Below are 44,084 nucleotides of genomic sequence, written 5' to 3' on the forward strand. Positions count from 1 at the left end.
GCTTACGAAACGGAGCGGGACCATCGTGGAGCCGTTCATGTTGATGGCGGGAACTTCGTTTTGAACGGCTTGTCCGTTCACTTCAAGCCCCACGACGGGAAAGCCCATATATTCCGCCTGCCGTTCGGCGGCGTAGACCGTTCCGCCGATACTGGATATAACCAGCAGAGCCGCTGCCCATTTCAGTACGCGTTTGTGTTTCGGTTTGTATGATTGGAGCTTGTTCATTTGTTTCGTCCTCCTCCAAAATAGTCAAAACTGTTCGGATTCACCGCATCAGTCAAATGGGGCCGCTATACAGCTCCCATGCTTTTCCAAGGGATCTAATCCCGTGCTGGATGCTTTCGATGCTCAGCCCGCCGAAGCCTAGCAGCAGACGCGGCTGGATGGTCGGAAGGGGAGACTTTGCTCCGGAAAGGGTATAAGCGGATGTCGGGTAAACACGCACACCCGCCGCCAGGGCCTTGGCGATGAGGCTTCGCTCTGTATGTACAGCATCCTCCCCCTGAGGGAAAGCGAATTCCAGCACGATGTGAAGGCCGGAGCGGTCTCCGATGACCTGCACCTGTGGCCCCAGCTCTGCTTTTACAGCCTGGATTAGGGCGGCATGCTTGAGGCGGTAATGCTGCCTCATCTTGCGGATATGGCGTTCAAAATGGCCTTCGGCTATAAACTGCTCGACCATGCTTTGATGCAGCGGGGAGGCAAACTGGTCGAACGTGTGGAGACAGCCGTCCATTTTGCGGGCCAGCGGCAAGGGCAGAATGAGGTAGCTGAGGCGCACCGCGGGGGCGATAGCCTTGGAAAAGGTGCCGAGATAGGCCACTCTTCCCGAACGGTCCAGTCCCTGCAGGGCCGGTATTGGGCGGCCTTCGTAACGAAATTCGCCGTCATAGTCATTCTCGATAATCATGCCGTCGACATCCTCCGCCCATTTCAGCAGCTGCAGCCTTCTTGCAATCGGCATAATCATGCCGTAAGGGAATTGATGGGAAGGCGTTACGTAAACGACGCGTGCGCCGCTTTCATAAAGGGCATCGATGCGGAGGCCGTCCTTGTCCAGCGGCACCGGCTGAAGCCGCCAGCCGTTCTGGCGCACAACCATGGCGACACCGTCGCTAACCGCGGCTTCCAGCGCGATTTGCGGGCCGTAGGGGTCCCGCAGCAGCTGGCAGAGCTGCTCCAGGGAGTTATGCGTTCCTGCGCCGACGATGACTTGACCCGGTGTGCAGTCCACGCCCCGGGCTTGATGTGCGTACTGGGCGATTTGCCTGCGAAGGCCCGGCTCGCCTTGAGGCTGGCCGTATAACAGCAAACCCCGGTTCTCCGGCCGGCAGCAGCGGGCCGCCAGCCGGCTCCACTGCGTGAAAGGGAAATAGGCCAAATCCACAGAGCCATAATGAAAATCGTATTCCGGTTTCGGCTGGACACTGCCGTCCGGGCTGTTATCGGCAGCTAATCCGGGGACAGCTGCGGCAGGCAAGCCGGTAAATCCGGCCTCCGCAGCATCCATATGATCTACAGCGTATTTCGCCGTGCGTTCCTTTTGCTTTGCTGATGCGGCTTTGTTCTGCCGGGGAGATGCCGCCGGAACGTCAACGAGCTGATCGTGCGCCAGGCTTTGTGCGTACAAGCCGCTTCGCGGGCGGCTCTTGGCATAGCCCTCGGCGATTAGCTGCTGGTAAGCCAGCTCGACCGGGGTACGGCTGAGTGCCAAATCTGCCGCCAGCTTGCGAACGGAAGGGAGACGTGTGCCGGCCGCAATGCGCCCCGCCGTAATTTCTCCGCGAAGATGGCGGTATATTTGCAGATACAAGGCTTCGCCCGATTGATCGGTCAATAAAAGGGTCATTTCCACGCCAATTCCTCTTTTCAATCCCAGCCATTCATTAAGCTGTACACAGTTCATCCCCAAATTATCCACAACATTCACAAGGTTATTCACAAATTATATAAAACGAATGGTAACTCTACCTGAAATACACAATTCATCCACAGCAAAAGGATGTATATCCACAGAAATTGCGTTATTTATCCACATTCCTCCCACAGGTACTTGGAAAACGGCAATAGAAGGGCCTTCGTAAGCTATGCCAGCGGCTCCAGCTTCGGCCCCTTCAAGCTGTACACCAGCATTTCTAAGGAAATGTCAACTGTCACTGTCAAATAAGAGAAACTGTGCATTTTGAAAATGTCAATTTTGTTCTATTGTAATGGTACCATAAGGAAATGGAGGATGACAAATGGATTCCCAATCATCAGAAGTGTACATTAATCCCCATATTGCCGCTATGAAGCCATACGTTTACGGCTGGCAGCCGCCCTCGGTTACAGGAGGAAGCAGGCAGCGGGAGAACCGGAATCAGGACATCAGCCAGCCGATGCACACTTCTCGTCCCGAGTTGAAGCTTAACGCCAATGAAAATCCGTATCCGCCGTCCCCTCGTGTAGCGGAGGTACTCACCCGTCTGGATACTGACCGGATTGCCTTGTACCCGGATGCGGTTTGTACGGCTCTTTGCAGGCAAATTGCCGCCCATCATGAGCTGAGGCCAGAGCAGGTGATGGTGGGAAACGGCTCCAGTGAGCTTATTACGTTCATTTTTCGTGCGTTTATGCAGCCCGGCGATGTGGTGGCCCTGCCTTATCCGACCTTTACGCTGTATCATACGGCCGCGGCGATACAGCAGGTCCGTTTCATCGATCTTCCGATGGATGGGGATTTTCGGTGGAATGTGCATCAACCGTTGCCTGAGGAAGCCCGGCTGCTGGTTCTGGTCAATCCGAATGCGCCGACCGGACGGCTGCTGCCGTTAGACGAATTAGCCGGAATTATTGAGCGTTTTGCCGGTGTCGTCGTTATTGACGAGGCCTATATCGATTTTGCGGATGACCCCCATGTAAGTGCGGCAACGTTAGTCGGCCGGTACCCGAACCTGATTGTGCTGCGTACATTTTCCAAATCGTATTCCTTATGCGGCGCTCGAATCGGGTATGCGCTTGCTGCTGAAGAATTCATCATTGCCATGATGAAATGCAAGGATTCTTATAATGTCAATGGGATTAGTCAGCGGATGGCTGAAGCGGCGTTCAGCGACCAAGCGCATATGCGGCGCAACGCAGACCGGATTCGCGCTACTCGTTCCCGGTTGTCCTGGCAGCTTGAGGAGCTTGGCTTTCAGGTGCTGCCCTCTCAAACCAATTTTGTGCTATGCCGTCCCCCGGGCGGCGAAGCACAGGAGCTGGAGCGCTATTTGGCTGCACGAGGAGTGTATGTCCGGTATTTCCCGCAGCCCCGATTGGAGGACAAGCTGCGCATTACGGTTGGAACCGATGCTCACATGGAGGAGGTTATCCGCCTTATCGCGGAGTGGGTGCTGTGAGTGTGAGGGTGCGAGGCGGCATCTTTCGAAGGTGATTAGCCTCAGGGGCATAAAATAACTCCCCTTCGAAATACAGGTTTATTTCGAAACCTGTATTTTGAAGGGGAGCACTTCAAGCAGAGGTATTGTCCGATGCCCATGATTCCGGACATCTTGGCCTGTTTTTACTAAAACTTTTTCGCACCGCGCGCAGCTCCCGGCGCGCGGTGCTTTGCTGCACGACGGCGGTCGGCCGAACCCCAAGCCTTCGCCTGTCAAATTTATAAAGCTTGTTACTTGTAGGAATATGACGGTTTATACCAGATCGTCAAGCTTTCGTTTCATGGTTTGTTAAAACGGTCGTGCCGGCTATAGGGCATGTCGATTAATCAGCTCCGCAAGGATAACGGCTACAGCCCCTGGACCTTGCTCCACCTCTTCGGCTGAAAGCCACAGCAGGTGAAGGCTCTCATCCATATCCAGCATTTCTGCAAAAAAGCCGGTCAGGCCGCGCGCGCGCCGATCGATCTCGATGAGAAGCTCAATCCCATCTTCCCGGGGGAACATCGCAATTTCCAGCTCATCCAGCAGCGCGCGGTAAGGGCCCTTCGGGGCAAACTCGATATTTTGGATAAACGGCACTCCGTTCCGGCTTCGCGGGTCATGCTCATTGGTTATTTCTTTGATGGCAAAGCCAAGCTGATACACCGCATCAAGTACGATTTGTGTATAAGCGTGCGGAAGCACATGCAGAACATCTTTGTCCCCGGGATCTATGGCATTGTTGATATCAAGCCCGGTCCGGAGCCAAACCTTGTCACGGTTTGTTGTCATTGGTGTGAGCGCGGGAAGCTCAATGACGAACGGCAGCTCCCGTGTTTCCCCAGGGTCGATCGACAGATTCTCTCCAAGCCGGTACTCGGCCAGGCGGTGGGTTACATGCAGCTTCCTGGTTTCTTCTTTGCCATCGGTGGTTTTCACTGTTTCTTCTTTATGGTATTCGGTATACAAGTGCACATAGATGTTATCGATGCGCTGGCTGATCTTGCCGCCCCGAATGGCAACAACTCCGCCAAGCCGTTCTCCAGCCGCCGCTTCATGCGTGTCGAGCCGCAAATCAACCTTGGCGCTGCCAATGCCGATGCTTGCCATCATCCGGTTAAAAATTGACATGTCCCATTCCTCCCCCATTGTATAGAGCCTGCGGTAAAGCAGGAATCCAGTTTTTACTATAACGTATGGGAAGCAGCAAGTAAATTCATACATTTCTTCCAAAGTGGAAACACTATCGGCAGTCGGCTAAGAAGGAGGAAGTGGGCTTGAGCATCTTGCTGATGATTTTATTAGCGGTAGCGATGCTTGTATTGATCCTGGGGGCTGTTTATTCCGTGCGCAATCGGCAGAAACGGACGACAGTGGAGGACAAGGATCCCCCTCGTACCATGGTCAAACATCCATTACTGGCGAATCCGGTGTTATGGATATATGCTGCGTTTGCGGTAATTGTTTTGATTGTGGCCGCTTTTTATAATGGCATGTTGTCGTAGGAGGAGGCTGAGCATGACAGAACAGGACAAAAAAACGTATTATGTTTCTGTGCAGGCGAATACGGTGCTGGATGATAAAGGCGCGGCAGCATTCGAGTTCGAGATTGAGGCCACAGATGAAGACATCGAGAAGCTCGAGGAGCTGTTTGAATACAAAATCGATGCCGATGACGGTTCAGCGCTTCGGTCCCATCTGCCGGCTATCCCTTACCATATTGATGAAGAGAACGACGCCTATGACGCATCGCTGCGGGAAATTTACCGGCAGATTCATCATTTAGGCACTCTGGAAACGAAGCAGCACATTGAGAGCATGGACATTTTATAACCAATACGGACGAAGGGCTGCTTGTTGACAGTTCCTCCTGCGATGCGGCGTATGCTGCGTTAGATCTGATCAAGCGGCCGGAAGAATAAGGGCAAGACGATTGTGGTGCACCTGCCGGATACCGGGGAGCGCTCAGAGCCGTATCAGTTGAAGTAAAGTCGGGCTTTAATCCAAAGAGAGCTTCCAGGCTGCTTGAACGGTGGCCCTTGGAAGCTTTTTTTGTGTAGAATCGGAGAATAGAGACCGGAGGTTCACCTCGTAATCCGGCATTAATTTACTTGTAAAGGTATGGTAATATGATGAAATAAATTCCACCCATTCGGCTGTTATATTCAGAATCCACATAGTGTTGATTTTGATGAGGAGATAAAGGAGAGGATCATGTGAATATTCAATCAAGCTTTGTACGAAATGGTGATACTTTCATTCATTATCTGGATTCGGGGAACCGGGCTGATCCTAAGTTGACTCCACTTGTGGTATGCCCCGGGCTGTCCGAAACCGCGGAGGAATACGCAGATTTCATAAACGGACTATTGCCACGCAGAAGTATTGTCCTATCCTTCCGAGGCCGGGGAGGAAGTGGAACACCTCCCACAGGATATGACTTGGATCATCATGTTTCCGATGTGGAGCAGGTTGTGTCCAGCGCCAGTCTGAGTCGTTTTCATTTATTCGGCTATTCTAGAGGAGTATCCTATGCGCTCGGCTTCGCGGTAAAGCATTTCCCGCAGCTTCGCTCGTTGGCAGTGCTTGATTATCCAGCCGAGCATAAGCAAATGACACCAGACTGGGCAGACGATTATATTCATAATTATCTCCTGCCGACCGGACGGACCGCTAATATACGGATAGAGGCAGTACGCGGAATTCAGAGGGAATCTGTTCCGGTCCGTTTTAACTCACGATTACCAATACCTATGCTCGTCATGCGCGGGCTACTAAAAGGCTCTCTGCTAACGGATACTGATCTGGAAGCCTACGCCCAGTTGCAGGAGACTTTCCAAAAGCTTGACTTCACCGACTCGGGTCACGACGTAAGAAACACGGAGCCTGCTAAGCTAACAAAAAGCGTAGCGGCATTTTTAAATGAATGTGATCGCTTGTTTCCTTCCTAACCGTCGGATTACAGAGATTGGCAGCCATTAATTCACCGGGGCTATACAGCGGTGGTCTGCTTCTTTAAGCTTTCATGATAGACGCTGCATGTATTCTTGCCATTGTGCTTGGCGTGATAGAGCGCCCGATCGGCGCAGTAGTACAAGTCGTCGGCGTCTTGGGCATGGTCGGGAGCCAAAGCAATTCCGATGGATGCCGTCGTATTGCATTCCCGGACAACATCGACCCCGTTAATTTCAATCGGCTGCCGCAGCTCTTGAATGATGTGGAGGGCAATTTCTTCGGCTGCTTCTACATCCGTGACCTGGTTCAAAATCACGACGAACTCATCTCCTCCCAAGCGGGCCGTAATGTCGGCGGGATTCGGCACCGCAGTGCGTATTCTGCGGCTCACTTCCTTGAGAAAGACGTCCCCCGCGTCGTGTCCGAACGTATCGTTGACCTGTTTGAAATTGTCCAAATCGATGTGAAGCAGCCCGGTTTTCCCGTCTGTTTTCTTATTTTTATTGATGCTGGAATGGAGCGCTTTCTCAAAGACGGCCCGGTTAGACAGGCCGGTCAGCACATCATGAGAGGCCAAATATATGGGTCTCGCAACCAGCCTTGAAATCAGGTAGCTGATAAGCAGGGCACAAGCGATAGTCGCCAGAGTCTGGAGAATAAATACTTGATTGTTTTCTCTTAGCTGCTTGTATAGCTCATCGTTATTATAGACAATTTCAATAATGCGCTGATTCGTAAACTTAATCTCTTCGGTATCGAATTCGACTCTGTATGGAACATAACGGTAAGTGACGGGGGCGCCGTTCAGGGTGCCGGTCACCTCCTGGACGGTCCATTCATGGAACGTTTTGTAGAAGACAGCGCTGTTTTCGTCGGAGACGAGAATCGACCTGCCATCCTCGCCGGTTTTGCCAATAGATTTTCCGGAAGGCGTAAATACCGTGATATTGTTGATGTAGCTGTATTTCTTCATGAGCTTGCTGCTGATTTCCAGAAAGTTAAAGCTCCGGAAAATCGGATTGTCGCCTTGATCCAGTCCCAGCTCCAGCAAATATTTATGATCGGGCGTCGGGACGTAGCTGTATTTTTTCAGCTTGCCCGAGTTTGATTCCTGATCCAGTCCGTCAACGACGAACCGGTTCCCGTTGAGCCGATCCTGCAGCAGCTGGGCAAACACGCCGCGGGATCCGTCTTTTTCACGGAAGCTGAGCCCGATATCGCCCGAGTAGCTGCTGTACAGCACCGTTTGTGTATCGTCAATAATATAAATATCCATGCCTTCAAACTTCTTCTTGAGGGCTTGGTAGTTCCAGAACTCCACATAGGGCTCTTTTTCGTATTTGGCCAATAGCTGATCGGAGAATTCTCTCATTTTCATTTCAATGCTTTTATCCAAAATTTGTAATGCCTTATCGGCATTCGATACGGCGGTAATCACGACATCCTCAACCAAAAGGGATTCACGTAAGTAGCTTGCGGTAAGGTGCTGCTCCCATCGGTGTTGATTCACTAATGTCACACTAATCGTCAGCACGATGCTGAATATGCCCATGATGGCCATCAGCTTCGTTCTAAAGCTAAATTGCACGAATTAAGCCCCCTCTAATACAAGGTCAGGTGATGCCGGATTGTGCTTTCATGAGGCCTTCCAGGCCGTGCAGCTAAATTGCGGCTATGCTGGCCAGTCCTTGTAGGGATCGCAGACCTGAACCCCGTGTTTCAAACCAAAGGACCGATTGCAGGCGGTAAAGGACCTCTCTCTTGTCCAACCAATGATGCAGGACGAATTGCCTGACATGTTTATCGGTAGTTGAAGGGGATTAATTGAGTGCCTGAAGGCGGAATAGAGAGTAAAAGCAGGAATTTTCTGAGGGCTCATTTTTTTCACGGCGGAATGCGGGCGTAAAAAAGCTTGAAAGTGCAGTATTTTCAAGGGAATATTATTGTAACCGATTACAAAAGGACCCTGGAAAATAAATTAACAATATTGTCATAATTTGAACCGATGGTGCGGTCCGGGCATCATTGCCTATTCTTCCGTAACGATTTATAATAGCGGAGTCTTTAATGAACCGGCCGTCATGTTGTGTTGTTTTGTACAGGTTCAACAGCTTGGATCGGCAGAAGAAAGAAGGTAACGGCTATGAATATCGCAGCAAGGTCCCTTGATCGGATCCTGATTTTATCCTTGGCGGCGATTTTTATCCTGATTCAAATTACGCATTGGGCTCCTTTTACTGTTCTGCTCGGAATTATGGTTTTTGTTACGATTGCCCTGCTGCTCCCGCAGCTCATTGGGACAACCCGGATACTGACGATCGGCTTTTTGGTCGGCGGCGTGCTGCTGATGGTTCTGCATCAAGCCAATGTCAAGGTATGGCTGGAAGCGGCGACGATGAACGTCACCGTGGCCACCTTGTTCGTGTTCGCGCCGCTGTTTGGAATTCCGGTTCGCTCCCCGCAGTATGTCGCGGCCTTGAAGCAATTTTATGAGACGAAGCTGACGAGCCGGACAGGTTTTTTCCTGGGCTCACAGCTGCTCACTCAATTGATGGGCGTATTTATTAATGTAGGCTGCATTCCGGTCGTGTATCATTTGGCCGCGGCGAATACCCGGTTCAAATCAAACCGCATGCTGGCGGATGCACTGAACCGCGGCTTCGGGGGAGCCATTTTCTGGTCGCCATACTTTTCTGCAATGGCGCTGGTGAGTACGGCGCTTCATTTGTCTTGGACTGCGCTGCTGCCTTATATGCTGGGCTTGTCGCTGCTCAGTGTTCTTGTCAGTCTTCTGGTGGAGCTGCCGCTGCTGCGCGCCAAATCCCGCGGTGCCGCTGCGCTCTCTCAGGACGAGGCGGCTGCCGGAGCTGAAGAAGCACAGGCGGAACCGGCTGAGCCCATACGGCTTGGACGGGCGCTGTTTCCACTCGGCTTGTATCTGGCTGCTGCAATTGCGGTGGTCATTATTTTGGAGCAAGTGCTGGAGCTGCCGATTGTACTGATTACGTGCATGGCTGCGGTGCTGTTCCCGCTGCTATGGTGCTTGGGAACCCGGGCAATGGCAACGTACCGGCAGGGGCTGAAGGACCATGTAACCAAGACGATACCGTCGTTGAAAAAAGAGATTACGCTGTTTTTGGCCGCAGGCTTCTTCAGCGGCGCGATGGCGGGAACCTCATTCGGAGACTGGATTCCCGCGCTTCTTCAAATGGTGCCGCTGCCGATTCCGCTTGTTCTGTCTGTGCTCACCGTGTTCCTCATTACACTGACTTCATTAATCGGTCTTCATCCGATTATTCTGGTCTCGATTCTGGCGACAGGAATTGAGCCTGCAGCCGTTGGAGTGAGCCCGGTATTCCTTGCTATCCTGCTGCTCGGGGGCTGGGGAATTTCCAATACTATATCACCGGCCTCCGCCGTGAATAATTTGCTGTCCGGCCTCATTAAAAAGGACGTGCTGAAGCTGGCGTCCAGCAATTACCGCTTCGTCATCGTGATGGCGGTTGTTATTCCGGTGTATGTGCTCGTGTTCAAGCCTTAACGAGGCTGCCATTTGCTCTTATCTAGGATTCCTTCAAGCATCCGCTCCATGCCTATCTGTACGATAGGCATGGGGCGGTTTTTATTTGGCCCGGCTACGCTGCTTGCCCTGCTGCCGCATCGAATAAAGACTCATGCCCAAATGCGGGTTAAAAACAAGCATGAATCATAGTTAATTGTGTCAAGAAAGCGGAAGAGACTTTATGGAAGAAGGGCGTCACATCCGGTAGCCGTCACATCCGGTAAAAAGCAAAAAGCCCGGAAAGAGGGGAGCTGCTTCTGCTCCTTCGTTTCCGGGCTTGGTTGTATTCGTTTCTTAGAAGCTGGCAGCAACCGCAGCAGCTTGCTTCAAGCCTTCGCCAAGGATGGCTTCTGCGCGATCCGGGAATTGGTTGTGGCCTTCCACAACAACGGTTTCCACGTCTGTAACGCCCCAGAAAGCGAGTGTGTTTTTCACATAGTTGAGGGACATTTCCAGGCCAGCCATCGGGCCTTCGGAGTATACACCGCCGCGGGCGTTAAGCAGGGCAACCTTTTTGCCGCCGAGCAGGCCAACCGGACCTTGAGCTGTATATTTGAATGTTTTGCCTGCTTGGTTCAGGTAGAAGATGTACGTCAGAAGCTGAGCAGGGATCGTGAAGTTCCACAGCGGGAATGCGATCATTACTTTGTCAGCCGCGAGGAATTGATCCAGATAGCCGTTCGCAAGATCAGCTGCGCGTTTCTCTTCCGGAGTCAGCTCATAGCCTTGGCCTGCTTTGTACAAGCCGGTCAGCATGGTGTTGTCGTAGTAAGGCAGATCCAGATCAAACAGGTTCAGCTCGGTAACGCTGTCTTGAGGATGGGATTCTTTGTAGGATGCTGCGAAAGCATCGTACAGCTTGACGCTGGCCGATTGCTCGGCAGGGCGTCCGTTTGCTTTGATAAATAGTACTTGTGCCATTAGTAAGAGGCCTCCCTGAGTTTAAAAAGTAGGTTTGAAAGTCACAGTTAAGAATGGAAATGTGCAATTAATAGTTACAGTATAGAGCGGAAACCGTTGCTTTGTCAATCACAGTTTATGTGCTGGTTTGGTCCTGCAGCACAGTCATTCAAGCAGCGCTTGTCCCGCTTGCGGGCAAGCCGCTTGGCATATGATCGGCCCGGGGCAGAAGAGGCCGCGGGTGTGCCTGTGCCAGGAGAGAACATACCGTACGCTGCATATTAATTTGCAGGATCTTCTTTCCTGGCCTCAGCCGCGCTGTAAACAATATCGCACAAATCGGCAATCGTCCGTTTCTCCAGCAGCTGGAGCAAATGGGCCTCGGCTTCGTCCGCCAGCTCCTGGAAGGCCAGATTGAACTCGGCGGACAAAGGACCTTCGCTCGTCGTCTCCAGCATTCCTGAGAACAGCGGCTCCGTCATCTGAACGGCACGGTATACATCTGCAAAGGTAATCGTTTCCGGTGCTTTGCTCAAATAGTACCCCCCGTCCCGCCCTTCGCGGGCTTCCACGATTCCCGCCCGGGCCAGCCGCGCAAGAATGCGCCGCATGAGAGTCGCCTCCGAGCAGACATGGTCCGCAATTTCACCGCTCGGGCAGCGGCTCTCGGGACAGGTCGAGTTTGCCAGAAACACCAGCGACTGCAGAGCAAAGCCGAACCATCTCGGTGTAGCGGCGACCTGATTTTTTTCCATGCTCATCACCACGCCTCCTCTTTGCTTGCGTTCACAAGCGGATTTGCAACACTTATCGTCAGCTTTCCAGTTATATCGTCATAAGCGGGGCTTTACAATGCGGCTCCTGCACACAGAATATCATAAAAACAGTGCCGGGCAAATACAGCCCTCGCTGCGGCCGGTACACAGGCCCTTAAATGGAGCTTCAATTCAGAGGGGCAGGGGGGCTCGCGTCTGGGAATGTCACCTAAAAATCAAGCTCTCCGTCTGCCTCCCGGATTACGCCTTGAGGTGCCGGCCGAACGAAAGCATCGGGGCCGGAAAGCAGGCGCAGAGCCGGGCTTGCGAGGAGAGCTGATGAGCCGTTATAAGCAAGTATTCCGCACAATTGCTTCCGATAAACCCTTAATCCATGCGCCGCCGGGAACACAGCATCTTTCGCTCGCCGGGAACCGCAGTGCGAAAGCGGAGGCTGGCGCGGGATACCGCTTTGCACTGCACGCGAATCTTGGGCGCGCGGTGCCGCTGCGCGGCGGTCGCTCGATCCCTTCAGGCAGCGAAGGCTACCCGCCGAAGGCCGACCGGAAGGCTGCGGACAGCACAGGCGGCTCTACGTTCCACAGCCCGGCAACCTCGGGGCAGACCTGCTCCTCCCACCAATCGGCAAGCACTTTGCGGTTGCTGGCATTTTCCACAATCCAGGGTAAATTCAGAATGACCTTTTTATAGTACAACGTTTCCGCTTCCAACACCTGCGCCGGGGGAATCCAGATTTTCAGCTTTTTGATCGTACGGTACAGCTCTTTATTGCAGGAACGCCGGATTTTGCGCGCGGAAGGGAAGGGCTGGTTATGCTTTTCCTGGGCATTCATCATGATCCATCACCTGCTCCTCTCTCCTATAAGCTATGCCGGAGGCGGAGGGAAGGCGACAGCCTGATCGGGAAATGCCGGGGCGCAGGCCAAAAAATTCAGCCGCAGCAGCTTAGGAGGATGGCGCCGGAGGCAGCTCGGTGTACAGCATCCGGGCGATCATATCCTGGCTGTAATTCCCGAAGTGCTTGCCGTAGATGGTCAAGCCGTTCGGATTTTTGGCGTCCGCCGGAGCTGACAGCTTCAGCTTCAGCGTGCTTTTATAATCCAAGTTCAATGCGTCCAGGCTCGTCTCGGAAACCTTCGTGCCATCAATGAAGGTCCCGTCATGATTAATCCGGATGAGCTTCAGCATCCCGTACTGATTCAGATGGAGCGGCCACCAATCCGGATTGGCGGCCCCTTTTTCCCCGCCGAAATCACCGGGGCTGGTCCAGTATCCGAGCTCCGCATCATTCAGGTAAAAATAAATATCCGACGGCCAGTTGTTGCAGTAGGAGGGCGCTTCCGAGCCGAGCTCCATCAAGAACTGCAGCTCTGTGAATTGCTGGTTCGGCTTCAAATAATTCGGAATGCGGTATTCCAGGAACCCGTGGGTCAGCCAAATAATTTCCGCCTGCACATGCTCCGGCGCATCGAAATAACGGGGGTCGTCGAACTCGCCGATAATCCGGTCCTTGGTGGCGAGGCCGCAGGTGGGGGACGCTTCATAAGCGCTGTAATGCCCGACCTGGATGTTCACTTCATACAGCTGATCGGCCTCGCCGGGCAATAAATCAATCAGCAGCTTATCTGCGTTCAGGAAGCACATCTTCTGTACGCCATGCTTGCCGGCGGCGGTCTCGATGCGGATGAGCCCGCTGTCCTCCAGCTTTTTGATATGCATCGTGACGGCGCCGTTCGTTAAGCCGAGCAGGACCGCCAGCTCGTTTAAATTCCGCGGGCTGTGCTCCGCAAGCAGATGCAGCATTTCCAGACGAATGTCGGAGCTGAGCGCTTTGAAGATGTCGAGCCCCGCCTTCGGGCTTTTGAGATGCAGCATCGGGTGGCCTCCTGACCGGGTTTTAATTTATATAAGTATAAAATAAACCGGCCGCCGCCGTCCATTACCGGGACATGTGGTTGTCATCCGGAGCGGGACTATGGTATAGTAGCGGCAAAACAACCGGATGAATGCAGCAGCAGGAGAGGAGAACCAAAGAATGACTACCCCGGACAATCAGGCGCCGCACATTGTGCTGGAGAAAACGCTCAGCCATGCGCAGTATGCCCTGACCATCGAAGAACAGCAGCCCGAGCAGGGCGGAGCGCCCGTGTACGTTTCCAGGGTTACCCGCGACGGTGTGCTTATTTATGCCAGCTACCCGTGGAAGGAACAGCAAAAGGCAGAGCAGGAAGCGCTGGAATATTACGCTCACCTGCGCAAAAACTAACTAAACGCGCCGATCCAAAAAGACCGTTCTCCGTTTGTTTATCGCAAGCGGAAACGGTCTTTTTCAGCTGTTCAACGAGGGAAAACGCGGATAAGGACGCTGATCATGAAGCTACAGGAAGAAATCGACCTTGCGTCCGGTGCTGGCGCTTTCCAGCGCGCCGAACACCATCCGCATGCTCTTGATATTATCGGAGCTGTCCGTTTCGGCCGGGCGGTTTTCCCGCAGGGCGGAGAACATCTCATCCAGACATCCTGCGTGGCCGTCCTGCCCCTGCCAAAAGGAATCCGCTTCGATTCGGCGGATGTCCTGCTTCGGCAGCGGGCCGACCGCATCGGGATCGACGATTTCGGCATACGGGGCACTTGTCCCGTCCCAAATCGCCGTGCCAATGCTACCGGTCACCCGCCAGCTGGCCTCCCAGGAGGTCGGACTGCCGAGGGCGCACCATGAGCCCCGGTACGTAAAGACGGAGCTGTCCGACATCTCGAAGATGCAGACGGCGGACGCGTTCCCTTTGTACCAGGAGCCCGTCGGGTTGAATTCGTGACAGTATACTGAAATCGGATCGGCTCCGGTAATAAAGCGTGCCTGGTCAAACGTATGTATGGCCATGTCTACAATAAGCGGGCTGTTCATCAGCTCGCGGAAGCCTCCGAAATGGGGGCCCAGAAAAAAATCGGCGCAAACCATGCCGGCCCCCCCGATGGTCCGCGAACGGATGAAGCTGCGCAATGCGCGGATTCCCTGGTTGTAGCGGCGGTTCTGCATAACGAAGTACCGCTTGTCCAGCAAGCGGGCAATCGCAACAAGCTCCTCGGCTACCTCCAGCGAATCGGCAATCGGCTTCTCGGTAAAAACGTCGCAGCCCATCTGCATAGCGGTGGACGCGATTTGCTTGTGGCTCTCCGGAACGGTAATGTCAAATACCAGATTGGCGCGGCTTTTTCGAATCGCTTCGCCGACATCCGGGTACCATCTGCATCGTAATCCGAACTCCTTGGCCAGTGCGGCAGCGTTTTCCTCCTGCAGATCAGTAAGTCCAACAATCTCGCAATCTGTGCGGGAGAGCGCGTATTTTACCCACGTCTTGGCCATATTGCCGCAGCCGGCGACCACGATGCGAAATGGTTTTTCCATTGCGATCCCTCCTTGCAGCCTGAGTTACAGCGAAATAACGCCGTACCCCAGCAGCACAATCAGCAGCGTGATCACGGAAAAAGCGATCCAGAGACCGGCCTTCTGGCCGCTGCTCCAGCTTTGTCTGCGGCGGCTGCCCAAGATTTTCTCCATGATGTAAATCAGGATGAGCGCAAGTACCCCTTTGATGGAGTAGGAGAGCGGAAAGCCGTAGCTGTACAGCAGAGTCCCGCCGCTTACAATCATCACGATGTACATCAGACGCAAAATCATGTGCAGCGCCCGGGTACGGATGAAAATACAGCTCAGTACAAACAGCAGAAACAAAAGCGGCCAAGAATCCGTGTGGGCGTGAATAATCGCGTTCATGTTTAAGTAGCCTCCTTATAGAACTGAAATCTATTATTATTCTAAGGAAAATTGCTCCCGTTGACAAATTTTCCGCGATACTTTGTAAATTTGTAACTTTGCGCTGGATTTGTACGTACAAAAATAAAAAACAAACCTGTTATTTTGGTTATATGTCAAAAATAATCGTTGTATTTTAAAGTGGTTGTACGTACAATTAAGGGTGAAAACGATAACAAGGAGGAGTAGTCATGTTGGACATGAAGACGCGTACATTTTGGTTTGTCACAGGCAGCCAGCATTTGTACGGACCAGAAACAATTGAAGAGGTAGCGGGCCATTCCCGTACGATCGCTGAGGGATTGGATCGTGATTCTCTCCTACCGGGCAAGGTGATTTTTAAACAGGTCGTGACCACCTCCGATGAGATTCGCCGTTTATTTCTGGAAGCCAACAGCGACGAAACCTGCGCAGGCATTATTACATGGATGCACACGTTCTCGCCGTCCAAAATGTGGATTGCCGGCCTGTCGGAGCTGCGCAAGCCGTATTTGCATCTGCATACGCAGTATAACCGCGATATCCCTTGGGATACGATAGATATGGATTTTATGAATACGAACCAGTCTGCGCACGGTGATCGGGAGCACGGCTTCATCGGCGCCCGGATGGGCGTTGCCCGCAAGGTAGTTGCCGGCTACTGGGAGGATGCGGAGGTTCGCAGCCGTATTGGCGGCTGGATGCGCACAGCGGTCGCGTATCTGGAGAGCCGCAGATTGAAAATCGCCCGTTTCGGAGACAACATGCGCCAGGTTGCGGTAACGGAAGGCGATAAGGTCGAAGCGCAAATTCAGTTCGGCTGGACTGTCAACGGCTACGGCATCGGTGATTTGGTAACCCGCATGAAGGATATCTCCGATGCGGACATCAATCGTCTGATGCAGGAATACGACGAGCTGTATGATGTTACACCGGCCGGACGCACAGCAGGACCTGTCCGCAACGCAATCCGGGAGCAGGCCCATATCGAGCTGGGGCTGAGAGCTTTTCTGACGGAGGGCGGCTATGGCGCGTTCACCACTTCATTTGAGGATTTGCACGGACTGAACCAGCTGCCGGGTCTGGCTGTTCAGCGTCTGATGGGCGACGGCTACGGCTTCGGCGGGGAAGGCGACTGGAAAACATCGGCCTTCACCCGGGTAATGAAAATTCTGGCAAACAATGTCGGAACCTCGTTCATGGAGGACTATACGTACCATTTTGAGCCTGGCAATGAGCTGGTGCTCGGATCTCACATGCTGGAGGTATGCCCGACCATTGCGGCGGACAAGCCAAAAATCGAAGTGCACCCGCTGGGTATCGGCGGCAAAGCCGATCCGGCCCGTCTGGTCTTCGACGGCCGCAGCGGTTCCGCGCTGAATGCGTCCATCGTCGATCTGGGCAACCGTTTCCGTCTTATTGTCAACGAGGTTGAAGCGGTGGAGCTGGAGCGCCCGATGCCGAAGCTTCCGGTAGCGCGCGTGCTGTGGAAGCCGCAGCCGTCGCTGCGCGACTCTGCGGAATCGTGGATTCTTGCAGGCGGCGCACACCATACCGTATTCTCCTATGTCGTTACATCGGAAAACCTGGCTGATTGGGCGGAAATGGCCGGCATTGAATGTGTCATTATCGGCAAAAACTCCACCCCGCAATCGATTCGTCAGGAGCTGCGCTGGAGTGATCTCGCTTACCGCCTGCGGTAGCATGCTATAATAGCATCAAAACTAGCCTGAGGTGGACCATGAAAGAAAAGCAACCCCCGAAATATATCCGAATCAAGCAGGAAATTCTTGCTTGGTTCCAGGCCGGTACGTTGAAGCCGGGTGACCAGATGCCAACGGAGCATGAGATTGCCGAACAGTTTGAAGTGAGCCGGCAAACGGTGCGCCAGGCCTTCGGTGAGCTGGAGCAGGACGGCTGGCTGCAGCGGATGCAGGGGCGGGGCACCTATGTGTCCAGTCCCGGCGGCGTCCGCGTTCAGGGGGCTGGCGTACAGACGGTCGGTATTATTACGACCTATATTTCGGACTATATTTTCCCCCATATTGTCAGAGGGGCGGAAGCAGCCTTGCGCAGCCGGGGATACCGGCTGCTCTTGTCCAGCACCGACAATGACAAGGAAAAGGAGCGGGAAAGTCTGGAGATGATGACGAGCCAGCCGCTCAGCGGTCTGATTATTGAACCGACGAAGAGCGCGGAGGGCAATCCGAACGTCGGCTTCTACTTGTCTCTGGACTATCAGCGCATCCCTTATTTGATGCTGAACGAACGTTACCCGGAGCTGTCCGGCCCGTGCCTGAAGGTCGATGATTTTGCAGGGGGCTGCTTGGCGGCCGGCCATTTGATTGAGCTGGGTCACAAGCGTATCGCCGGCTTTTTCAAAATGGACGATTTGCAGGGGGTTAATCGCTTAAAGGGGTTCCTGCACGTTCACCATGAGCAGGGGCTCGCGGTGCACCCGTCGCTGGTGGTGCATTACACCACGGAGCAGAAGCAGACCAAGCCCTTGGAGCAGGCGGCCGCTATGCTGGAGCTGGAGGAGCAGGACCGTCCGACAGCATTCGTCTGCTATAATGACGAGCTGGCCGTACAGCTGCTCGACGTGATTCGCCAGGCTGGGCTCACCGTGCCGGAGCACGTGTCCGTGGTCGGGTTTGACGATTCGATGCTCTCGACGGCGACCGAATGCAAGCTGACGACGCTGACTCACCCGAAGGATAGAATGGGGGAAGAGGCGGCGGAGGCGCTGGTGGCGCTTATTGAAGGCGGCAAGCCGGAATGGGAGAGCAAGGTCTATATGCCGGAGCTTATTGTACGGGACTCTACGCGGGCGCTATCCCCGCAGGCGGTTTCCCGGAATTGAGCGTTCGGGTTATCGGGCTGGCCGGCGCTAGCAAATGAAATGACAAGCATCCCGGATCGGGATGCAGGGGAAAGGTGCGATCACAGTGTTGGAAGCATTAAAACAGGCTGTGCTGGAAGCAAATCTGGATTTGCCGAAGCACGGACTAGTTACGTTCACCTGGGGAAATGTCAGCAGTATCGACCGGGAGCAGGGTCTGGTTGTGATTAAACCGAGCGGCGTTCCTTACGAAGAGATGAAAGCCGAGCATATGGTGGTTGTCGATTTGGACGGGCGCATTGTCGAAGGGAACTACAAGCCGTCCTCGGATACCCCGACGCATCTGGTGCTGTACAAAGCGTTCCAGAGCATCGGCGGAATCGTTCATACCCATTCCCCCTGGGCAACCAGCTGGGCGCAAGCGGGCCGGGGCATTCCCGCGCTCGGTACAACGCAAGCGGATTATTTTTACGGGAAAATTCCTTGCACCCGCCATATGACCGAAGAGGAAATCCGCGGTGCCTACGAGCTGGAGACAGGCAATGTGATTGTGGAAACCTTCGTACAGCAAGGGATTAGCCCGCAGCAGGTGCCAGGGGTCCTGGTAAACTGCCACGCGCCGTTTGCATGGGGCAAGGATGCGCATGACGCGGTGCATAATGCGGTTGTGCTGGAGGAAGTGGCCAAAATGGCCTACCATACGTTCCAGCTGAACCCGGGTGTAGAGGCGATGGATCAGGCGCTGCTGGATAAGCACTATTTGCGCAAGCACGGGTCCAATGCCTATTACGGGCAAAAGTAGAAGCACGGAGCAGGTTGAACTGCAATTGAAGCAATTAAGGAGGCAGACTGCCCATGGGGAAAAAATACGCAATCGGCGTGGACTACGGAACGGAGTCCGGTCGCGCCGTATTGGTGGATTTGGCAGATGGTACGGAGGTCGCGGAGCATGTAACGCCATATCCGCATGGCGTTATTGATGAGGTGCTGCCGGGATCGGGCGTGAAGCTGGAGCATGACTGGGCTTTGCAGCATCCGGCCGATTATATCGAGGTGCTGAAGCGTTCGGTGCCGGCTGTCATGAAGCAGTCCGGCATCAGCCCTGCAGATGTCATCGGGCTTGGCATCGATTTTACGGCCTGCACGATGCTGCCGGTGGACCAGGAGGGAACGCCGCTGTGTCTGAAGCCGGAATGGAGCGACAATCCGCACAGCTGGGTCAAGCTTTGGAAGCACCACGCCGCTCAGGATGAAGCCAATCTCATTAATGAGATTGCCGAAAGCCGGGGGGAGGCCTTTTTACCTCGTTACGGCGGTAAAATCTCCTCCGAGTGGATGATTGCCAAGGCGTGGCAAATTTTGAACGAAGCGCCTGCTGTATACGAGTCGGCGGACCTGTTCCTTGAGGCTACGGACTGGGTCATCTCGCAAATGACCGGCAATATAGTGCGCAACAGCTGCACAGCCGGCTACAAATCGATCTGGCATAAGCAGGAGGGATACCCGAGCCAGGCGTTTTTCCGGGCATTGGACCCGCGCCTCGAAGCATTGACCGAGACCAAGCTGCGCGGTGAGGTGAAGCCGCTTGGCACGAAGGCCGGCGAACTGACGGCGGCCATGGCGGAAGCAATGGGGCTTGCGGCCGGTACTGCCATTGCCGTCGGCAACGTGGACGCGCATGCGGCTGTTCCGGGGGTAGGCGTGGTCACACCGGGCAAGCTGGTGATGGCGATGGGAACCTCCATTTGCCATATGCTGCTCGGCACAGAGGAGAAGCGTGTCGAGGGGATGTGCGGTGTCGTCGAGGACGGGATTATTCCAGGCTACCTCGGTTATGAAGCCGGGCAATCGGCGGTCGGCGATATTTTTGCATGGTATGTGGAGCATGGCGTTCCGGCTTATGTGAAGGAAGCGGCGGACAAGGAAGGCCTGAATGTGCACGTGTGGCTTGAGCGGCAGGCGGCTGCCTATAAGCCGGGCGAATCCGGCCTGCTGGCGCTGGACTGGTGGAACGGTAACCGCTCGGTGCTGGTCGATACCGACCTGACCGGGTTGCTTGTCGGTTATACGCTGCTGACTAAGCCGGAAGAGATTTACCGCGCCCTGCTGGAAGCGACAGCCTTCGGCACGCGCAAAATCGTCGATGCGTTCCATTCCAGCGGCGTAGAGGTGCAGGAGCTGTACGCCTGCGGCGGCTTGCCGCAAAAAAACCGGTTGCTGATGCAGATTTACGCCGATGTAACGAACCGTGAAATCAAAATCGCTGATTCCAAACAAACGCCGGCGCTTGGAGCTGCGATGTTCGGGGCGGTTGCTGCGGGAAGCGCCAAGGGCGGCTACGATTCCATCGTCGATGCCGCGCAGAAAATGGCGCGTGTACGCGAGGAAACCTTCAAGCCGATTCCGGAGAACGTGGCTGTATACGAGAAGCTGTACCAGGAGTATACAAGCCTGCATGATTACTTCGGCCGGGGCGGCAACGATGTTATGAAGCGGCTGAAGGCGATCAAGGAAGAAGCGCGGGCCTGATTTTAGCAGAGACACGTTGAAGCATCATTTGAAGTAGAGCCATCCGGTACAGATACGGGTGGCTTTTTCACATGATTCGGCCCGGCAAAAATGCGGCGGGTCGGTTATTTGCCGGAACAGTTGTACGAGTGAGCTTCCGCCGGCAGGCGATTCGGATAAGGACTCAGAAAGCTGCGGTTTACCGCCATCTATGGTATCGTAGAAGGGAAACATACATGGACAGCTATAACAAGTATGGAGGGGAGCAGGCGGCGTGTACCAGCGTGATTATATTCTTCGAATGATTGAACAAATGACAAGAACGATTGCGACCCAAATTATGAAGCTCAGGGAGCAGCGTAAATATGACGAGGCGCTGGCCGCAACCGGCGAGCTGTACAAAAAGCTGTCTCTGCCGAACCCGGCGCTGCTGTTCAAGCTGACGGTACGGCAGCTCATCGATATGATGACCATGAATGGCGTGGCCCATTTGGAGAAGCTGGAGGCGATCGCCACCCTGTTCAAGGAAGAGGCGGAAATTCGCGCGGAGCTGGGCCAGCAGGAAGAAAGCGGGGCAAGGCTTGTGAAGGCGCTGCAAATTCACCTCTATCTGTTTGAGGAGGACCCGCAGCCGAGCCGATTCGAGGCCATGAACGGGCTGCTGGAGCAGGTGGATGTCACCTTGCTCACACCGGAAGAACAAAACGCAGTGAAGGCTTACTATGCTTATATTGAACAGTCCGGTGAACCGGATTGAAGAAGCAGGAAGCCTGCGGCTCCACAGTGATTTTGCGGAGCGGCAGGCTTCTTTGTGTCACCATTTTTGGATATAAAATCTTGCAACGTCACGCTGTGTCATGCCCCGGGGGAAGGCCACCGTGCTTTTGATGATAACCTTCGTCATGTAACGAGGGTCCTTGGAGACCGGGACGCGGAAGAGGAACTGCCCTCCTTCAAAGGGAACCGTACGCTCCTCCACAGTTTCAAAGTGTCCGCCATACACCTGCTGCTGGATGACAACGGTCAGGCCGGGGCCGACCTGCTCCAGCACTTTTCCGCTGAACATAACCTCGTCCTCCGCCGTTTCGATATAGCCCTTGGACGGCGCGTCCATGTGAATTCGGCTGATGCTGCCGAAGCTTGCCGGGTCCGGGTAAGGAATAACCGGATTCATCGTTTGGTAATCAAAGGCGTATTCAAATGCGGTGCTGTACAGGATACGCTGGCCTGCCTTCATCTGGAGCTCATAGTAGACGCTGCTGTTGTCAAACTGCAGGTTTGTTTTGAAGGCGTACCTGGACAACCCGGTCTGCCCGTTGTACTCATAGGCCCCTGCTTCTCCGACCAATGCGGCTTCTGTGCTGAATCCGCTCACGTTCTCCTGCAAGCTCTTCAGCACCAGTCCGGGCATGACGCGACTATCTCCCGCCATATAACCGGCGGCCTCCAGAACGTAGTAGTAATCTTTTAGCTCCTTGGGAAGTCCATAATCGTCCACGGTATAGTCAGTATAGCGGATGTCCAGTATTTTCATTTCCGGGTCCCAGCTGGAGCTGTAGCCGAACAATGACTGCAAATCGTTTTCGCTTACAAGCACATCCGTTTCTGAATCGGCCGCCATTGCTGATACACTCGTGACACCGTTCTCGCCTCCCATCCAGTACAAGGTGACCCGCAGGGGCTGTTCCGGAGCCGAGGCTGCATTTGACGGATAAACCTCCAGGCCGAATACGCTGTTGTCCAGACACAGTGCCGCCTCCCCGCAGCCCCGATAGCGCTGTTTGCGGTTCAACTGGTAGCCGAGCGCTTCTCCCGCGAACGCCAGGGAAATCATCGGCTGGCCGTTCTTAATGCGGCCGATTGTTTTTCCGTTATAGGTAACGTTCTCTTCTCCGATGAGAATACCGGTAATTTGCGTTTCCTGCTGCTGATGGAGCACCAACGGCACCTGGTCCATAGGCGGGGAATCCGGCGCTTCGGCGGCTTCGGAAGTAAATGAGATGGTTCTTGCCTGCGCATCCCATTTTACAATCCCTGCATCCTCCAAGTCGTTCAGCCGAATAGCGGTTTGCCCGCCGATGTTGTAGGAGGGGATTTGCTTGCTGCCGTAATAGGCTTTGAGGTTTGTGTACAATACGTCTCCGGTTTTGGTCCCGACAGGTTGCTTTGTATCGGGAAGGGCTTCCGGTGTCTCCATTTGTTTTGCCGGGCGGTTGTAGATAGCAACCTTCCGATCGGCCGCCGTCCAGACGACATCAAAGCCGTATTGCCGCAAATCCTCGGCGACAATGGCAGTATAGCCGTCGATGTTCATGGAACGAATGGGCGCCCCGTTGACATAAGCTTTAATATCGGTGGCGAGCACATCCCCGATATCGTCCCCGATGGACAGCTCCGCCTGGATCGCTGAACTCACAACAGAAGACCCCGCTGCTTGGCTGGCGTTCGTTCCCTGTGCGCTCCCGGCCAAAGCCTGAGCAGGCAGCGATGCGAAGAGCAGACAAGCAGCCAGCGCGGTGCTCATTTTATGCCGCCATGTCCCTGCAGCCGGTGGTGCAGGCTTCGTATAAGGCGGGTTTGGGCTGTTTTTGCTCATGGATTCCCTCATTCCTCACTCATTCCTCCCGTTTCCTTTAGGTTCCCCTTTGTACGGATTCGCCTCACAGATGCCTGGTTATATTCGTTAGACGCTGCAGGGAAAGGAAGGTTGCTGGCAGAAATTTATTTTTCCTAAAAAAAACCAACAACAGAGCAGAGCATTTCCGGTTATTTTCCGCTTGCGTTTTTGCATTATGTCAGTAGATCAGTGGATACTCGTTTTAATTAAAAAACGGATTATGCTCAGGATGAGCATCCAACCCGGGAGGCGTTTTCGTCAGGAACCGCCTGTGTAACAGTGCCTTCCAAGTTAACCGGCCTGCGCAGTGTGGGCGGATGGCGGGCATCGGCTTATAATCCCGTTACGCTGGCGTCGTGCAGGGCGCTGGCGGAATTCTTGGCGGAATTCCAGCGGTGCAACTTATCGGCCGGCTCATGCGTAATGGTTATAAAGCATCGGGAGAGGGTGGGAGATTGAAAGGCGAATCTATATTATTCCAGGCAACCCGGGATTTGACGCCCGAAGAAAGCAGAGCGTACCTCATGAAGATGCTGTTTCAAATCCATATTGCCGAACAAGGTTATGATGCGCGGGAGAAGGTTTATCCGGCGCTGGCGGATTTGTACTACAGCTTGCTTGAACCGCAGCCGCAGCCGATCTCCTGGAACCCGGACGAGCGCAGCACGGCCGTGCATCTGACCGCGGGCGATTCGTTTGCAGGCAGCTTGAAGCTGGCGCTGAAGCAAATGGGCCGGAACGGAGAGCAGCGGGTAATTTCCTTTCGTGACTTGTATGCAGTCGGTCCGCTATGGCGTCTTCATGAACAGCAAGGGCAGCGGTATAGGCAGGACTGGCTCCGGGATCATCTGCAAAACGGCGATGAGATGGAAATCGAGGAGGAATATCACGAGCTGCAGCTGCTGCTGGATCTGATCCCACCTCAGGCGGCGGTTATCATCTGGACGGGCAATAATGCTCATGAGCAAATCATGCTGCGGCTGGCCGTCTACCTGCTCCGGCATAAGCCGAACACGCTTTTGGTGCGCCATGCCGTGGCGGAAAGCCGAGGTCTGCACGATGCGCTGGGCACCAGGGAGGACTACGCAGGCCTGCATTCCGGCGAGTTATCGGCGGAGAAGCTGCGGCAGGTGCTGGAGCAACCCGGGGCTCAGGCTCCCGTGACGAGAGCGGTACGAAATCAACTGGAGCAGGAGTGGCTTTCTTTGGCGGATCAGGATTCTGTGCTGCGGATTTGGCAGGAAGAGGCCATATGCAGCGTAAGCGCCGACTATTTCGATGTATATTTATTGGAAACCGTGGATAAGCTTCATGAACATTGGGGCGGTCGTGAATTTATGAAGGCGGCCAGAGTAATTGGGGAAGCGCTTGGGAATTGCGATCAGCATATGAGGGACGAATATTTCGAATACCGGCTGCGGGAACTCGTGTACAGCGGCGTTTTGGAAATTCGCGGCGTTCCCAAGGCGATGCGTTCTTATTGTGTCCGGCGCAGGCAGCCAGACCCTCCAAGGCCATAGTAAGCTTGCCTGTGCTGTGGAAAAGCACGGCGGAGCCGTTCTGATCGAAGCCGATTTCAGCGCCAATGTAATGGCTGGGGCCACGAGTTAGGCGCACAGCCTTGTCGCAGCCACAGCCCTACGCGCTGTAACCAAGCGGTTTATGTAGATAAGCTGCTGTCGGACAGCCAAATGGAGAAGGATGCCGGGGTCTTGGGGTGATTCGTCTGCACCAGATCATGCCCATGAATGTCGAGCAGGCGGTATGCTTGACCGAGGATGTCCTGATCTTGTCCGAAGAAGTGAGCCGATTTATCGTATACGCCGCTCAGCCGGGTGACCACATCCATTTGATTCACCATAAACTCCGAGTTGCACAGCACGACGATGTTATTGCTGTAGGCAAACATTTTTTGCTGAAAGCTAATCGCCATATCCGCGATTTTGGGAGAGTATACGATAGGCTGTCCGTCCGAAGCCTTCATCTCACGGTGGTCAATCAGCAAATTAAGCTCCCCATGCGCAAAAGCCGAGGAAGCATTCAACAGGATGGCGCTCATTTTTTCGGCGTCTTGTCCGCTCAAAGCCCCGTTCACTTGAAAAGCCAATAGCTTGCGTTCTGCATCCACATGATATTTGAACCGTTCCGAGAACGGCACTTCGAATTCTTTCTTGGCATACCCCGGGGTTACCGGGAACCGCTCTGCCGCAAACAAATAAGCAATCGGTACATGAAAGGCCGCCGCGATCCTTTCAATATTGTCCAGACTGATATTCCGTTCTCCGCGCTCTACACTTCCGATGTACGACCGGTCGAGGCCGGAGCGGTGGGCAAGAAGCTCCTGGGACATTCCGCTGCGCGCCCGTAATTCCTTTACTCTTCTGCCGAATTCTTGACGTAATTCCTGTGACAAAGTAATAACCCTCCAATTCTTCTCTTTTATTATAGTGAAAACATGCGGAAGGGGTACATGTTTATGCAGCAGCTTCAGTTATACTGAAGATACACCTATAAATCCAGAGAAAGGAAGGATGAAGGCCATGGGCAATCATGCCGTGGTGGCGGGGGCCTCAGGTTTTGTCGGCCGGGAGCTGGTACGTATACTGGCAGCAGATCCGTATTATGAGCTTGTGTACATTCTGGTCCGCAAGAAGCTGGACATTCAGGAAAGGAAGGTGGTTCAGCTTGTAACGGATTATGAGAATTTGCCGGAAGTTTTGTACGGAAAGCTGCAAGGGGCGCATCTGTTCTGCACGCTGGGAACAACGATGAAGAAGGCGAAGTCCAAGAAGCAGTTTCAACAGGTCGACTTGCACTACCCGCTTGAACTGGGCAAGCTGGCTGCCGAGCACGGGGCCGCCAAGTTTTTGATTGTAACCGCTATGGGCGCGAGTACAAGCTCAATCTTTTTTTATAGCCGGGTGAAAGGAGAAGTGGAAGAGGGTTTGATGGGCCTTGGGTTGCCCTTTCTGCATATCTTCAGGCCATCCTTGCTGGCGGGGCACCGAGAGGAGCTGCGGTTTGGCGAGAAAACGGGGGAGCGGATCCTCGGCTTCCTTGCCCCGTTGATGAAGGGGAGGCTTCGGAAGCTAAAGCCTATTCAGGCGCAATGCGTGGCAAAAGCGATGAAGCGTGTCGCCAAGTCCGGCGGTCCGCCGGGAAGCTCGGTATTCACTTCAGAGCAAATGGCCGATTGGTGCTGTGAGTAGATATGAAGCCCTCCGGACCAGGTTCCCCGGCGTCATAACCACATGAAGGCGTTATGGCGGGGATCGTGGTTTATCCGGGGGAGGGCTTGTCCATTACAGGTGCAAATGGAGATGTGAAATAGCAGCAGTGTTATTGCGCCATCTCTGGCCGGTTATCCTCTGAAATGAGGGTCAATTCTCCGGTTTCTGGATTGATAACAAAGCCGTGGACACCAACATCCTTTGGAACGAGCGGATGGTTGCGGATAATTTCGAGGCTGTGCATTACACCTTCTTCCGGGCATTTGAACCCGCGAAGGAAGCGATCCATCCGGATACCCGAGTTTTCCAAGGTGGAAATGACCGAATCCGGAATTCCGCGTTGGATGAACTTGTTGACCATCCCTTTTGAGTCCAGGTTGGTCATGCCGCAGCCGAGGTGGCCGATGACGAGCACTTCCCGCGCCCCAAGCTCATAAATAGCGACCAGAATACTGCGCATGGCGCTGCCAAAGGGCTGGGTAAGGATCGCGCCGGCATTTTTAATAATCTTGGCATCCCCATTGCGTAAATTCAGCGCTCTTGGCAGGAGCTCTACCAGCCGGGTATCCATACAAGTCAGGATAACCAGCTTTTTATCCGGGAATTTATCGGTTAAATACACTTCATACTGCTTTTGCTCAACAAATTGTTTGTTGAATTCCATCAGCTTTTGAATTGTGGACATGTGTTTACTCCTCCAGTCAATGAATCTTCCTTCTATTATTCATACAAATGGATGAACAGTCAACGCAGCCGCCGGCGATAAAAAGACCTGATACACCATTTCACTATGAATAATGCCCTGTTGCTTCAGAAAATACAATTTTACGGCTCATTTTATTTGTTGAAAATCACGGATCGTCCTCAAATCGAACGGTATGGGCAGCTGCACTCAGGCTCATCCGATAACATGAATGAAAAAAACCGCTCCTGCCCGTTCGCTGCCTGAGCAGCCGGGAGAGCGGCCTTCCTTCACGCGGTTAACTGCGGCGGCGTTTTTTGAATTTTCCGTAGGCCTTCGCATAGCGTACTACTTTGCGGAAGACGCTTTTATCCCGCAAGGCGCGGAAAATATACGGATCGGGCTTTGTGTTCACCTCAAGCACCCATGGCTTCAGTCTGGCGTCCAAGGCTACATCCACGCCGATTTCCATCATGCCGGGGTAGCGGGAGCCCAGCTTCCGGGCCACTTGAAGCCCAAGCAGCCCCATCCGTCGAATAGGGGTTTTTTTCCGGGCGGCACGGACGTGGGAGGAGAGCAGCGCCGGCACCGAAAGCAGTCTGCCTCCGTTGTGGAAATTCGTGACGATTTTTTTGGGATGGGCCACACGGCCGATCATGGCGGTATGCTCCCACACTCCCTTCGGATTACGCTGCACCATCACGCGGATGTCGAAGGGCCGTCCGCCATGCTTCAGCAGATGAATGCCTTTTTGCACCAAATAAGCTTTGCCGCGGGTCATTGATTTCAGAGATTGGTACAGCTTGGCAAAATCGGTGAATCTCCGGACCTTGGTCCCGCTCTGATAACGGTAACGGAAGGGTCCGCCGTGCAGCTGCTCGACCCGCATCACGCCGATGCCGTGTGTGCCGCAGACGGGCTTCACATACACCATGCTGTATTTTGCGAGCATTGCTTTCAGGCTGGCCGACGTCATTTTGGCTGTTGCGGGAATGTGCTTGCGGATGAGGGGATGCTTCTCAAGAATTTTGGTTTTCTTCAGCTTGCTCGTAAGGCGTGTAATTTTGCTCACCTTTCACTTAAGCCTCCTCGTGATTGTTCGTTTGCGATTGTTTGCTTTGCGCCTGCCCGGGCATGAAGCTGCTGGAGGAGGCGTATGGTGATGGCGGCGGATATGCCGGTACCCCTGGGCCGGTGTCTGAAACCGCTTGGGACACGTTCCGTATATAGCTTTGGCGGGGCGGCATGCAGTAGGGAAGGGGGCGTTTCACCGGCGCAATGGGCTCGTTATGGAAGGGAAAAAACGGACGGCATCATCCGCTTTCGGGTAAAACAGTCTCAACACAATAGTATATGAAGGCTGCGTCGGCGGGTACACGGCAAACGTGCTTTTTTACGTGAGATTCATAGGGATTTTAGCCCTGCTGTGGTAGAATAGATCAGAATATCAATGTAAAAGAGGAGTCGATAAATCGAATGAGCGACATGCTCCATGGTATTGTGAATGCTGTGCTGGAGTGGGTGACGGGACTTGGCGGTTTCGGCATTATGATAGGCCTCATGATTGAAATTATTCCAAGCGAAATTATGCTAGCCTATGGCGGATATCTGGTGTCCCAGGGCAATCTTCCCTACTGGGAGGCGGTTTTGTTCGGCGTCATCGGGGGCACCATCGCCCAAATATTTGTTTACTGGATCGGGCGTTACGGCGGCCGGCCGTTTTTGGAGCGGTATGGGAAATACATTTTTATTCACAAAAAGCATATCGACCTGTCTGAGGAATGGTTCCGCAAGTATGGGACGGGGGTTATTTTTACCGCCCGCTTTGTGCCGGTGGTCCGTCATGCGATTTCGATTCCCGCGGGCATTACACGCATGTCGCTGCTCCGTTTTACCATCTTAACGACGCTGGCTGTTATCCCGTGGTCGATGTTCTTCGTTTGGCTCGGGATGAAGCTTGGGGACAACTGGAAAAATATCGATGAAGCCGCCGGGCCTTATATGGGCTATGTGCTGTGGGGGGCGCTGCTGCTTCTGGCGCTGTATGTCATCCTGAAAGTTTTCAAAAGCAGAAGCGGCAAAAGATAACGGCTGCGCTTGCTTTCGGCAGGCAACATCGGTAACATATGGGTGAAATCGGCTGTTTTTTTCATACCATGTGCAAATACATAACCATTTACAGGAGCGTGACGAAGATGAGCAACAATTTGGCGCACAAATTCCGCACCGGGCTCAGCCCGAAGCAGTTTATCGACAGCATGACCAAAAATCAGGACCAATTTCTGGATTGGCATAACCAGTTTGATTGGGTAAGCGAGAGCGACCGCGAGTTTTTTGAATCACTGAATAACCGCGACGATTTGCGCTGCCTGATTTTGGCTGCGGAATGGTGCGGGGATGTGGTACGCAACGTGCCGGTTGTGTTTCGGGCCTTGGAGCATTCGGGTATCCCGGTAGAAGTGCTCATTATTGAACAGCACGACGATGTTATGGAGCAGTTCCTGACGATGGGCGGCCGTGCGATTCCGATCGTCATTTTTGCGGATACAGGCGGCTTTGTGCTCGGTCAGTGGGGGCCTCGTCCGAAGCATGTTCAGGCGGTTATGACTCGCTTCAAGCAGGAGAACCCCGACCGTGAGGCGCCGGACTATGAGGACAAAATCAAGGCAGCCCGTCAAGAAATGATGGCCCAGTACGGCGAGGGAACCGGCTACCAGCAAGTGATTGTGCAGGAGCTGCGCGATGTGCTGTCTTCGTTCTAAAGCAAGCGGAGGGTAGAAGGACTTATGAAAATCGAAACGTTTGCGCTAGGCCCCTTGGAAACGAACGCTTACCTGATTACGAATGATGAAGGAAGCAGAGGGTTTGTCATTGATCCCGGCATGAAGCCGGATCGGCTGCTGAAGCGGATTGAAGGGCTGGAGCTTGAAGCCATCGTGCTGACGCACGCCCATTTTGACCATATCGGCGGTGTGGATGCGGTGCGTAAGGCCAAAGGCTGCCCGGTATATTTGCACGATGCCGAGGCCGAATGGCTGACGGACGGCAAGAAAAACGGCTCCTTGCGCTGGCCGGAGCTGGGCGGGGCTATCGTAACGGAACCGGCCGAGTACGCGCTGGATCACGGGCAGAAGCTTACTCTGATCGGGGAGACCTTTCAGGTGTATCACACTCCCGGGCATTCTCCAGGCAGTGTCAGCCTGCTAAACGGCAAGCATCTGTTCAGCGGCGATGTGCTGTTTCGTATGTCCGTTGGCCGGACCGATTTGCCCGGCGGCAGCTCAAATGAGCTGCTGAATTCCATTCACAGCATCTTGTTCGAGCTTGCAGATGATGTGAAGGTGTATCCCGGCCACGGAGCCACAACCACCATTGGCTTTGAAAAAGAGCGCAACCCTTACGTGTAAGGCGGCTCTGAAATAAATAAGCACTTGCAAGCCCCTGCAGCGGAATTATCTTGAGCGCAGGGGCTTTTTGCTGCGGCCATACCTCATGGAATGTAAATGTAAGCCCAAATTACTGCATCTGGGTATTTACCGTGTTCGGTGTAGGTCCTTTCCCATAGACTGATGGTGTATCAACTACTGTTACTGAGGAGGATATCCCGAATGTCTTACCACCATCATGCAAACATGGGGCCGTCCATGACCAGCCCGGCAGGAAACAATAATCCGATGCCTTATCCTGCCTACACGATGGCTGCCGCCAACAACATGGCGCCGGCCGCGGTTGCACCGTACAGCTGCCATCATGATCTGGCGGTCATTTTGGTACTGTTCATTTTGCTGGTCATCATTTTGCGCAGCACGGAATTCTTCTTCAAGTAAGTGCTGCTGCCTTCAGTTTGACCGACAAACTGAATTGACTGGCATCGGGAGGCCGTTCTCCGAGCGGGTGCGGCCCGTCCCCTGCTAACTGCAAACAGTGCGACGGTTATGCCGGAACTTCAAACGAATGCAGGGGAATGTCTGGGGGCGCAGAAGGCTCAGAAGGCTCAGAAGGCTCAGAAAGGGCTGCGTCAGTCAGCTCCGGCAAGCCGCTTGCTACAGGCGAGGAGAGGGAATATGGACAAATTGAGGGTTGGACTTATCGGCTGCGGGGCAATAACCATTCATCGGCATGCTCCGGAGTATGCCATGAATCCGAAGGCGGACATTGCGGCTTTTTGTGACCTGGTTCAGGAACGTGCGGACAAGCTGGCGGCGGAGTATGGCGGCAAGGGATATACAAGCTATGAAGAGATGCTGGTGAGCGAAGGGCTGGATGCGGTCAGTGTCTGTACCTCCAATGCCGATCATGCCAAGGTGAGTATCGCGGCGTTAAGACATGGAGTGCATGTACTGTGCGAGAAGCCGATGGCTGTTTCGGAAACGGAATGTCAGGCTATGATTGAAGCCGCGCAGGAGAACAACGCCTTTTTGATGATTGGACATAATCAGCGGCTGATGCCTGCGCATGTCAAGGCGAAGGAGCTGCTGCAGAGCGGGATGCTTGGCCGGGTCTTGACGTTCCGCACGGCGTTCGGTCATCCGGGGCCGGAGGGCTGGAGCGTGGAGGGCAAGGAAGGCTGGTTTTTTCGAAAAAACCGCGCGTTTGTCGGCGCTATGGGCGACTTGGGCGTACATAAAGCGGATCTGATCCGCTGGCTTCTGGCTGATGAAGTGGCCGAAGTGGGCGCCTTTGTTGACACGCTGCATAAGGAAGGTACCGATGTCGATGACAATGCAATATGTATACTGCGCATGCGAAGCGGGGCCATCGGGACACTCGCGGCCAGCTGGACGTATTATAGAGGAGAGGACAACAGCACGGTGCTGTATTGCGAGAACGGCGTGATCAAAATCGGCACCGATCCGGTCCATCAGGTCATTGTAGAGCTGAGGAACGGTCATGTGGAGCGTCATGAGACTGGCGCCATAGCGACAAATGACGGGCAGACGCACAGCGGGGTCATCGATGCATTTGTCAGCGCCGTGCTGGCGGGGATGCCGCCGGCCATATCGGGCGAGGAAGGAAGAAGGTCCCTGCGTGTGATCTTGGCGGCGCTGGAATCCGCAGAGACCGGACAATTCGTGAAGGTGCGCCAGGACTGAGCGGGTGCGAGCAAGAGAGCAAGAGCCGGACGGCGTTGATGCGCTGGACGGCTTGTTTTGCTATGGATGTAGGAATTCATTGTTCTTCTCCAGGTTGAAAATAAAAATGAAAAAGGGCTTGACGAGAAAGCGCGCCAAATGATATTTTAAACAAATGTTTAATTTAAACAAACGTTTAATGGGTCGTGAACAGGAGGATTTTTTATGAGAGAAGCTTTAAAGCTATTTTTTCAAAAACCGACCACCAAAGCAGGCATTGCCTCGGTGCTCATGTTTCAGCTCATTTTTTGCATCGTATGGATGACTGCCTACCACGATGTAAGTGAAAATACCGGCAAGCTGCGAATTACGGTCGTCAATGAGGATCAAGGCTTTGGAAAACAGATCGCGCAGCAGCTGGAGACGAATCTGCCGTTTACCATGCTGACGGAGCCTGAGCTGGATACAGCAATGGCACAATTAAACGGGCGGAGCACACAGATGGTGCTTCACATACCGTCAGGGTTCAGCGGCGAGCTTCAGGCGGGAGGAGCTGCGGCCCAAATGCAGTATTACATCAATGAGTCCAATCCCGCGTTAATCAAAAGCATTATGCAGGGTGTATCCAGCCAGGTTACGGCACTTGTAAACAAACAGGCTGTGGGAGCCAGCGCGCAAACTATTTTGGTTCAGGCTAACGTTCCGGCTGCTGAAGCGAAGATGACGGCGCATGCTTTGTCTGAACGGGTGGCTTCACAAATACAAAGGATGAACCCGGTTAGCGGCACAGCGAACCAGATGGTCCCGATGATGATGGTTCTGGCTTCATTCGTCGGCGCTATGGTCATGAATATGAATCTGGAGCAGTCCTCCATGATGATTGGCGCCCGGATAGGCCGCTGGAGCAAATTCGGCGCCCGGCTGATTATTAATGCGGTTTCCGCGATTGTGGTCGCGCTGGTTGGAACAAGCTTGACGCTGGCCCTGGGCGGCCAGGCGGAAGCCGGGTTTCTGGCGCTATGGGGGTTTCAGACGCTCTTCCTGTTTACGTTTATGGTCACCTCTCAATTTTTCCTGACGTTGTTTGGAATGGCGGGAATGCTTTGTAACATTGTGCTGCTGTCTGCGCAGCTTGTATCCTCCGGGGCGATGGTTCCTCGGGAGCTGCTGTCCGGGTTTTATCGCGGAATCAGCGAGGTTTTCCCGGCGACCTATGCGGTGGAAGGCCTGATGAATTTGCTCTTCGGCGGAAGCAGCGCCGGGAAGGATGTACTGGTGCTTGTGGCTTTTGTTGCAGCTTTGGTTTTGCTGAACATGGTCACCATTACTCTGAAGCGTCCGGCGACGCTGCCTCAGCCTGGAGGGGCCAAAACAGCCGTCTGAACGGAGCAGGTGTGGAAATGAAGAGTGATGGAGTTTAGCCGAGCTTGCGCGAATAGAAGAATCGTTTCATAATGAAGGAGACAGGCTGTATGCAAAGGAGAAGCATATGACACAAGTCGAACCGGAAATGAAGATGCGCATTCTGCTCGCCGCCAAAAAGCTGTTTGCCCGTCAAGGCTATGACGGCACCAGCGTGCGTCAAATATGTGAGGAAGCGGGGGCCAATGTGGCGCTCGTTTCCTATTATTTCGGAGGCAAGGAGAACGTATTTTCGGCTATGTTCAGCACATTCATCGCCGAGAAGATGTGGGAAGAGCTTGAGGATAAGCTGCAGGAGCCAGTCCAGGGAATCCGGACCATCATTCGGCAGGTTCAGCTGTTTAAGAAAATGGACCCGGAGCTGGAAAGCATTATTCATCAGGAAATGAATATGACTTCCCCCCGAGTCGAACATGTAAGAAAGTATCAGTTTCGGATTTGGCGCAAGGTCCGCCAGCTGCTGGAGCGTGGTCGCGAGGAAGGCATTTTTCACTTTACTTCCCTGGATCATACCGTTTTTGTGGTCATGGGCTGTATTATTTTTCAGGAGAAAATGTCTCACGCTTACTTCGAGCCGCTTAAGCTTGAGCCTGAATTGGAGCTGGGAGAATTGATTGAGCAGACATGCGATTTTGTTTTGAACGGGCTTGGTGTTCCGAAATCCATGCGAGGAGGAGAACCGGATTATGAGTCATCCGCAACAGAAATCTAATCAGGCCGAGGGCGCTTCAGCAAATGAAACGCTGGAGCTACTGCTCCGGCATCGTTCAATTCGCAAATTTACGGCGGACCCGATCTCGAAGGAGCAAATCGAGGCGATTGTGGGTGCTGCACAGATGGCTTCCACGTCTAGCAATGTGCAAGCCTACAGTATTATCGGCGTGATTGATGCGGATCTGAAGCGCGGGCTAGCCGCACTTGCCGGCAACCAGGCCTATATTGAGCAGTGCCCGTTGTTTCTGGTATGGTGCGCTGATCTGCACCGACTCGATGCAGCCTCCCGTAAGCATGGGGTTGAGCCAGCGATGGATTTCACCGAGAACCTGCTCGTATCGACCGTCGATACCTCCCTGGCAGCACAAAATGCGGCTATCGCTGCGGAATCTCTGGGGCTTGGCATCGTCTATATTGGCGGGATTCGCAATCATCCGGCAGCGGTCTGTGAGCTGCTGAAGCTGCCGCCCCTTGTGTATCCGGTATTCGGCATGTGCGTCGGCGTTCCGGCTCAGGACCCGGGGTCGCGGCCGCGGCTTGCGCCCGGCGCAGTATACCATGAGAATGTATATCGTTCCGTTGAACCGGAGGATGCGCTGCTGGAGGAGTATGATCAGCGCCTGCGCAGCTACTATCTGGAACGGACCGGCGGCAAGCGGGATACGACCTGGACGCGGGAGATGGCGGACAAATACAGCAAGCCGATACGCGCCCATATCCGGGCTTTTCTGGCGGAGCGGGGCTTAGGGTTAAGATAAGGATTAACTTCCATAATCACCCTTTACATTAAATATTAGCTATGCTAATATGATGCTATATATTAATATTGTTTCGTTTGCGAAGAACGCAGGCATTCAAAGAGAATTCTCTTTGTGCTGCGTTCTTTTTTGTTTTTCCCATTTTCGTTTGAGGAGGTGGCCGCGGGTGAACCGCAGAAGAAACCTGATCATTAGCATCATAGCGGCATGCCTTGCGTGCGGCTTGGTGTACGGGGTATATGTGCTGCAGCTGAAGCAGGTCGAATGGCAGAAAACGGTGCGCGTGGTGGTGCCGAAGGATTATATTCCGGCAGGCACAGTGCTCACTGCCGATATGCTGGAATATTACCCGCTGCTGGCGGGTTCATTTAGTGAAGGAATGGAGACAAGCCTGGAACGAATGGTCGGGAGCGAATCGCTTGTCCCGCTCGGCTCACAAGAGCCGGTGCTTGCTTGGAAGGTGGATCGATTTAATTTGCTGCCCCGACGCAATCAGTCGACCTTTCAAATTCCCAAGGAGTATATTTTGACTGTATCCAACGGCATTCGGGCCGGTGACCGCGTCAGGCTGTACGCATCCGCACTCGACGGGCCGTCTGTGCGGCTGTTCGAGGAGGAGATTACGGTGGCATCCGTCAAGTCGGCCGCCAATCAGGAGGTGGATAACCCCAAGAACTCCAACCTGATTTCCAAAGCTAACGGCGATGCGGAAAAAATGTACATTTCCCGGAGAGAAGCCAACGGGGCGATTGATCAAATTAATTTGAATTTGACCGAGGAGCAATGGCTTACCATTGATACCTTGTGCAAATCAAAGAAAGCGAAGCTGGTCATAGCATTTACTTCCGTTTCCATAACGGAGCAAACCCAAGGAAAGGCGGGGAGCTGATTATGAAGCTGGCTGCATTGATCCAGGATGATCAGCTGCAGGAGCAGCTGTCCAGACGGAATCAGAACGGAGAGGAGCTGCAATTTATTCACCGTCCTGAAGAACTGCTGCGCTTTGTGGCAGATCACGGGGCGGACGCAGTCATCGTGTCTGATCGTTTCTTTGACTATACGGCATATTGTGATTTCGCTGAGCGGCTGGCGGAGACGAACAAGCGGATGAAATGTATTGTGCTCTTGAGCAATTGGCACGATGTGCTGCTGAATGACAAATTTTACAAGTACAGTCTGGCCTCCGGCTTCCATGTTATTCATCCCGGACGGACCACTGTGGCGGTAGCCGCCGGAATTAACGGGCTGCTTAGCTCAGATGGGGACAAGAACGGCGTGCAGCATAGTCCTGGCCAGCGGCGCATCGCACTTTTTATGGGGACGACGCCGAATGTAGGCACCACGCTGATTGCCTTCGGCACAGCGGTGCAGCTGGCCCGGCAGACGACAGCCTCGGTCGGTTATTTATGCCTGAATCTAAAAAGCTCCAAGCTGCACCGTTATTTGGGAATTGACGAACCCGGCGTAACCCTGGACCACATTCGTGCCGAGCTCCGATCCCGAAGTCTAAAGCCGGACCGGCTTTTGCAATATTGCGGCCAAGCCAAGGAGGTGCCGAATTTAAAATACTTGTTCGGCAATATGCTTCGCGAGCAGGCAGAATATTTTACGACGGAGGATATCGAGCATCTGCTGGGGGTGGCCAGAGAAGCGTTTGACGTTTGTGTGATTGATGTCAGTGCGTATTGGGATAACGCGGGCACGATATGCGGCATTCTGGAGGCGGACAATCGCATGCTGGTGACCACTCAGGACATCGGGCATTTTCAGGAGGATGGCTACCGCTGGCTGCAAACGGTCGCCCCTGTGTTCGGGCTGCACCCTCATACCTTTGACGTGATTGTTACGCAGCGCGAGCGATCGCAGGAGAATACCGGCATTCGGGCCCGAGATGTACGCAAGGAAATGGGGATGAGCGTTCTGGCGGAAGTGCACAGGCATCCCGATATGGTGGCGCTGCTTAACCAGGGCCGACTGATGGAGCTGCTGCTGCAGGAGCATTCATTTGGCAAAGAGCTGTCGGGTGTGGCGGCAATGCTTGTTTCCCTATACGAATTGGAGCGCCGTGAGATTGCCGCCAAAAAGCCTTGGCTGCAGCGCTGGCTGTCAGGGGTGAGCGCAACATGAATGAGCCGAAGCGGTTTTCGGCACTTGCCTTTTCCGAAGCGGCCCGCGGACGGGGAATGCAGACACAGGTCCGTGTCGTGCGGCAGGAGCTGTCCCATCAGGAGGACTCCGAGTTTCGCCGCTGCGTGGAGGAGATACGTCATTTTTTGGCCTCGCCCAAAGCAGGAACAGAGGAAGAGAAGCTGCAGTACAGCGATGCGTTGAACCGGGCGATACTCGGTTTCGAAGCGGAACGCGCCCGGTTTTTGGCGATGATTAACGATTACCTGGCCAAGCAGCGTGTGTATGACATCCGGCCGGCCGGAGAGCATTTTGCCACCTTGGCGGAGGCGATTTTTGCAGAAGTGATCGGGCTCAATGTACTGGAGCTTCTGCTGAAGCACAAGGATGGCCTGGAGGAGATTCAGGTGGTGGGCATCCGGATTTTCGAGGTTCGCAGCGGACGTGCCTCCTTATCCCCGTACAGCTTCCGGTCCTTGAAGGAAGTGGAACGGATTCAGCAAAATCTGGTGCTGTTTAACTCGGATACCCTGAGCCCGCGAAAAAAATGGGCGGAAGTGATGCTGCGTGACGGCTCCCGTGTTACGATGACGGGCTTCGGCTTTACATCGGAGCCGACACTGACCATCCGTTTTTATACGAAGCCGTATTATACGCTTGCCGGGCTGTGTCATCCTGACTTGGGGACGATCGACGATACGATGCTGATACTGCTTCAGGCGTTTATTGCCGCAGATGTCAATATGGTCATTATCGGCCCGACGAACTCGGGGAAAACGTCGCTGATGAAGGCGCTTATCGGGGCGATGCCCGATGAAGAGCGGATTGTTACCATTGAGGGGCGGCTGGAGCTGATGCTTAAGCGTGATTTCCCCGGCAAAAATGTGGTGGAGTATGAAGTAAGTGAAGACGACCCTTATCATTCGGCACGGCAGGCGTTCAAGCTCGCGCTGCGTCAGTCCCCGAAACGGATATGCCATGCTGAAATACGGGATGATGATGCCAACATTTATGTACGGGCCTGCACTAGAGGCCATGAGGGCAGCATGACATCTCTGCATGCGGGTGAATTGGAGGATGTCCCTTCCGCCATTACGGACATGTGTATGCTCGACGGGCGGGGGATGAATCCGGAACGCCTGCTCAAGCGTGTAACCGAATACGTCACGCAGGTCGGGCTTGAAATGCGTGTCGTTCACGGCCGGCGGAAGCTGGTACGAATCGGAGAGCTGCAGTTTAGCGGCGGAGAAATCGTGGTACGGAATTTAGCGCGTTACAATGAGGCGTCGGACGAATGGGAGTATCCCGATTCCTTGTCCGAGCGGCTGAGTCTGAAAATCCATAAAACCGATCCGGCCGGATACCGGAGGCTGAGGGAAAAAGGGGTGATTGCATAAATGGGTGCGGGGGTACAAGCTGGCGTAATGATACCGGCGTTGTTATTGCTCTTATTTTTTCTATTATATACTGCCATTCATCGCGGATTAAGCTTGTTTTTTGCCCAGACAGCAGAGCGAAGCCGCCTCCACTATGTGCAGCGCTCCCGCTTGTCGCAGCGCTTTGCGGGGGTTATGCTCCGCAGCCCCCGGTTGTCCCGGCATTTGACGGATTTGCTGGAAAGCGGAAGCTCGTCCTATGGACTGCGCACATTCGTGATGCTGACGGCTATGCTTCTGCTTGCAGGCATCCTTTTCGGTTCCTTGCTTTTTTACAGTGTCAAGGGAGTGGTGGTGCTCAGCGTTATTTTGGCCAGCCTTCCGTATCTCCTGCTGCGTTTGAGGCTGCTGGGGCTTCAACTGCAAACCCGGCTTGATTTTCTTCCGGCTGTCGAAGTGTTTTACCAATATTATGTATTAACCGGGACCGGGACCAAAAATATACGAACCGCTCTTCAGGTTTCCTTGGCCGAGCACCGGATTATGAATCCGGTTCGTCCGGTGTTCGAGCAGCTTCAGCGCCATTTGGCAACGGGGAGGGAGCTTGACGATGCGCTACGGTTGTTTAGCCTGTCGTTCGGCCATGTATGGGCTGAATATTTCATCAATATTATTCGGGTTGGCTTACAGGAAGGCAATGATATTACAGCCTCGCTTAAAGATTTGATTTATGACATGCGCCGGGCCAGGCGCTCCGATCAGGCGCAGCGGAATCGGCTGCTTGAAATTCGAATCGCCAATTTTACGCCAATAGGATTTTTGATCTTATTTATCGCCGTTAATTTCCGGGTAAACGCTCAAACAGCCTACATGTTTTATTTTGTAGATCCGGTAGGGCGAAGCATGCTGCTGGACGCATGCTTTCTCATCTTTGCCTCGTTTTTGATGGGCGTGTACTTATCCATGCGGCGAATGTAACGCATCTCACATTACATGTATAGGGGGAAGCTATAGTGTTCATGGTCATGGCAGGAAAGGGGAAGCGTACAAACGATGTTGATGTACGAGCTGTTTTGGAAGTGGCTGCATTGGGGAGTGCTGGTTCTGCTGTACGGTCTGGGGACGCTCAGCATGTACGGCATGCTGCAGGTCCTGCTTCACCGCAAAAGGCGCTGGAATACACTGCGGCTCCGGGATTTGACTGGATACAGAATCGCGGCGACATTGCCTCCGTCCGTCGTCAGGCTGCTGTCGGGAGCGGGCGGGAAGCAGCTGGAGGAGAAGAGGGAGCTGCTGGCGGCAAGCGGACTCCGGATTTCGGTGCTGTGGTACGAGCTGATCAGGAAAAGCAGCATCGCAGCCTGCGCTGCGCTGTTGGCATTCGGGATCGTGCTGTACAGGCTGTCAGCGGGCTTGACATCCGTCCAGCCGGTTTATTTTATCACGGCAGCTCTAATCGGAGGCGTAGTGCTGTACAGCGATCGCGTGCTGCTTGGTTCGATGGCCAGGGCCAGGGCAGGAAGGATTGTCAAGGAAATTTATGCGGTGAGCAATCAACTGCTGTACTATTCCGATTCCCGTATGAACCTTCATGCTAAGCTGGCTCGCTGCCTGTCGTTCACCCGAACGATTCGGGGGGACATGCAGCGGCTGCTTAATGCGTGGTATCAGGATCCGGAGCAGGCTATTCTTGATTTCAAGCTGCGGCTGGCGTCCGACGATGGTTACAGCTTTGCCGAAACGTTAAATACGCTGCGGCTGAATGAAAGCGAGGATTATTACGGGCTGCTGCGCCAGCGCATCCAAGATTATAAGGAGAAAATCGAGCTTGCTCAGGAAAGCCGCAAGGAGACCACCTCGTATGCCTTGTTTGTATTGGCCGGTCTGCCGATACTGTACACCTTTCGTGTTTTTATGTACCCGTGGATCATCGAAGGGCAGCGGCTGTTCGAGTCATTGAAATAGCCGCAGGCTAATGATAGTGCAGTTCTGGTTCAAGCCGCTGCCAATCGTCCAAGGACGGCATCGGCTGCTTGGCAGTGCCTTAATTGTTCTGAAGGACATGCTCTGGACAAGGTTAAGGACTGTACATGTTAATCTGAAGAAGGAGGTATGTGGGATGCGCAATATTTTGATGACGGTGATGCTGCTTACGGTTGCGGCCTTATTGTTCACGAATGTCATTAATGACGGGAACACCGGAATCCGGCAAAATATTCAATCCAAAGGCAGCACGGTCAATTCCGATATTCTCGGATTGCAGCCGTAAGGATGTTTAAAATAGGAGTTTTAGAACTTATTTATTAAGATAGTTCATTTTTAATTTTTAGGATTCAAGTTTTACAATGCGTCTGTTTATGATTTATTTCCATATATTCGGAATAATGTTGATAGCTGCTGCACGCGCGCCTGCAGGCGCGCGTTGCCCGCTGCGGAGCAGCAGGGCTAAGGAGATTGAAGGGGGCGGTGCCGAATATGAAGTCAATATTAATGACAGTGCTGCTGCTTCTTGTTGTCATTGTCATATATAATGCGACGATGGGGGGGAGCGGCGGAACGAAGGGTCTGGTTCGCGAGCGGGGGAGTACCATTAATACTACGATTCAGAGCATTGATCCATAAGAGACGTCTGAAGGTGTTGGCGAGCTGAGTTTGGTACGACCGATTACTAGCCCGAACCGCAGCATTTCACATCCGCTCGAAGGGAGGAGACGGGATGAAGCAGATTCTGGTGTTTATATTGTGCTCGCTGCTGCTTTGCTGGCTGATGTTCGCTCCGGTGTACAAGCATATCACCATTATGAGACAAGCCCTGCTGCAAAAAGAGGTTGATTATTTGCTTGAGATTGGCGCGAATGCTTCGCATGGTTATATTGATCAAGCCATGCTGGACAACTCCAAACAGCGGCTGGCCGAGCGTGGCTTTACACCTGACAATCTGGTATATACCGTAACGACTACCTCGGGGCTGAGTGGAACGAATCCGGCACAGCCGGTTTTGCGAGGGGAAGGTATTACACTTCGGCTATCTTATCCGTACGGAAGCTTGTTTCAAATTGATCGGCTGATTGGAATGACGCCCCCTACGGAGGGGGCCCGCATGGCTGCGGCCGGAATGAAAATGAGTGAGTATGTGCCGTAAGGAAGGAGCTGCAGGCAAACTGTGTACAAGCTGCTGTTGTTTACTTTGCTCGCCGGTGTCGTGATGCTGATGCAGGCGCTGCAAACCGATGAAGAGCTGGCCATGCATACACTGTTTCAAGGCAAGCATGCGGTCAACCGGGCTGCACATGCCGCAGCGCAGCAGCTTGACTCCGAGGAGCTTGCGCGAGGGAGATTCCGCATTGATCCGATGTTGGCTGGAGATGCCGCCGGGCGGTACTTGCAAGCTAATTTGCTGCTGGACGACTCATATCAGCCTGTTGCGGACAGCTTTTTGAAAAGCAGGGTGGATGTGCTTGCGTTTGAGATTATTAATAGCGGGGAAAGCTTCCCTTATACATATACAAATTCGGCTTATGGTTATGAAGTGACTCTTCAGCGGCCCGGTGTCGTGATGATTATACGAATGGAATATCCGAGGATGTTCGGAATACTGGGTCCGGTCGTGTGGGACGTAAAAGGAACGGGAGAATTGACTGCAAAATAAAGGAATTTCTTCATTCGTAGCGAACAAAATAAACAGCTGCAAAAAAAGGCGAATAAAGGGGAGCTGTGACGAATGAAGTATGTAATTTGTCAGCAAGTGCGAATGGTCGATATGAACAATGAAATTATGCAGGAAGTGGAATTCGTTCATGGGGAATGGGAGCTTCCGTCCTTGTCCGTTGGCAGTTCGGTAGTAACAGCCTTACTCGGTTTGAAGCAGTTTGAAGTGGTGTATGACCGGAGAAAGCAGGAGACGGTCCGCAGTAAAATCGTGGACATCGAATACAATTTGAGCGGTGAGCTGGCGGTAGCCAAAGTATTTTTGGAGCCGGTGCAGCTCATTATCGGGCAGCATGATGTCGGTGAGGTCTAAAAAAGCGGGGTGCAGCAGATGAGAGCGAATTACATGGCACGAATACATACGCTACAGCAGAAGCTGCATGCCAAAGGGATTGACGGGATGGTCATCGCCCAGAACGTGGATGTGTACTATTTTACAGGCTCTATGCAAACCGGGTATTTCATCGTGCCTGCCCAGGGAGAGCCTGTATTCTATGTCCGCCGCAGTGTTATCCGGGCACAAGAGGAATCGGCAGTACAGGTAGAGGCTTTAACTACGCTTCGCGGTTTCGGATCTTCTTTGAAGCTGGCGTTCCCTGCATGGTATACAGCAGGAAAATCCCCTGTTATTGCAGCCGAATTCGACGTGCTGCCGGTACAGGTTTTTCAGCGTCTGCAGTCTGTGCTGCCCGGGTGTCAGTGGGTGGACGGCTCGCTTCTCGTGCGCGAAGCACGAATGATTAAATCCCCGGTTGAGCTGGCATGGATTCGTGAAGCGGCGCGTGTCATTGATGTTGCCTTCCAAAAAGCACTGGACCGCATCAAGCCGGGGCTGACCGAGCTGGAGCTGCTGGCTTTTATCGAGCTTGCCGTCCGGCTGGAAGGTCATCTGGGCCTGATGCGGATGCGAGGATTTAATCAGGAAACCGTTACCGGCATGGTTGGAGCTGGGGAAGCTGCAGCTAAGCCTACTTATTTTGATGGACCCGCAGGGGGGCTTGGGCTTAGCAGTGCCTGCCCGCAAACGGCCAGCCGCCGGCCAATTCGTGCCGGGGAGCCGATTTTAGTCGATATCGGCTGCTGTATTGAAGGTTATGTTGTTGATCAGACGCGTACAGTTGTCATTGGCAGCCTGGAGGATGAGCTTACTCGCGCCTATGAGGCCGCCGAGCAAATTTTACACTCGACTGAAGCGCTTCTCAAGCCGGGAACCGTGTGCGAGGATTTATACACTCAGTCGCTGCGGATGGCGGCGGAATACGGCTTGTCTGAGCATTTTATGGGCTTTGGGGCGGACCAGGTTAAATTTCTAGGCCACGGGATTGGGCTGGAAATTGATGAATTCCCCGTGCTTGCCAAAGGCTTCGCGTATCCGCTGGAGCCGGGAATGGTTCTGGCGATTGAGCCGAAGTTTACGTTTCCCGGCAGGGGCGTTGTAGGCATTGAGAACAACTATGCTATTACAGAGCAGGGCTACGAGAAGCTGACCCGTACACGCGAGGGTTTAATCCGGTTGTAAGGTTCTCCGAAACCATTCGTTTTTCCTAGGCATCTTTACAAACTGGACAGTGAAAAGTTCTCAAGCTTAAGAAGCCCATGAATCTGCGTCAGTAGAGGGCGAATCTTGCTTGGAACGAA

At 53.6% G+C, this 44,084-nt stretch carries 46 protein-coding genes (1 of these 46 only partly in view); 32 read left to right on the top strand and 14 right to left on the bottom strand.

What is annotated here, in order from left to right:
• On the bottom strand, positions 1 to 228 hold the 5' end (the start) of the coding sequence (locus WBG83_RS14480; RefSeq protein ID WP_336745833.1) for a copper amine oxidase N-terminal domain-containing protein. It extends 603 nt beyond the left edge of the window; the window shows 228 of its 831 coding nt (coding positions 1-228); its start codon is at positions 226 to 228; its stop codon lies beyond the left edge, outside the window.
• Between the two features lie 52 nt (positions 229 to 280).
• Complete coding sequence (gene pdxR / locus WBG83_RS14485) at positions 281 to 1,852, bottom strand: MocR-like pyridoxine biosynthesis transcription factor PdxR (protein WP_336745884.1); 1,572 nt, start codon at positions 1,850 to 1,852, stop codon at positions 281 to 283.
• Between the two features lie 391 nt (positions 1,853 to 2,243).
• Here pdxR and hisC point away from each other — a divergent pair, with 391 nt between their 5' ends.
• The gene (gene hisC, locus WBG83_RS14490) at positions 2,244 to 3,383 is read left to right on the top strand and encodes a histidinol-phosphate transaminase (RefSeq protein ID WP_336745834.1); all 1,140 of its coding nucleotides are present in this window, start codon (positions 2,244 to 2,246) and stop codon (positions 3,381 to 3,383) included.
• Positions 3,384 to 3,731: 348 nt separating this feature from the next.
• On the opposite strand, the gene WBG83_RS14495 is transcribed toward hisC, so the two are convergent.
• Entirely contained in the window at positions 3,732 to 4,535 is an 804-nt protein-coding gene (locus WBG83_RS14495; RefSeq protein ID WP_336745835.1) for a sporulation protein, read from the bottom strand.
• 146 nt (positions 4,536 to 4,681) lie between these two features.
• On the opposite strand from WBG83_RS14495, the gene WBG83_RS14500 reads away from it, so the two are divergent.
• The 3 genes from WBG83_RS14500 to WBG83_RS14510 all read left to right on the top strand — a co-directional run bounded on the left by WBG83_RS14500 (position 4,682) and on the right by WBG83_RS14510 (position 6,355).
• Complete coding sequence (locus WBG83_RS14500) at positions 4,682 to 4,909, top strand: hypothetical protein (RefSeq protein ID WP_336745836.1); 228 nt, start codon at positions 4,682 to 4,684, stop codon at positions 4,907 to 4,909.
• A 13-nt stretch (positions 4,910 to 4,922) separates the two neighbouring features.
• Positions 4,923 to 5,237 (top strand): hypothetical protein, encoded by a 315-nt coding sequence (locus WBG83_RS14505; RefSeq protein ID WP_336745837.1) that lies wholly within the window; start codon positions 4,923 to 4,925, stop codon positions 5,235 to 5,237.
• 383 nt (positions 5,238 to 5,620) lie between these two features.
• Entirely contained in the window at positions 5,621 to 6,355 is a 735-nt protein-coding gene (locus WBG83_RS14510; protein ID WP_336745838.1) for an alpha/beta fold hydrolase, read from the top strand.
• Between the two features lie 41 nt (positions 6,356 to 6,396).
• On the opposite strand, the gene WBG83_RS14515 is transcribed toward WBG83_RS14510, so the two are convergent.
• Complete coding sequence (locus tag WBG83_RS14515) at positions 6,397 to 7,947, bottom strand: GGDEF domain-containing protein (RefSeq protein WP_336745839.1); 1,551 nt, start codon at positions 7,945 to 7,947, stop codon at positions 6,397 to 6,399.
• Between the two features lie 555 nt (positions 7,948 to 8,502).
• Here WBG83_RS14515 and WBG83_RS14520 point away from each other — a divergent pair.
• Entirely contained in the window at positions 8,503 to 9,900 is a 1,398-nt protein-coding gene (locus tag WBG83_RS14520) for a hypothetical protein (protein WP_336745840.1), read from the top strand.
• 315 nt (positions 9,901 to 10,215) lie between these two features.
• Here the strand turns inward: WBG83_RS14520 and WBG83_RS14525 are convergent, their stop codons facing one another.
• The 4 genes from WBG83_RS14525 to WBG83_RS14540 all read right to left on the bottom strand — a co-directional run bounded on the left by WBG83_RS14525 (position 10,216) and on the right by WBG83_RS14540 (position 13,472).
• Complete coding sequence (locus tag WBG83_RS14525) at positions 10,216 to 10,842, bottom strand: FMN-dependent NADH-azoreductase (RefSeq protein WP_336745841.1); 627 nt, start codon at positions 10,840 to 10,842, stop codon at positions 10,216 to 10,218.
• 260 nt (positions 10,843 to 11,102) lie between these two features.
• Complete coding sequence (locus tag WBG83_RS14530; RefSeq protein WP_336745842.1) at positions 11,103 to 11,582, bottom strand: RrF2 family transcriptional regulator; 480 nt, start codon at positions 11,580 to 11,582, stop codon at positions 11,103 to 11,105.
• A gap of 539 nt (positions 11,583 to 12,121) precedes the next feature.
• A complete protein-coding gene (locus tag WBG83_RS14535; protein WP_442955840.1) occupies positions 12,122 to 12,433 on the bottom strand; it encodes a dehydrogenase in 312 nt (103 codons plus the stop codon).
• 109 nt (positions 12,434 to 12,542) lie between these two features.
• Entirely contained in the window at positions 12,543 to 13,472 is a 930-nt protein-coding gene (locus tag WBG83_RS14540) for an ArsR/SmtB family transcription factor (protein ID WP_336745844.1), read from the bottom strand.
• 160 nt (positions 13,473 to 13,632) lie between these two features.
• Between WBG83_RS14540 and WBG83_RS14545 the strand changes: the two genes are divergently transcribed.
• On the top strand, positions 13,633 to 13,863 hold the full coding sequence (locus WBG83_RS14545) for a hypothetical protein (RefSeq protein WP_336745845.1): 231 nt from the start codon (positions 13,633 to 13,635) through the stop codon (positions 13,861 to 13,863).
• 111 nt (positions 13,864 to 13,974) lie between these two features.
• On the opposite strand, the gene WBG83_RS14550 is transcribed toward WBG83_RS14545, so the two are convergent.
• Positions 13,975 to 15,003, bottom strand: coding sequence for a Gfo/Idh/MocA family protein (locus WBG83_RS14550; protein WP_336745847.1), 1,029 nt, complete (start codon positions 15,001 to 15,003; stop codon positions 13,975 to 13,977).
• A gap of 24 nt (positions 15,004 to 15,027) precedes the next feature.
• On the bottom strand, positions 15,028 to 15,372 hold the full coding sequence (locus tag WBG83_RS14555) for a YisL family protein (protein WP_336745848.1): 345 nt from the start codon (positions 15,370 to 15,372) through the stop codon (positions 15,028 to 15,030).
• A gap of 230 nt (positions 15,373 to 15,602) precedes the next feature.
• On the opposite strand from WBG83_RS14555, the gene araA reads away from it, so the two are divergent.
• The 5 genes from araA to WBG83_RS14580 all read left to right on the top strand — a co-directional run bounded on the left by araA (position 15,603) and on the right by WBG83_RS14580 (position 21,497).
• Complete coding sequence (gene araA, locus WBG83_RS14560; protein ID WP_336745849.1) at positions 15,603 to 17,093, top strand: L-arabinose isomerase; 1,491 nt, start codon at positions 15,603 to 15,605, stop codon at positions 17,091 to 17,093.
• A gap of 38 nt (positions 17,094 to 17,131) precedes the next feature.
• On the top strand, positions 17,132 to 18,253 hold the full coding sequence (locus WBG83_RS14565; protein ID WP_336745850.1) for a GntR family transcriptional regulator: 1,122 nt from the start codon (positions 17,132 to 17,134) through the stop codon (positions 18,251 to 18,253).
• A gap of 85 nt (positions 18,254 to 18,338) precedes the next feature.
• Positions 18,339 to 19,034, top strand: a complete 696-nt coding sequence (gene araD, locus WBG83_RS14570; protein WP_336745851.1) for an L-ribulose-5-phosphate 4-epimerase — start codon at positions 18,339 to 18,341, stop codon at positions 19,032 to 19,034.
• Between the two features lie 53 nt (positions 19,035 to 19,087).
• A complete protein-coding gene (locus WBG83_RS14575) occupies positions 19,088 to 20,761 on the top strand; it encodes a ribulokinase (protein WP_336745852.1) in 1,674 nt (557 codons plus the stop codon).
• Positions 20,762 to 21,014: 253 nt separating this feature from the next.
• Positions 21,015 to 21,497, top strand: a complete 483-nt coding sequence (locus tag WBG83_RS14580) for a hypothetical protein (RefSeq protein ID WP_336745853.1) — start codon at positions 21,015 to 21,017, stop codon at positions 21,495 to 21,497.
• Positions 21,498 to 21,554: 57 nt separating this feature from the next.
• Here WBG83_RS14580 and WBG83_RS14585 read toward each other — a convergent pair whose 3' ends face one another.
• Entirely contained in the window at positions 21,555 to 23,336 is a 1,782-nt protein-coding gene (locus tag WBG83_RS14585; protein WP_336745854.1) for a hypothetical protein, read from the bottom strand.
• A gap of 476 nt (positions 23,337 to 23,812) precedes the next feature.
• Between WBG83_RS14585 and WBG83_RS14590 the strand changes: the two genes are divergently transcribed.
• Positions 23,813 to 24,877, top strand: a complete 1,065-nt coding sequence (locus tag WBG83_RS14590; protein WP_336745855.1) for a DUF1835 domain-containing protein — start codon at positions 23,813 to 23,815, stop codon at positions 24,875 to 24,877.
• A gap of 140 nt (positions 24,878 to 25,017) precedes the next feature.
• On the opposite strand, the gene WBG83_RS14595 is transcribed toward WBG83_RS14590, so the two are convergent.
• Positions 25,018 to 25,770: a helix-turn-helix domain-containing protein gene (locus WBG83_RS14595; protein WP_336745856.1), complete on the bottom strand. Its 753-nt coding sequence runs from the start codon at positions 25,768 to 25,770 to the stop codon at positions 25,018 to 25,020.
• 127 nt (positions 25,771 to 25,897) lie between these two features.
• Between WBG83_RS14595 and WBG83_RS14600 the strand changes: the two genes are divergently transcribed.
• The gene (locus tag WBG83_RS14600) at positions 25,898 to 26,566 is read left to right on the top strand and encodes an oxidoreductase (RefSeq protein WP_336745857.1); all 669 of its coding nucleotides are present in this window, start codon (positions 25,898 to 25,900) and stop codon (positions 26,564 to 26,566) included.
• A 130-nt stretch (positions 26,567 to 26,696) separates the two neighbouring features.
• Here WBG83_RS14600 and WBG83_RS14605 read toward each other — a convergent pair whose 3' ends face one another.
• The gene (locus tag WBG83_RS14605; RefSeq protein ID WP_336745858.1) at positions 26,697 to 27,272 is read right to left on the bottom strand and encodes a beta-class carbonic anhydrase; all 576 of its coding nucleotides are present in this window, start codon (positions 27,270 to 27,272) and stop codon (positions 26,697 to 26,699) included.
• Positions 27,273 to 27,567: 295 nt separating this feature from the next.
• Complete coding sequence (locus WBG83_RS14610) at positions 27,568 to 28,341, bottom strand: YheC/YheD family protein (RefSeq protein ID WP_336745859.1); 774 nt, start codon at positions 28,339 to 28,341, stop codon at positions 27,568 to 27,570.
• 413 nt (positions 28,342 to 28,754) lie between these two features.
• On the opposite strand from WBG83_RS14610, the gene WBG83_RS14615 reads away from it, so the two are divergent.
• From WBG83_RS14615 to WBG83_RS14705, 19 genes are all read left to right on the top strand, one after another.
• A complete protein-coding gene (locus WBG83_RS14615; RefSeq protein ID WP_336745886.1) occupies positions 28,755 to 29,357 on the top strand; it encodes a DedA family protein in 603 nt (200 codons plus the stop codon).
• A 107-nt stretch (positions 29,358 to 29,464) separates the two neighbouring features.
• Positions 29,465 to 30,031: a thioredoxin family protein gene (locus tag WBG83_RS14620; protein ID WP_336745861.1), complete on the top strand. Its 567-nt coding sequence runs from the start codon at positions 29,465 to 29,467 to the stop codon at positions 30,029 to 30,031.
• 24 nt (positions 30,032 to 30,055) lie between these two features.
• Positions 30,056 to 30,676 carry an MBL fold metallo-hydrolase gene (locus WBG83_RS14625; RefSeq protein ID WP_336745862.1) on the top strand — a complete coding sequence of 207 codons (621 nt, stop codon included), beginning with the start codon at positions 30,056 to 30,058 and terminating at the stop codon, positions 30,674 to 30,676.
• Between the two features lie 201 nt (positions 30,677 to 30,877).
• The gene (locus tag WBG83_RS14630) at positions 30,878 to 31,096 is read left to right on the top strand and encodes a hypothetical protein (protein ID WP_336745864.1); all 219 of its coding nucleotides are present in this window, start codon (positions 30,878 to 30,880) and stop codon (positions 31,094 to 31,096) included.
• Between the two features lie 237 nt (positions 31,097 to 31,333).
• Positions 31,334 to 32,362, top strand: coding sequence for a Gfo/Idh/MocA family protein (locus tag WBG83_RS14635; RefSeq protein ID WP_336745865.1), 1,029 nt, complete (start codon positions 31,334 to 31,336; stop codon positions 32,360 to 32,362).
• 204 nt (positions 32,363 to 32,566) lie between these two features.
• Positions 32,567 to 33,724 carry a YhgE/Pip domain-containing protein gene (locus tag WBG83_RS14640; protein WP_336745866.1) on the top strand — a complete coding sequence of 386 codons (1,158 nt, stop codon included), beginning with the start codon at positions 32,567 to 32,569 and terminating at the stop codon, positions 33,722 to 33,724.
• Between the two features lie 106 nt (positions 33,725 to 33,830).
• Positions 33,831 to 34,475, top strand: coding sequence for a TetR family transcriptional regulator (locus tag WBG83_RS14645; RefSeq protein ID WP_336745867.1), 645 nt, complete (start codon positions 33,831 to 33,833; stop codon positions 34,473 to 34,475).
• A complete protein-coding gene (gene nfsA / locus WBG83_RS14650; RefSeq protein WP_336745868.1) occupies positions 34,450 to 35,235 on the top strand; it encodes an oxygen-insensitive NADPH nitroreductase in 786 nt (261 codons plus the stop codon). Before WBG83_RS14645 ends, nfsA begins: the two co-directional genes overlap by 26 nt.
• A 166-nt stretch (positions 35,236 to 35,401) precedes the next feature.
• Positions 35,402 to 36,124 (top strand): flagellar biosynthesis protein FlgA, encoded by a 723-nt coding sequence (locus WBG83_RS14655; RefSeq protein ID WP_336745869.1) that lies wholly within the window; start codon positions 35,402 to 35,404, stop codon positions 36,122 to 36,124.
• A 2-nt stretch (positions 36,125 to 36,126) separates the two neighbouring features.
• Positions 36,127 to 37,362, top strand: coding sequence for an AAA family ATPase (locus WBG83_RS14660; protein ID WP_336745870.1), 1,236 nt, complete (start codon positions 36,127 to 36,129; stop codon positions 37,360 to 37,362).
• The gene (locus WBG83_RS14665; protein WP_336745871.1) at positions 37,359 to 38,759 is read left to right on the top strand and encodes an ATPase, T2SS/T4P/T4SS family; all 1,401 of its coding nucleotides are present in this window, start codon (positions 37,359 to 37,361) and stop codon (positions 38,757 to 38,759) included. The genes WBG83_RS14660 and WBG83_RS14665 overlap by 4 nt, the downstream gene beginning before the upstream one ends.
• Complete coding sequence (locus WBG83_RS14670) at positions 38,760 to 39,716, top strand: type II secretion system F family protein (RefSeq protein WP_336745872.1); 957 nt, start codon at positions 38,760 to 38,762, stop codon at positions 39,714 to 39,716. It abuts the gene before it with no gap.
• A gap of 75 nt (positions 39,717 to 39,791) precedes the next feature.
• Positions 39,792 to 40,703, top strand: coding sequence for a hypothetical protein (locus WBG83_RS14675; protein WP_336745873.1), 912 nt, complete (start codon positions 39,792 to 39,794; stop codon positions 40,701 to 40,703).
• Positions 40,704 to 40,857: 154 nt separating this feature from the next.
• Positions 40,858 to 41,007: a hypothetical protein gene (locus tag WBG83_RS14680; protein WP_336745874.1), complete on the top strand. Its 150-nt coding sequence runs from the start codon at positions 40,858 to 40,860 to the stop codon at positions 41,005 to 41,007.
• 206 nt (positions 41,008 to 41,213) lie between these two features.
• The gene (locus tag WBG83_RS14685) at positions 41,214 to 41,360 is read left to right on the top strand and encodes a hypothetical protein (protein WP_336745875.1); all 147 of its coding nucleotides are present in this window, start codon (positions 41,214 to 41,216) and stop codon (positions 41,358 to 41,360) included.
• Between the two features lie 94 nt (positions 41,361 to 41,454).
• Positions 41,455 to 41,880, top strand: coding sequence for a hypothetical protein (locus WBG83_RS14690; RefSeq protein WP_336745876.1), 426 nt, complete (start codon positions 41,455 to 41,457; stop codon positions 41,878 to 41,880).
• A 21-nt stretch (positions 41,881 to 41,901) separates the two neighbouring features.
• Positions 41,902 to 42,387: a hypothetical protein gene (locus tag WBG83_RS14695; protein WP_336745877.1), complete on the top strand. Its 486-nt coding sequence runs from the start codon at positions 41,902 to 41,904 to the stop codon at positions 42,385 to 42,387.
• Positions 42,388 to 42,459: 72 nt separating this feature from the next.
• Positions 42,460 to 42,759 carry a hypothetical protein gene (locus WBG83_RS14700; protein WP_336745879.1) on the top strand — a complete coding sequence of 100 codons (300 nt, stop codon included), beginning with the start codon at positions 42,460 to 42,462 and terminating at the stop codon, positions 42,757 to 42,759.
• A 33-nt stretch (positions 42,760 to 42,792) separates the two neighbouring features.
• Positions 42,793 to 43,965 carry a M24 family metallopeptidase gene (locus WBG83_RS14705; protein ID WP_336745880.1) on the top strand — a complete coding sequence of 391 codons (1,173 nt, stop codon included), beginning with the start codon at positions 42,793 to 42,795 and terminating at the stop codon, positions 43,963 to 43,965.
• The last annotated feature ends 119 nt before the right edge of the window (positions 43,966 to 44,084 follow it).

This window comes from Paenibacillus sp. y28 (assembly GCF_037137075.1).
GTDB lineage: Bacteria > Bacillota > Bacilli > Paenibacillales > NBRC-103111 > JBBBNV01.

Coding starts and splice junctions, on each gene's coding strand:
- WBG83_RS14530 (WP_336745842.1), bottom strand. CDS start 11,582: ATGAGCATGGAAAAAAATCAGGTCGCCGCTACACCGAGATGGTTCGGC.
- WBG83_RS14615 (WP_336745886.1), top strand. CDS start 28,755: ATGCTCCATGGTATTGTGAATGCTGTGCTGGAGTGGGTGACGGGACTT.
- WBG83_RS14675 (WP_336745873.1), top strand. CDS start 39,792: ATGTTGATGTACGAGCTGTTTTGGAAGTGGCTGCATTGGGGAGTGCTG.
- WBG83_RS14700 (WP_336745879.1), top strand. CDS start 42,460: ATGAAGTATGTAATTTGTCAGCAAGTGCGAATGGTCGATATGAACAAT.
- WBG83_RS14660 (WP_336745870.1), top strand. CDS start 36,127: ATGAAGCTGGCTGCATTGATCCAGGATGATCAGCTGCAGGAGCAGCTG.
- WBG83_RS14565 (WP_336745850.1), top strand. CDS start 17,132: ATGAAAGAAAAGCAACCCCCGAAATATATCCGAATCAAGCAGGAAATT.
- WBG83_RS14600 (WP_336745857.1), top strand. CDS start 25,898: ATGGGCAATCATGCCGTGGTGGCGGGGGCCTCAGGTTTTGTCGGCCGG.
- WBG83_RS14670 (WP_336745872.1), top strand. CDS start 38,760: ATGGGTGCGGGGGTACAAGCTGGCGTAATGATACCGGCGTTGTTATTG.
- WBG83_RS14545 (WP_336745845.1), top strand. CDS start 13,633: ATGACTACCCCGGACAATCAGGCGCCGCACATTGTGCTGGAGAAAACG.
- WBG83_RS14620 (WP_336745861.1), top strand. CDS start 29,465: ATGAGCAACAATTTGGCGCACAAATTCCGCACCGGGCTCAGCCCGAAG.
- nfsA (WP_336745868.1), top strand. CDS start 34,450: ATGAGTCATCCGCAACAGAAATCTAATCAGGCCGAGGGCGCTTCAGCA.
- WBG83_RS14640 (WP_336745866.1), top strand. CDS start 32,567: ATGAGAGAAGCTTTAAAGCTATTTTTTCAAAAACCGACCACCAAAGCA.
- araA (WP_336745849.1), top strand. CDS start 15,603: ATGTTGGACATGAAGACGCGTACATTTTGGTTTGTCACAGGCAGCCAG.
- WBG83_RS14525 (WP_336745841.1), bottom strand. CDS start 10,842: ATGGCACAAGTACTATTTATCAAAGCAAACGGACGCCCTGCCGAGCAA.
- WBG83_RS14605 (WP_336745858.1), bottom strand. CDS start 27,272: ATGTCCACAATTCAAAAGCTGATGGAATTCAACAAACAATTTGTTGAG.
- hisC (WP_336745834.1), top strand. CDS start 2,244: ATGGATTCCCAATCATCAGAAGTGTACATTAATCCCCATATTGCCGCT.
- WBG83_RS14645 (WP_336745867.1), top strand. CDS start 33,831: ATGACACAAGTCGAACCGGAAATGAAGATGCGCATTCTGCTCGCCGCC.
- WBG83_RS14635 (WP_336745865.1), top strand. CDS start 31,334: ATGGACAAATTGAGGGTTGGACTTATCGGCTGCGGGGCAATAACCATT.
- WBG83_RS14495 (WP_336745835.1), bottom strand. CDS start 4,535: ATGTCAATTTTTAACCGGATGATGGCAAGCATCGGCATTGGCAGCGCC.
- WBG83_RS14535 (WP_442955840.1), bottom strand. CDS start 12,433: ATGATGAATGCCCAGGAAAAGCATAACCAGCCCTTCCCTTCCGCGCGC.
- WBG83_RS14680 (WP_336745874.1), top strand. CDS start 40,858: ATGCGCAATATTTTGATGACGGTGATGCTGCTTACGGTTGCGGCCTTA.
- WBG83_RS14505 (WP_336745837.1), top strand. CDS start 4,923: ATGACAGAACAGGACAAAAAAACGTATTATGTTTCTGTGCAGGCGAAT.
- WBG83_RS14540 (WP_336745844.1), bottom strand. CDS start 13,472: ATGCTGCATCTCAAAAGCCCGAAGGCGGGGCTCGACATCTTCAAAGCG.
- WBG83_RS14705 (WP_336745880.1), top strand. CDS start 42,793: ATGGCACGAATACATACGCTACAGCAGAAGCTGCATGCCAAAGGGATT.
- WBG83_RS14630 (WP_336745864.1), top strand. CDS start 30,878: ATGTCTTACCACCATCATGCAAACATGGGGCCGTCCATGACCAGCCCG.
- WBG83_RS14685 (WP_336745875.1), top strand. CDS start 41,214: ATGAAGTCAATATTAATGACAGTGCTGCTGCTTCTTGTTGTCATTGTC.
- WBG83_RS14520 (WP_336745840.1), top strand. CDS start 8,503: ATGAATATCGCAGCAAGGTCCCTTGATCGGATCCTGATTTTATCCTTG.
- WBG83_RS14555 (WP_336745848.1), bottom strand. CDS start 15,372: ATGAACGCGATTATTCACGCCCACACGGATTCTTGGCCGCTTTTGTTT.
- WBG83_RS14625 (WP_336745862.1), top strand. CDS start 30,056: ATGAAAATCGAAACGTTTGCGCTAGGCCCCTTGGAAACGAACGCTTAC.
- WBG83_RS14690 (WP_336745876.1), top strand. CDS start 41,455: ATGAAGCAGATTCTGGTGTTTATATTGTGCTCGCTGCTGCTTTGCTGG.
- pdxR (WP_336745884.1), bottom strand. CDS start 1,852: ATGACCCTTTTATTGACCGATCAATCGGGCGAAGCCTTGTATCTGCAA.
- WBG83_RS14585 (WP_336745854.1), bottom strand. CDS start 23,336: ATGAGCAAAAACAGCCCAAACCCGCCTTATACGAAGCCTGCACCACCG.
- WBG83_RS14575 (WP_336745852.1), top strand. CDS start 19,088: ATGGGGAAAAAATACGCAATCGGCGTGGACTACGGAACGGAGTCCGGT.
- WBG83_RS14665 (WP_336745871.1), top strand. CDS start 37,359: ATGAATGAGCCGAAGCGGTTTTCGGCACTTGCCTTTTCCGAAGCGGCC.
- WBG83_RS14550 (WP_336745847.1), bottom strand. CDS start 15,003: ATGGAAAAACCATTTCGCATCGTGGTCGCCGGCTGCGGCAATATGGCC.